This window comes from Methylophilus sp. DW102 (assembly GCF_037076555.1).
Taxonomy (GTDB): domain Bacteria; phylum Pseudomonadota; class Gammaproteobacteria; order Burkholderiales; family Methylophilaceae; genus Methylophilus; species Methylophilus glucosoxydans.
Genome location: NZ_AP029023.1, coordinates 691,269 through 748,939, shown reverse-complemented (window position 1 = coordinate 748,939; position 57,671 = coordinate 691,269). Strand labels below are relative to the sequence as shown.

Below are 57,671 nucleotides of genomic sequence, written 5' to 3'. Positions count from 1 at the left end.
GATTGAAACGTGATATTAGAAAAGGAACCGTCTGGGAGTTGAACGGGCTATTCGCCCAAAAAACCACCACTCTGATGCGTCCATAATTTGGCGTAAATCCCATCCTGCGCCAACAAGGCCTGATGGGTGCCGGTTTCGACCACCCGCCCCTGATCGAGCACAATCAACCGGTCCATGGCTGCAATGGTGGACAAGCGGTGCGCAATCGCAATGACGGTTTTACCTTCCATCAACTGCGACAAATGATGTTGAATAGCGACCTCGACTTCAGAATCCAGGGCACTGGTGGCCTCATCCAGCACCAGAATAGGCGCATTTTTCAGCATGACACGGGCAATGGCAATGCGCTGCCGCTGGCCACCAGACAGTTTAACCCCCCGCTCACCGACATGGGCGTCATAGCCGGTACGGCCTTTGGCGTCGCGCAAGGTGAGGATAAATTCATGTGCTTCGGCCCGCTTGGCAGCCGCTATCATCTCTTCATCGCTTGCATCTGGGCGGCCATATAAAATATTTTCCCTGACGGAGCGGTGTAATAGAGAAGTATCCTGCGTCACCATACCAATCTGTTGCCGCAAGGAGTCTTGTTTCACTGAGGCGATCGATTGCCCATCGATACGAATATGCCCGGCCTGAATGTCATAAAACCGCATCAGCAAATTGACGATGCTAGACTTGCCCGCACCAGAGCGGCCGACCAGGCCGACACGCTCTCCGGGGTGGATGTGCAAATCGAACTGCTTCAAGAGCGGTGGTTGCTTGTCATAAGCAAACTCCACTTGCTCAAATACGACTTCACCCTTAGGGACGTTTAACGCGACTGCATCTGGCTGATCGAGCACGCGGTTTTCAATCGACAGCGTATTCATACCATCTTGTACGGTGCCAATTTGCTCGTACAACGAGGTCAGCTCCCACATGACCCAATGTGAAATGCCATTTAAGCGCAGGCTCATCGCCATCACCGCCGCAACCGCACCGGCAGCGACCAGGCCCTGTGACCACAGCCACAGCACCATGCTGCCACTGGCAATGATCAAACACATATTTAAAAAGTGATTGATACTCTCGACACAGCTCACCATGCGCATTTGCCCATGCACGGTATCCAAAAACTCTTGCATGGCCGATTTCGCATAGCTGGCCTCGCGCCCGGCATGCGAAAACAGTTTAACCGTGGAAATATTGGTATAGGCATCCGTAATCCGGCCGGTCATCAGAGAACGCGCATCTGCCTGATGCTGCGAGACTTTGGCTAAACGCGGAATAAAATAAACCAGCGCGCAGGCATACAAGCTTAACCAGCCTAAAAACGGCAAAACCATCCAGGGATGAAAGCTGCCCACCACCGTGACGATGGTAGTGAAATACAGCAACACATACACCATGATATCGGCCAGAATAAACCACACCTCGCGCACAGCCAATGCAGTCTGCATCACTTTCGCGGACACGCGGCCAGCAAACTCGTCCTGATAAAACCCCATGCTTTGATTGAGCATATGCTGATGAAACTGCCAGCGCAAACGCATTGGGAAGTTACCGGCCAATGTCTGATGCTTGAGTAAGGTCTGGAACAGAATGACCACGGTACTGCCAACCAATACCGCCGCCACCAGCCATAATGTAGATTGATGCGTCGTCCATAATTGTGACGGTTGGATGGCTGTCAACTTATCGACCACCTTGCCCATCAAGGCAAACAGCAAAGCCTCAAACGAGCCGATACAGGCTGTCAGCAGCGTCATAATTAAAATATAACGGCGCATTCCATATGAACAGGCCCACATAAAAGGCCAGAAACGGGTAGGCAAGCGCCTCAGGATTTCGGCAGGAAACGGCGAAACCAGTGCTTCAAAACGGCTAAACAATCGCATCATCAACTACTTGGAATACACAGTGCAAACGGCTTCTGCCGCAATACCTTCACTGCGGCCAGTGAAGCCCAGCTTTTCAGTCGTCGTCGCCTTGACGTTGACCTGTTCAATCGCCACATCGCAATCACTGGCAATGTTCATACACATCTGCGAAGTATGCTTGCCCAATCGTGGCGCCTCACATATCACCGTGGCATCAATGTTACCAACCAGATAACCCTTGTCATGCAGCAAGCGCACCACATGCCGCAGAAGCTCGCGTGAATCTATGCCTTTAAAGCGCATATCTGTTGGTGGAAAATGTTTACCGATATCTCCCAACGCGACAGCCCCTAACAAGGCATCACAAATAGCGTGTAACAGGACATCTGCATCCGAATGCCCATCCAGTCCATGACTGTGCGGGATATTCACGCCACCGATAATGCAATCCCGCCCGGTTACCAGGGCGTGCACGTCAAAACCGTGCCCAACTCTCACAGGAATCATACTTTTTGCTTTCTATGACTGGCTCATCTGCATCAACGCAGCAACCACTTGCAGGTCGTCAGGATAAGTGACTTTCATGTTTTTAAGGCTACCTTGGACTAGTTTTGGGTGATGCCCCATCCACTCCATAGCTTGCGCTTCATCGGTAGGTTGTTTTTCGATCGAGTGACTGAGCGCAGATTGCAACTCCGCATATCTGAACATTTGTGGCGTTTGAGCCTGCCATAAATGATTACGCGGGATGGTCTCTGCAATCGTGGTCTGCGTCCCGGCACGCTTTAGCGTATCGGCCAGCGGCAAAGCCAGAATCGCTCCCGTATCCTCATCACCTACGCTGTCTATTAACCGTAATAGCATCTCATGATCTATGCCAGGCCGCGCGGCATCATGCACCAGAATCCAGTCTCGCGCCTGAACTTGAGTATTCAGGGCACGCAATCCGTTTAGCACACTTTCAGCGCGAGTCGCGCCACCACACAGCAGCACGCGTGTTTTCTGGCATCCCGCAAGTAAAGCCGGTTGCCAGTCCTGATCATCCTCTGCGATAACCACCGAAATGCTACCGATGGCTGCAAACGACTCAAATGTCTGGATTACATGCTTCAACAGCGGCTCACCATTCAATGGTAAATACTGTTTCGGTCGTGATGATTGCATACGCGAACCACGACCAGCACTGGGGATTAAGACATGGTATTGAGACATCGTGTCATTTTAACATGTCTCTTTTAAGGCTTTATGCTCACACGTCTATTCCGCTGAAACTCTTGCTGAGATTTCTTGATAGCCCACTTGGGTCAATGACATACGCCTGTGTATTTTTTAAGATGTTTGTAAAAGAGGGAGAAGCAACAGATCAACAACCGCTTGAGCGGTGTCAATTATATTTTACGCTGCAGTGCAGCGCTTAAGTTTTCATGGCAGTCTATTTTGAGTTGATCTTAATAGACACTTCAACCCGGTGCTTGCACCGGGTTTTTTTCTGCCTGAATTTCATTTGCCTGCCGGATACAGGCAATAAAAAAGCCCCCGACATTGCTGCCGAGGGCTTTTTAGAATAGGAGCTTGGGGATGACCTACTTTCGCATACGAAGAGTACACTATCATTGGCGCAAGTTCGTTTCACGGCCCTGTTCGAGATGGGAAGGGGTGGTTCCAAACTGCTATTGTCCCCAAACATAACTGGTAATGTTATGCATGGTGCTAAACATATGTTTAGCCTGCTTTAACAAATTGGAAGAAGTAAAGGATTTTTCTTTTTCAAGCATCAATGGGCAGGGTATGAAACAACTTGTGTTTCTTATTTCTAGATGATTGCCAAATCATATTGCTTTGAACTACACCTGGCTTAGATTTTAGTCTAAGTTTTAAGGTTATAGGATCAAGCCTCACGAGCAATTAGTATCAGTTAGCTTAATGCATTACTGCACTTCCACACCTGACCTATCAACGTCCTGGTCTTGAACGACTCTTTAGCTGGCTTAAAGCCAGAGGCAAGTCTCATCTCGAGGCGAGTTTCACGCTTAGATGCTTTCAGCGTTTATCTCTTCCGCACTTAGCTACCCAGCTATACCATTGGCATGATAACTGGTCCACCAGAGGTGCGTCCACTCCGGTCCTCTCGTACTAGGAGCAGGTCCCCTCAAACTTGCAGCGCCCACGGCAGATAGGGACCAAACTGTCTCACGACGTTTTAAACCCAGCTCACGTACCACTTTAAATGGCGAACAGCCATACCCTTGGGACCGGCTACAGCCCCAGGATGTGATGAGCCGACATCGAGGTGCCAAACTCCCCCGTCGATATGAACTCTTGGGAGGAATCAGCCTGTTATCCCCAGAGTACCTTTTATCCGTTGAGCGATGGCCCTTCCATACAGAACCACCGGATCACTATGACCTGCTTTCGCACCTGCTCGACCTGTCCGTCTCGCAGTCAAGCAACCTTTTGCCATTGCACTATCAGTACGATTTCCGACCGTACCTAGGTTACCTTCGCACTCCTCCGTTACTCTTTGGGAGGAGACCGCCCCAGTCAAACTGCCTACCATACACGGTCCCCAGTCCGGATTACGGACCTAGGTTAGAACCTCAACAACATCAGGGTGGTATTTCAAGGATGACTCCACGATATCTGGCGACACCGCTTCATAGTCTCCCACCTATCCTACACAAATCTTGTCAAAGTCCAATGTAAAGCTGCAGTAAAGGTTCATGGGGTCTTTCCGTCTAGCCGCGGGGAGATTGCATCTTCACAAACATTTCAACTTCGCTGAGTCCCGAGAGGAGACAGTGTGGCCATCGTTACGCCATTCGTGCGGGTCGGAACTTACCCGACAAGGAATTTCGCTACCTTAGGACCGTTATAGTTACGGCCGCCGTTTACTGGGACTTCAATCAAGAGCTTGCACCCCATCATTTAATCTTCCAGCACCGGGCAGGCGTCACACCCTATACGTCCACTTTCGTGTTTGCAGAGTGCTGTGTTTTTATTAAACAGTCGCAGCCACCTTTTCACTGCAACCCCATCACGCTTCTAGAGCAAGTCTATACACGTTACCGGGGCGCACCTTCTCCCGAAGTTACGGTGCTAATTTGCCGAGTTCCTTCTCCCGGGTTCTCTCAAGCGCCTTAGAATTCTCATCCTGCCCACCTGTGTCGGTTTGCGGTACGGTCTTATACAACTGAAGCTTAGTGGCTTTTCTTGGAAGCATGGTATCAATCACTTCGTCTGCAAGCAGACTCGTTATCACGTCTCAGTCTTAGCTCTCCGGATTTGCCTAAAGAACCAACCTACACGCTTGAACCGGGACATCCAACACCCGGCTGACCTAACCTTCTCCGTCCCCACATCGCATTGTATATAGGTACAGGAATATTAACCTGTTTCCCATCAGCTACGCATCTCTGCCTCACCTTAGGGGCCGACTCACCCTGCGCCGATGAACGTTGCGCAGGAAACCTTGGGCTTTCGGCGAGGGAGCTTTTCACTCCCTTTATCGCTACTCATGTCAGCATTCGCACTTCTGATACCTCCAGCATACCTCACAGTACACCTTCGCAGGCCTACAGAACGCTCTCCTACCATGCCAGTAAACTGGCATCCGAAGCTTCGGTTACGTGCTTAGCCCCGTTACATCTTCCGCGCAGGACGACTCGACCAGTGAGCTATTACGCTTTCTTTAAATGATGGCTGCTTCTAAGCCAACATCCTGGCTGTCTATGCCTTCCCACTTCGTTTTCCACTTAGCACGTCATTTGGGACCTTAGCTGTCGGTCTGGGTTGTTTCCCTCTTGTCCACGGACGTTAGCACCCATGGACTGTCTCCCGTAATTGAACTTCTCAGTATTCGGAGTTTGCAATGGTTTGGTAAGTTCTTATGAACCCCCTAGCCATAACAGTGCTCTACCCCCGAGAGTTATATACGAGGCACTACCTAAATAGTTTTCGGAGAGAACCAGCTATCTCCAAGTTTGTTTAGCCTTTCACCCCTATCCACAGCTCATCCCCAAATTTTTCAACATTTGTGGGTTCGGACCTCCAGTACCTGTTACGGCACCTTCATCCTGGCCATGGATAGATCACTTGGTTTCGGGTCTACACCCAGCGACTAAGACGCCCTATTCGGACTCGATTTCTCTACGCCTCCCCTATCGGTTAAGCTTGCCACTGAATGTAAGTCGCTGACCCATTATACAAAAGGTACGCAGTCACCCCTTACGAGGCTCCCACTGTTTGTATGCATACGGTTTCAGGATCTATTTCACTCCCCTCCCGGGGTTCTTTTCGCCTTTCCCTCACGGTACTGGTTCACTATCGGTCGATATCGAGTATTTAGCCTTGGAGGATGGTCCCCCCATGTTCAGACAGGGTTTCTCGTGCCCCGCCCTACTTGTCGTTACCCTAGTTCCACAAACGGGATTTCGTATACGGGACTATCACCCACTACGGTCGGACTTTCCATTCCGTTCTACTATCGCGTCTGCTAAAAGTAACAGGCTGTTCCATGTTCGCTCGCCACTACTTACGGAATCTCGGTTGATTTCTTTTCCTCTGGGTACTTAGATGTTTCAGTTCTCCAGGTTCGCTTTACTCTTCCTATATATTCAGAAGAGAATGACCTTACGGCCGGGTTTCCCCATTCGGACATCTCCGGATCAAAGCTTATTTGCCAGCTCCCCGAAGCTTTTCGCAGGCTATCACGTCCTTCATCGCCTGATATCGCCAAGGCATCCACCATATGCACTTATTCACTTGACCCTATAACGTTAAAACCTAAACCCTTTTTAAATCTAGATTTCGTCGTGCATGAGACACGCGTTACAGGTAATTCTAAAGCACTATCAAACCTCGTTAGATTTGCTTAGATTATTGATTACTCAACAATCTAAACGTCTCAACTTGCGTTTAATATATTTATGATTTTGCAATCAATCGATATTATTTCCGGTTAAAAAATAATATCGCCCATTGAATATAAGTTGTCATCACACAACCTATATTCCTTTACTTCTTCCATTTTGTTAAAGAGCAGTCTTAGTTTTTTAAACTAACGTTTAAAAACCAGAAGCAAACATTTAATCAAACATCAATTAATAACGCTTGCTTCTAATCTCTAAACCGCAACAAAGACACCAAGTCGTTGGTGGAGGATGACGGGATCGAACCGACGACCCCCTGCTTGCAAAGCAGGTGCTCTCCCAGCTGAGCTAATCCCCCAATATTCGGTGGTGGGTCTGGTTGGGCTCGAACCAACGACCCCCGCCTTATCAAGACGGTGCTCTAACCAGCTGAGCTACAGACCCTAAGGCGGTTTGCCTAAATCTTTGTTGCTGCTTATTTTTAAGATGACCGATAAGAGTGAATGCTTGTAGACAGGTGATCTTCTCTAGAAAGGAGGTGATCCAGCCGCACCTTCCGATACGGCTACCTTGTTACGACTTCACCCCAGTCATGAATACTACCGTGGTAATCGCCCCCCTTGCGGTTAGACTAACTACTTCTGGTAAAACCCACTCCCATGGTGTGACGGGCGGTGTGTACAAGGCCCGGGAACGTATTCACCGCGACATGCTGATCCGCGATTACTAGCGATTCCGACTTCATGCTCTCGAGTTGCAGAGAACAATCCGGACTACGATCGGCTTTCTGAGATTAGCTCCCCCTCGCGGGTTGGCAACTCTCTGTACCGACCATTGTATTACGTGTGAAGCCCTGGCCATAAGGGCCATGAGGACTTGACGTCATCCCCACCTTCCTCCGGTTTGTCACCGGCAGTCCCATTAAAGTGCCCAACTCAATGATGGCAATTAATGGCAAGGGTTGCGCTCGTTGCGGGACTTAACCCAACATCTCACGACACGAGCTGACGACAGCCATGCAGCACCTGTGTCCACTTTCCCTTACGGGCACCTAATGCATCTCTGCTTCGTTAGTGGCATGTCAAGGCCAGGTAAGGTTTTTCGCGTTGCATCGAATTAATCCACATAATCCACCGCTTGTGCGGGCCCCCGTCAATTCCTTTGAGTTTTAATCTTGCGACCGTACTCCCCAGGCGGTCTACTTCACGCGTTAGCTGCGTTACTCATGGATTTTACTCCACCAACAACTAGTAGACATCGTTTAGGGCGTGGACTACCAGGGTATCTAATCCTGTTTGCTCCCCACGCTTTCGTGCATGAGCGTCAATATTATCCCAGGGGGCTGCCTTCGCCATTGGTATTCCTCCACATCTCTACGCATTTCACTGCTACACGTGGAATTCTACCCCCCTCTGACATATTCTAGTCTTGTAGTTTCAAACGCAGTTCCCAAGTTGAGCTCGGGGATTTCACATCTGACTTACAAAACCGCCTGCGCACGCTTTACGCCCAGTAATTCCGATTAACGCTCGCACCCTACGTATTACCGCGGCTGCTGGCACGTAGTTAGCCGGTGCTTCTTATCAAGGTACCGTCAGCCTCACACAGTGTTATTGTGTAAGTTTTCTTCCCTTGCGAAAGAGCTTTACAACCCGAAGGCCTTCTTCACTCACGCGGAATGGCTGGATCAGGCTTGCGCCCATTGTCCAAAATTCCCCACTGCTGCCTCCCGTAGGAGTCTGGACCGTGTCTCAGTTCCAGTGTGGCTGGTCGTCCTCTCAGACCAGCTACTGATCGTCGCCTTGGTAGGCCATTACCCCACCAACTAGCTAATCAGATATCGGCCGCTCTTATAACGTAAGGTCCGAAGATCCCCTACTTTCCCCCTCAGGGCGTATGCGGTATTAGCTAATCTTTCGACTAGTTATCCCCCATTACAAGGTACGTTCCGATATATTACTCACCCGTTCGCCACTAATCCCCCTAGCAAGCTAAGGTTCATCGTTCGACTTGCATGTGTAAAGCATTCCGCCAGCGTTCAATCTGAGCCAGGATCAAACTCTTCAGTTTAATTCCTAACTATTACTTTTTACCTCAATTAAGAGGCGGTATTCGATTTCGCTATATCTCAAATTCATTTCAAGGTATGTGTGTAAACTACACTGTACATACTTGTCATAAATCTAAGCGTAAGCATTTGTATTTTCTGAGTTTTACGCATCAAATGCGTTCACACCCAACTACAAACACCCACACTTATCAGTCATCCTAATTTTTAAAGAACAGTGCCTCGAAGGCTTTTCGCTCTTCCGTTTTAACTTCCAACGTTTCAAGCGAAGCGCGCATTATACAGAGGTTTTTCGTTCGGTCAAGCATCAAATCCATTTAATTTTAAAACGTATTTTTGCTTGGTTGCGGGAACAGGATTTGAACCTGTGACCTTCGGGTTATGAGCCCGACGAGCTGCCAGACTGCTCCATCCCGCGTCCGAATCGACTAATAAAACATGTGTTGCGTCGAGAGGTGAGACTATAGCAAACTTTCAAAAACGGTGTCAACTGTTATTTGCTTTTTCCATAGAGATGGTAGAGCGTGGCATATTTGCCGCCGGCCTGCATGAGTTGCTCGTGCACACCTTCTTCAACGATACGACCACCATCCATGACGATTATTCGACTGGCATGCTGAATGGTGGAGAGGCGGTGCGCGATCATGATGGTAGTTCGGCCCTGCATGAGCTGGGTCAGTGCGGCCTGCACGTTATGTTCGGATTCATTATCGAGCGCGGACGTCGCTTCATCCAAAATTAAGATGGGGGCATTTTTAAGCATGGCGCGCGCAATCGACAGTCTTTGACGTTGGCCGCCGGAGAGCCGCAAGCCCCTGTCACCAATATGCGTGTCCAGTTGTTGTGGCAGTTTTTCGATGAACTCCCAGGCATGTGCCGCCTTTGCTGCTGCAATCACCGCCTCTTTAGAGGCCCCACGTAAACTGCCGTAGGCAATGTTGTGGTAAATGCTGTCATTGAACAAGACGGTTTCCTGACTGACGAATGCAAACTGCTGGCGCAGCTCAGCCAGCGCCAGTTGCTGGATAGGGAGATCATTGATCAGTAACTGCCCTTGTTGCACCTCATGAAAACGGGGCAACAAATGCGCCAGTGTAGACTTGCCGCCCCCTGACATGCCAACCAAGGCCACCGTTTCACCAGCATGGATGGTCAGGTTGAGCTCTTTTAGCGCCGGACTGTTCGCGTGCGGATACTGAAAAGTGACCTGCTCAAAGCGAATTTGGCGGATGGGCTCAGCCAAAACCACCTGACCCTGATTGTTTTCGGCAGGCGTATCCAGCACGGCAAACACACTTTGGCAGGCGGCAATCGCAATTTGCACATCTTCATTCACAGAGGTAATCGCTTTCACCGGACCAATCAGCATGAGCAAGGCGCCAATAAAAGCCGCAAACTCACCGGCGGTAAACTGGCCAGCGGAGTAATAGATCACCATGGCTAATGCAACGGCCGCTAACATCTCGACAAACATACTGTTTAAACCAGAGATGCGCCCTAACCTGACCATCATTTGCCGGTTAGTGGCAACGATATGGCTAAAGCGTTCATACTCATACTGCTCGCCACTGAACACCTTGACCACGCGCTGTCCACTGGCGGCCTCTTCAATCACCTGTGTCATGTCTGACATGCTGGCTTGCACCTGCCGGCCAGAGTTACGCAATTTAGGCGTCATTTTTTTCAGATATCGGGCAATCAGCGGCGACAGCAGCAAAAACACCAGCGTCAGTTTCCAGTCCAGATAAAGCATATAAGAGACGATGCCAATAATGGTCAAGCTATCGCGAATGGAGGAGATAATGACTTTGGTGACCGCACTATATAACTGCTCGCAGTCAAACGTCATTTTGGTAGTGATATTGGCTATGGCGTGCTGATCAAAAAAACTGGTGGGCAGCTTCAGCATGTGTGCAAAAACCTGATTGCGTACATCCTCGATGACGCGGCGGCCGACAATCCTGATCAGGTAATTGGAGCCAAAGCCTGCCAATGCACGCACCAACAACAAGCCACCAAGCATCGCTGCCAGCGTCAAGCGCGCATAGGTCTGTGTCTGCGTGGTGAACCCTTCATCCGTCACATGCTTGATGGTACTGAGAAAACCGGTATTACTGGCGGACAAGACTACTAGGCAAACCAGCGCCAGACAAAAAGTGGCCCAATAAGGCTTGAGATAGGCCATGAGCCGGGTCAGTTGCGCATACGCGCTGGGAGTGTGATTGATCATGGTAAAGACTAATGGTTTTTATGAGCGCTGGGCGACCTTGAATCAGAGGAGCCTATATGAGATTGGACTTGGGCATCGACAGTCATCTCGGCCAACAAGCCCTGCAGACGAGCCACCACGGCCGCTACACCAATCCCGAGAATATCCTGTTGTGCATCTTGAATAAAGTGCGCTTGTGGAGACCAGGGCAAATAACGGACCGGCGAACCCGGGCCAAACAAGGTCAGGCTCGTCAAACCCGCCGCGGCGGCCATATGCCCGAGCCCGGAGTCATTGCCAAGATAGCCATCACACTTTTGCAGCAAGGCATAAGACTGCGGCAAGCTTAATCGTCCGCACGCCACCTGCACAGGCAGCTGAGCCAGTGCAACAAAGCGTTGTGCGAGGGCGGCATCCGCCTGCGAACCCAGCAACACCACGCCAGAGACTGCATTTGCAAGCGCATTGGCCACCGCTGCATAACGCTCGACTGGCCAGATTTTACCGGCAAAATTTGCGCCCGGCCCGATCGCCAACCAGCGCCCTTGGCCCAGCATGGGAAATAGGTCTGCAACCAAGGCATGATCTTGCTCGCTGGCCCACAAGGTTGCGTTGGGCCGCAGATCGCCGACTAACGTCTGCACGGCCGCCAAATGTTTTTCTGCTGAGTGCAGGTGCATGGTGCTGGCATTGGAACGTTTTTTAAACACTTGCTTTGCCCGCAGCAGATAGGGCAAAAAATCCGTGCGCAGATCAACCAGAACGTCATACCGGGTTTTTCTCAACAAGCGAATCAATTGCACATAGCCCGCCCAGCCTGAACGTTTGTCGCGCACGAAAATACGGTCAATATAAGGACAGGGGTCAAACAAGGCTGAAGAACGGACATCACTCACGAGGTCTATGCGCGCTTCTGGCAGGTGCGCATGCAGGGCTGCCAGTACCGGCGTCGTCAGGATGGCGTCCCCAATATTGGACAGCGTAATCATGAGGATGCGGGGTTGAGCGCTGGTCATCGGGCTGTCTTACCTGCACTCAAAGGACAAGCCGAGTCTGACCAGCGCCTCTTTGAGTTGCTGTTCTAACTGCGCAGGCGAAAAGTACTGCGTATATAAAGTACGTGCTGCCAATTTTTTGTCCTGCTGGCTATTCACGCATTGCATGACCGCATCGGCCAGGGCGGCAGGATTGGCTGCCTCGATCTGCCATAAACCGCTCAATGGTCCGTTGGGCATCGCCGCCGGATAAGCGTCACTGTTGCGCGTAATGACGGGACGGCCACAGGCTAGGCCCTGAAACACTTTATTAGGAATGACCTGCGCGGCCTTTTGCGAGCCGCCAAACACGCCCAGCACGATATCCGCTTTGGCGATCCGGCCTGGCAAATTGGGATAGGCCAAACTGTCTTCAAAATGCACATTAGCCAAGCCCGCCGCTTGCTGCCGTGCCGCCGCCTTGGTCGGGCCATCGCCCAACAACACCCAACGCAGATGCGGTTGAGCCGCCGTCAGTCTGGCGGCTTCAATCACCGTTTCTACCCCATGTAGCGCAATAAAGCTGCCATAAAACAAGACTTCTGTGCTCAGGGGTCGGGGCTTAACCAGCGACACCGGCGAAAACAGTGGCTGCTCCGCGCCTACATAGACCACCGCGGTTTTTTCTGCTGACAAGCCAAAACGTTCAATAAACATCTGCTGTTGCAGCGCCGTATCCAGCAACACCATATCCGCCAACTGCAAGCACTTTGTCTCGGTGCTGAGCAAGCGCTGTGCTTGCGGGCTCTGCTCAGCAAACTTGTTCCGTTCATACACCTGCTTTTGCCAGGCACTGATCAAGGGGTCAAATACGAGCGGCACACCGCGTCTGCGCGCCCAGCGGCTGGCGGCTTCAACATCTCTGTGCCTGAAACAGGGCACCCACACCAGGTCGGGCGTAGGCAGGCCTTTTAACTGCGCTTCAACACCCCCCCAGCCACTCAGATGTGGCCTGAAGTCGATGAGCTGGCAGCCCAAGGCCTGCAGCAATTGCCGACTGATACGGTTGCGGGAATAATTGAGGTCTGAACGCCCCCACCAAATCACCTTAGGCATGATGGCGCTTCACTTCTGGCAAATAAGGGAATACCTGCGCGGGCGTCAACTGTCGCATGCAGGAGTGATGGCTGCATTGCTTGGTATAGCAGTTTTTACAAGGCAAATCGAGTTGCAAGGCGACAACTTGCGCGCCTACCGGTTTGACCCGCAGTGGATTGGTCGGCCCACAAAGCACCACCATGGGCGTAGGGGTGGTTGCCGCCAAATGTGCAGTTCCGGTATCGTTAGCAACAATATATTGCGCCCGCGCACAAATAGCGGGCACGGCCAGCAAGCTGGTTTGCCCGCATAAATTCACCACCTGCGCAGGATGACGGCTGGCAATCTGCTGACACGTCTCGGCCTCATCTTGCCCGCCCAGCAATACCACACGCTCCCCACGCGCAATACAATGTGCCACCAGCGCAGCATAGTGCTCGGCGCCCCAGCGCTTGGTCGCCATCCCGGCGTGGCTACCACATAAAAATACCGCAAAAGGCTGAGACGTCAGCCCATGCTGGCTTAACAACTGCTGGGCAGCCGTTTGCGCCGCTGGATTCACGGCCAATGTTGGCCCATTGGTTAGGGCGGGGATGCCTGCTGTGATTAAGGTCTGCTGCAAGATTTGAAAACTATGCGCTTGCGACAATGCATGAATTTGACGTACCGTGTAAGGAAAGCGCGCATGATTGCCCAACAGCCACCTGGGCGCGCGACCACTCAATCGCAACAGGCTCAGTAACAGCCGGCTTTTATCATTGGTTTGCAAATCAATGATCAAGTCATACTGCATGGCTGCCACTTCAGCCAGCCACTGCCGGTAAATACGCCAACGCCCTGATTTTTGCTGCAGATTCAAGCACCAGATGCGCTCAAATCGAGGATCATCTGCAAACAGGGACTGCCAGGCTGGTAAGGTATTTAAATGCAAGACAGCCTGTGGAAACGCCTGGTGAATATCTTCGATGGCGGCTGTGCTCATGACAATATCGCCCATACCGCCCCACTTGATGATCAAGATGCGTTTGATCTCCTGACGGGCGGGCAAATCGCAGACCACAGTCTGATCGAGTGAATCCGACAGACAGTCAGCATCCAGATAACTCTTTAGCCTAGCTTGCTTGTGCATCCTGATCCCTTTGCAGACTTGCAATCATGAGGCAGACCAATAGCATGAGCACTGGAAACCACCAAGGCACCAGCATGGGTTGCGTGGTGTTGAGTGGAAAATAAATCACCATCAGTGGTAAGGCATAAGGCCAGGCTTGCTGTTGTAGCGGACGCGCCGCTTGCCTGAACCAGGCCACACATAACCCCATAATCGCGATCAGGCCGATGCCACCCACCAGGCCGGTTTCGGCCAGCCACTCAACATAAATATTATGCGTATGGGTAGGGTGAGCCACAAAAGGGTCATCACTGCGCGTGGCATACTCGGCATAAACACGCTTGAAGTGATTGCTGCCGACACCGGTAAGCGGGTGCGCCTGCCACATGTGTAGCCCGGTTTCCCACAAATTGAGGCGGTAGCTTAACGCATGATTCACGCGGTCAAACGTCGACTGCTGCGTATCCGCAATCGCCTGCGTATGCTGCAGTTTATATTTGGCCAGTTGCGGGCTCAACGCACCAGCCAATGCCACAGCCAGCAAGGGCATACAAAGTACCGCGGCCCACACTTTCCAGCTTGCCCGCTGCTGCCACAAGGCCAGTAACAACATCAGCAAAAATATATACAAGTATCCTCTGGCACCAGAGAGCGTCACCACCACGCCAACGCCTAGCACCAGTCCCCACGCCAACCAGGGACGCTGGGGCAACCAGTGATAAAACAGCAGCGGCAACATAGGTAACATCAGAATCCCTTGGTGCAAGTCATGAAACATGCCGGTAATGCGGCCTTCCGGTGTTTTGGCAATACCAAGCAGATCGACGCCGAAAAGATATTGAATACTGCTATCCAGCATCCACAACAGCATGATGCCCGTCACCCATTGCGCAAACAGCTGGCGATAGCGGGTCACCTGGAATGTCAGCAATAATGGGAGCGCTGCAAAATACAGCAGGCTAAACCAGGCTATCGCCGCCAAACTGGCTTGGGGATGTTCAGCCTGCAAGCACGACAGCCACATCGGCAACCATAGCAGCAAGAAGACTGCACTCCAGCGACGCACTACAGACTGCCTGAATATTGCCACTCCCGACCTAAAGCATAAAAACACGCCTACCATGGCCAGCAAAGCGGTGGGCAATCGGGCCCCGCCAGAAAACGGACTCCAGGCGATCATCATCACCGCCAGCAAGGTACAAGCCCAAGCCAAGCCCGGCGGCATCCGCACCGCAGTGCTGTCTGCCCATCCTGAAGGCCAGACTTTAAACATTGTACGTGCAAACATCATGTGTTCACATCCAAAGGCTGAGACATGACGCGCTGGTAAACGTCCAGCGTTTTCTGTTGCATGTCGGCTAAAGTAAACAGAGTATTCGGGCGCACCGCAGGCCGCTCCTCCAGCCAATTCAGGGTCAGAATCGCCGCTTCAGCAATATTGCCCACTTGCACAGCCCCTTCCGGTAATAAGGCCGCCATTTGCTCCGCCACGCCGCCATGATCATACGCAATCACCGGCACACCCAGACTCAATGCCTCCAGCGTGGTCCGTCCAAACGCCTCAGGTGCTAAAGACAGCGAATAGACGATCTCGGAAATCGCCATGATATTTTTCACGTCTTTGCGATAACCCGTCATCGTCACGCAATCGCTCAGGCCGGCCAGCGCAATCTGATGTTGCAAAGTCGCTGCGAATGCCTGCTTGCCAGTATCGACCTCCCCCACCAGCAAAGCATGAATATCTTTATGTTGACGACAAACCACCCCCACCAGCTCGACAAAATCCTCCGCGCCTTTCCAGCGCGAAATTCTGGCCGGGAGTAATAGCAGGCGTTTGCCCTGGGTCTGCGGATATTGGGCAAACCATTGCTGCTTCCAGTCCGCCTCTGGCTGGTAGCCTGGGAAGTACTGAGTGGTATCCACCCCGCGGTAGATCAGCGTCATTTTATGGTTTTCAAGCTGGTAATGCGTTTGCGCATAGGCTTGTATGGTTTTTGAAATCACTATCACTTGCTCGCCTGCGGTCATGACCCGGCTATACCGGCCTGGCCGATAATACCCATGCACGGTCGTCACCAAGCGCGGACGCTCTGCACGTGGCATGGTTTTCCAGGCCCAATAGACCACCCAGGCTGGAAAGCGCGAACGGACATGGACAATATCTACCTGCATGTGCCGCCAAATGCGTTGTAATTTGGGAATCCATAACAAGGTCAGTAATGACTTACGTCCGACCGGACAGGTGAGGTGTGTACTGCCAGCCGCTTCCAGCTCGGCCACCATGCGCCCGCCCGCAGACATCACCAGCGAGCGGTGCCCTTGTGCCACCAGTGCTGCGGCCACCTCGAGGGTGCCGCGCTCCACACCGCCAGATTGCAAGGCGGGCAGCACTTGTAAAACCGTGAGTTTTCGCAAAAGCAGACTTCAACAACTAGATTAATCGTGAGACCAGACGGCTGGATGCAGGACGGTTGAAATGGGCCAGTAACAAGTCGCAGCAACGGCTGGCTTCATTAAATCCCAGCACCGGACGCATAAATTGGCGATACAAGCCATAAGGGTCATAACGCGTGACCAGTTGGCGGTCTATGAGTTTTTCGATGCCGCGACTGACCCGGCTGGCACGTTTGGCGGTCAGATTAATGATGCCGACGGCAACCTGTGCTGTCAGCGCCTCATACACCATGGAAACAGAATCCTCGGTCACCCAAGCCGCAGAAACCGTTGCCAACTTGGCTGGCAACCAGCCTGGCCCGGTGTCTGTGATCGCCACAATTTCGAGATTGGCAAGGCGGACACGCTGCATGGCCGAAATAAAACTGGCCGGCGTACGTCTGGAGGTGGTCAATACGTAATGCTGATCAGGATGCTTGCGTACCAGGTCGTAGACTTGCGCCACCACGCCCAGCTCATCCCATTCAAAATGTTTGCTTGGCCCGCCGACCATGATCAGGACCTGCTCGGTTTGCTGCACTTTGCTGGCAGGCTGGATGTGATTGATCACCCCACGGGTCTCAATAAAGCTGGCAAATCCGCGATATTGGTCGTGCTCGGGGATCAGACACACATCAAACAATTCGGCTGGCAGGCTAGGCTGCATCATGCAAACAGTTTTGCCGCCATACGCACGTTTGGCAGCCAGCATATGGGCATGGGTCGCATGACCGGCGCCGATAATCAGATCCGGTGCAGGCAAGCCCTCGCCTGCCGGCCATTGCCCCAGCAACCACGACAACCAGCCGTGACCCGCGTCCTTGATCTGGAGATCAAAGACCTGTAGCGCTAATCTGGCCTGCAAGGCCTGAACCAGTCCTTGCGACTGATGCTGATGTCCTGGTTTGCCATCCAGCAAACGCCAAACCACGAATGTTTGAGTTGAATGAGTTTCTCTGATCATATGCATCACCTGCGACTAATACGCAGGATAGATGCAGATCATGACGACTTGATTAAGCCAAGATGAACAAATTGTGTCAGCCCGGCCCCGTAACCGCTAGGCCGGACCAAACAGAGTTATTGCGCAACCGCGCCAAAGACCTTTTTCAGCAGATTGCTGGCTTGCCCTACCGGATCCTGACGGATCGCAGCCTCTTCTTTGGCAATCATCAGGTAGACGCCGTCCAGTGCCTTTTGTGTCACATACTGGTTGATATTGGCATCTTCTTTTTTGATCAGGCCAAACTGGCTGCCCATTTCAGCATACTTGTTGTAAGTATCTGCCAGTTTCACGTTAGCCGTGGCTTTTTGCACGATGGGCAAAAACTTGGCCGCCATGTCAGTTGCGGTGGTTTTCTTGAAGTATTGCGTGGCAGCATCTTGCGGACCCGTCAAAATCCCTTTGGCATCAGTCAGAGACATTTGCTTGACCGAATTTAGCAACAAGGCCTTTGCCTCTGGCACGGCTTGTTCTGCGGCACGATTCATTTTCAGCACCAAATCATCGGCCTGACTGCCCATGCCTATCATGCGCATGCCTTTTTCGATTTTCTTTAATGAATCCGGCAGCGGAATTTTGACGTCCTGGTTACCCATAAAGCCATCCGTCGCCCCCAGCATGCTCACCGCCTTGCTGGCGCCCTGACTCAGCGCCAGTTTCAAGCCATCACTGGTTTCCTTTTCGCTGAGCTGGCTCACCGCCCCGCTCTCGCTACGGCCACTGGCAGCACTGTTTACCTCTTTTTCCACCATGTCGCCCAGCGCCTTCAGGTCCAATGCCTGCGCCTGCATCCCGATTGCATTGCTCAGGAGCAGTGCAGTCAATATCACCTTGGCTTTCATTTTCATGCTGTTCGTTCTCTCATCAAGTTGAGCGCAGTGTACCCAGAAAACACAAAGCAAGTCCAGCGGACTTGCTTTGTGTGGGCTTGCGCAAAAGCCGGGCGCTTACGCTTTGAACGGTTTCACATTCCAGATACGTTCGGCATATTCACCGATAGTGCGGTCACTGGAGAATTTGGCCATCCGCGCCACATTCAAAATCGCCATACGGGACCAGGCTTCCTGATCTTGATACAGGGCAGCCACTTTCTCCTGCGCGGTAACATACGCGGCATAATCGGCCAGTAACAAGTATTGATCGCCTTTGTGCAACAGGGTATCAATAATGGCCTGGTAGCGTGATGGCTCCTCTACCGAGAAATAGCCATTGGCGATCATATCAATCACCTGCTTGAGTTCGGCATTGCCGTGGTAATAATCCCACGGGTTGTAGCCGCTGGCTTTCAGCTGCGCCACTTCTGGTGTGGTCAGGCCAAAAATAAAGATATTTTCACTGCCGACCTCTTCCATGATCTCCACATTGGCGCCATCCAGCGTACCTATGGTCAAGGCCCCATTGAGCGCCATTTTCATATTACCGGTGCCACTGGCCTCGGTACCTGCGGTAGAAATTTGCTCGGATAAGTCGGCGCCCGGAAACAGGATTTCTGCCGCACTGACCTCGTAGTTAGGATAAAACACCACTTTTAACTGGTCTTTGACCGCCGGGTCGTTATTGATCATCACCGCCACATCGTTGATCAGGCGGATGATCTGCTTGGCCAACCAGTAGCCAGGCGCCGCCTTGCCTGCAAAAATGATCACCCGTGGCGTGTGATGGCTGGCATGACCGCTACGAATCCGGTTATACAGCGTGATCACATGCAGCACATTGAGCAACTGGCGCTTGTACTCATGAATACGCTTGATTTGCACGTCAAACAAGGCATCTGCGCTGACCGCAATACCCGTCTTCTGCAAAATCTTGTCGGCCAGGCGCTGCTTATTGGCCTTTTTCACTTCGCGGAACGCTTTTCTGAACGCCGCATTGTCCGCAAACGGTTCGATCTGCTTGATCAGGCTCAGGTTTTTCTGAAAGCCGGTGCCAATATGCTTGGTCAGCAATTCTGTCAGCAAAGGGTTGGCCTGGTTCAACCAGCGGCGTGGCGTGATGCCATTGGTCACATTGGTGAACTTGCCAGGATAAATTTTGTTGAAGTCAGCAAACAGCGTGGTTTTCAACAACTCGCTGTGCAGCTCGGCCACGCCGTTCACGGTATGGCTACCAACAATCGCCAGATGCGCCATGCGCACACGGCGGCCGTGGGTTTCGTCAATAATGGACACACGCTGCAACAAGCCGGTATCACCCGGGAAGTGCTGATTCACCATTTGCAAAAACTGGTGATTGATCTCATAAATAATCTCGAGATGACGAGGCAACAATTGTCCGAACATGTCCACCGACCAGGTTTCCAGGGCTTCTGGCATCAAGGTGTGGTTGGTGTAGGCAAACATTTTGGTGACCAGCGTCCACGCACGGTCCCAAGGCAAGTGATAATGATCGACCAATTGATGCATCATTTCGGCCACGGCAATCGCTGGGTGGGTATCATTCAACTGAATGGAGACCTTGTCAGGCAAGGTGTTCCAATCGGAGTTGTAATTGGTAAAGCGATGCAAAATATCCTGTGTAGAAGCAGAAACAAAGAAGTACTGCTGCTTGAGGCGCAACACCTTGCCCGACTCGGAGGTGTCATTTGGATAGAGCACTTGCGAGATGGTTTCGGCACCGTGACGGCCTTCTACCGATTTTTCGTAGTTACCTTCGTTAAACGATTTCAAGTCAAACTCATTGGTAGCCTTGGCAGACCATAAGCGCAGATTATTCACAGTCTGCGTGCCATAGCCAGGCACAGGTACGTCATAAGGCATGGCGACCACCGATTCATGATCGACCCAGTGATGTTCCACGCCACGTTCGGTGTGTACATGCAACACGCGGCCATAAAACTTCACCTCGCAAGTATGCTCGGGGCGCTGAATCTCCCAGATATTCTGATAACGCAACCAGTTATCAGGATTTTCTTTTTGCTGGCCCTTCTCGATGGTTTGCCTAAACATGCCATAGTCGTAACGGATGCCATAGCCGGTAGCCGGAATATCCATGGTCGCCATCGAGTCGACAAAACAGGCAGCCAAGCGTCCCAGGCCGCCATTACCCAACGCCGCATCGGGCTCCATCTCGGCCACGCCTTCCAGCTTTTGGCCAATCTCCTGCAAGCCTCCGCTTAGATCGGGTGCAATGCCCAAATTCAGTGCGGCGTTTGACAGCATGCGGCCAATCAAAAACTCCAGAGATAAATAATAAACGCGCTTGGTATTGGCGTCGCGATAAGCATCACGTGTATTCACCCAGCGGCTCATCAAGTGGTCGCGCACGGTAAAAGCGGCGGTTTGATACCAGTCCCGCGCCGTGGCCCAAGAGTTTGATTTACCAATAGAAAAAGTCAGGTGGTTACGCAACGCCTGGGGGATAGGCAATTGCTCCAGCAAAAACTCTTCAACCGGTTGCGCAGCTTCTACGGGTGTCTTGGATTTAGGTGTTTTTTTCACATTGGCAGTCATGCATCTTCCCCTTGAGTTTGATTCATTGAATTGCTTTCAGTTAGCAAAAGCAAAAAGCAAGCCTACAGCAAGAATGTGTCAGACATAAAAAAAGCCACAAAATTCTCATTGTGGCTTTGAATTATACTGCCGACCCCGGCAGAGAGAAGCACGAAAACTAAAGTTTCCAGGTATAAGCAACGCCTAGTGCATCCTGATACATGCGCACATTGGCGTCCCCTCCACCAAATCCAGCAGGAATCGAGTTTTGACCACGCACCGTATTTTCAAAGGCATGCGTGTAAGCAAACGAGACTTCGGATTGCGGACTCAGCACCCAAGTCGCGCCAATCGACACATGATCTTTCACCACGCCAGGCGCCAGGATATTAAACAGCGTATCGCCGGCTCTAATCGGCTGATCGACATGGTTATAGCCTGCACGTAAAATCAACGCCGGGCTATATTGATACAGCGCACCGATTTTATACACCTTGGCATCCTGCCAGTTAAACCCGGCGCCATTATCGTTACCCAAACCATTGCTCAAGTTAGATAAAGAGGCGTTACCAATCGAATCTACCTCACTGTAATTGATGCGCTGAAAATCCGCCGCCAAGGTCAGCGCCGGCGTCACTTTCACAGCTACCCCCACGCCATAGGTGGAGGGGATATCAAAATCCCCCTGCTCGGCAAACAAGCCCTTGTACTTGTCAAACCGGCTCATGTAAGTACGGCTCTGATAAGTGGCCCCCAGCGTCACGGCATCCGTAATCTCACCCAGCCAGCCAATATGCACGCCCGCCCCATAAGAATCATCATGCCCGTTATTCGTCAGGTTAGCAGCTGAACTACTCTGATTGCTAAAGTTTTGCAGGCCTTTGGCCTCAAACCGCTGATAGGTCAAGTTCAAAGACACGCCCAGCGTGTGATGCTCCTGCACCTTCCAGGTCACAGTCGGCGCCACAAACACCTGCGCCAAATCCACGCCCGTGCGGCGACCATTACTGTTAAACAGCGGAATCCCCTTTTTGTAATCGGTATTCATGCCGCCATTACCGTAAACACTCACGCCCAGCGTCACATCCTCAGAATACTGTGTGTTATAGCCTAACTCTGGAATAAAGAAATTCTGTCTATCATTGCCTTTGTAAGTCCCATTGGCTCCTGGCGCGCCACTGCCTTCAATTTCCGATTCACGCACAGGCCGGAACCAAGTCACGCCAGCATCCACACGACTCCCGACTTTTCCCATGCCCGCAGGGTTAGTTGCAGCTGCCAGCGCATCTTGCGGCAGGGCAATGCCTACGCCACCGACGCCTTGAGAGCGAACACTATAGCCATGCGAAAAATAACCATCGGTCGCCCACGCATTACCAAACGAAAAAACGACCGCTACCGGAATAATCTTTGACCACTGATACATCTCAATCCTTCAAGAACCTTGTTGGATTGCAATATATCAAGCGTTTAAAATTCCAATAAATAATATATAAAAATATATTTATAACTTAAAAACATAAAAGCCCGCGATGCGGGCTTTTATGAAGGAGAGCTTAATTAAGGATACATTGAGTCAATTTGAGCGGGATTGAACGCGTGGGCAACAAGTTGCTCACCCTACTTGGCTCTTGGTTTGCTCCATGATGGTAAGAATGTCTTAAGATTGATAGGTATTGAAACAATTATTTGAGTCAGGAGCAATGCGAATCATGTTTGAAGATCTATTAGAAGAGGTTAAAAAACAACTCAAGGAAAACGACAGCAATCCTGATTATGAAACAATTATTGACGTTACCGCCAACGCGATTATTGAAGATATCCATTCACATGAAAAAGAGAAAGTATCTAAAGTTGTCTCAGAAAATGATGAGTTCATAAAAAGAAATAGAGAAAAGTGGTCTATTGCCTTTCAGAAATTGCATGCACTAAGGGAAACTGCACTTCAAGCTGGAATGAATTTTCAAAAACAATTTTGCAAATACGATCAGTATCAAACTGACGAGTTAATAGGTGTGCTAATGCGTCAGCATGCTAATGCATGCCGTATAAGTTCAGAAATAATTCACCTACTAGAAGGTGGATATCCAGACGGAGCGATTGCTCGTTGGCGCACTTTGTATGAGATAGTTATCGTATGTTTACTCATAAAAAAGTATGGTCGGCCAGCTGCTATAGATTATATCAAGTATGGAATTGTTAAAAACGCTGAAGGCATAAATGAGCATCACAAAACTGCAAATGCAATGGGTTTAGAGACTTTCTCTCAAAAAGAAATAGATTTTGCAAATAAACAAAAACAAGAAATCACGAATGGCGACTCTGGTTGGCATTGGGCTAGAAAATACGCCGGGGCATCTAAAATAGAAAAACTAAGGGAGCATGTAGAATTGGATAAATGGTCACATAACTACAAGTTGGCAAGCCGAAATATACATGCTGATTACTATGAAATGAGCAACTTGTACGGAATGTCTGATGCTGAAAACGACATGCTACTTGTGGGGCAATCAAATTCGGGGCTAACCGAACCCGCGCATTTTATGGCAATTAGTTTAGCTCAAATAACCTCAATCTTTATAACTACTTACATGGAAGATGAATCTCACGAACTGGACTACCAAGACTCACTTCTCTTTTTGAAGGTAATTAATAACTACGTAAAAGAAGTAGGGGAAGCTTTTATTGATGTTCAAAATACAATACGTTAAGAGCTGAATATAAAAAAGCCACCTTACTTAGGTGGCTTTTCAAATACTGGTAAATCAAACAACTACAAAATCAAGCTATTCATACGCTTCACAAAACTAGCCGGATCTTCCAACTGACCACCTTCAGCCAGCAGCGCCTGATCAAACAGCACATGCGCATAATCGGCAAACTTAGCATCATCGCTTTCCGCTTTCAGTTTTTCAACCAAACGGTGGGTCGGGTTAATCTCTAAAATCGGTTTGCTGTCTGGCGCTTTTTGGCCAGCCGCTTTGAGGATACGTGCCAGGTTGCCTGACAAGTCATGCTCACCAGCCACCAAACAAGCGGGGGAATCAGTCAGGCGGTGTGTGACTTTCACTTCTTTCACGCTCTCGCCCAGCGCGGTTTTAATGCGCTCGACCAGATCTTTGGCTTGTTCTTCAACCTGTTTTTGGGCTTCTTTGTCAGCTTCGTCTTCCAGCTTGCCGAGGTCTAAGTCACCCTTGGCAATCGACTGCAGTTTTTTGCCTTCAAACTCGGTCAGGCTACCCAGTAACCATTCATCTACCTTGTCGGACATCAGTAACACTTCAATGCCTTTTTTGCGGAAGATTTCCAGGTGTGGAGAGTTCTTCGCGGCCGCAAAGGTATCGGCCGTGATGTAGTAAATGGCCTCTTGCTCGGGCTTCATGCGCTCAATGTAGGCCTTGAGCGAGACATTTTGCTCCTCTGTATCCGCGTGGGTAGAGGCAAAGCGCAACAGGCTGGCGATCTTGTCTTTGTTGGCAAAGTCTTCGCCGGGGCCTTCTTTAAGCACGCGGCCAAACTGTCCCCAGAACTTGGCGTAGTCTTCGGGTTTATTTTCAGCCAAGTCTTCCAGCAGGCCCAGCACTTTTTTCACTGAGCCGTTTTTAATCGCTTCTACGTCGCGGCTGTCTTGCAGAATCTCGCGCGAGACGTTGAGTGGCAGGTCAGCGGAGTCAATCACGCCACGCACAAAGCGCAGGTATTGTGGCATCAGTTTCTCGGCGTCTTCCATAATAAACACACGTTTCACATACAGTTTGATGCCCTGGCGGCGATCACGGTCGTATAAATCAAACGGCGCTTTGGCTGGCACGTAGAGCAGCGAGATGTATTCTTGCTTGCCTTCTACGCGGCTGTGGGTATAGGCGAGCGGATTTTCAAAGTCGTGCGAAACGTGTTTATAAAACTCGTTGTACTCTTCTTCGCTAATGTCGTTTTTGCTGCGTGCCCACAAGGCAGAAGCTTTGTTAACGGTTTCGTCCTCATCGGTGGGGACCTGTTCGCCGTCTTTCCATTCTGATTTTTTCATCACAATCGGCAGGGTGATGTGGTCAGAGTATTTGCGGACGATGGTTTTCAGTTTCCAGTCGTTTAAAAACTCGTCTTCGCCTTCGCGCAGATGCAAAATCACATCGGTGCCGCGACCGGCTTTTTCAGTCGCTTCAATGGTGAAATCGCCTTCACCGTGCGACTCCCACTTCACGGCTTCACTCTCGCCTGCGCGGCGGGTAATCAGGGTGACTTTATCGGCAATGATAAAACTGGAGTAAAAACCCACACCAAACTGGCCAATCAGGTTGGCGTCTTTGGCTTGGTCGCCAGTGAGGTTCTGAAAGAATTCTTTGGTGCCAGATTTGGCAATGGTACCAATGTTGTTGATCACTTCTTCACGGCGCATGCCGATACCATTATCAGAAATGGTCAGCGTGCGGGCTGCTTTATCAAATGAAACTCGAATATTTAACTCGCTGTCATTTTCATACAAAGCAGCATTTGAGATGGCTTCAAAACGCAACTTGTCAGCCGCGTCAGAAGCGTTTGAAATCAATTCGCGCAACACAATTTCTTTATTGCTATAGAGCGAATGAATCATCAATTGCAGTAATTGTTTGACCTCGGCTTGAAAGCCCATGGTCTGCTTGGATTGCGATTCTGCTGTCGCAGTTGTCATGACAGATCCTCCAAAAAACAGGGTTAAACACAAAATTTAACCCTAGATGGGGAAGCAAAAACCGTTTTTCAAGAGGGGAGATTGTGAAACAGGCGGTGATCTATGACAAACCATCATTTAAAACCATGACTGGCAAGCGTATTGCGGCGTTGAGGCCAATAAACAAGGCGTTGTTCAGCCAATTAAAACCGATTTATTTGCATAGTTTTTGCTAGTTATTTTGTAACGCAGCATTCTTTGTTCTGATGTCAGGTAAGGAGCGTAGTGTATGAATCTATTTCACACGTTAATCGAGCAAATGCAGGTCATGAAACTGCCGCTATATGCAGTCACCTTGACCGCCGTCCCGCGGGCAGATACCCCGGTGTTGCTCATGTTGCATTGGCATGGCTTTCGCAAACAGCCGACGCCCGCCCTCCCCATGCTTAAACCGACGCTGCAGCCAGTGCCTGGCTCGGCCTTGCAAATCAATGACCGCTGGCGGCAACCGGAAGTGGTCGACGAAGCCGTGCTGGACGCGGCCTGGCAACTGGGCGCCTGGGACGTGCAACGTGAAGAGCACCGCGCTTGCACCTGGGTCGGCGCCAGCGAGCAGGAAGCGCTGGCTTGCAAACAGGCGTTTGGTAAATATGATGAAGTGCTGGAAGACGAACTGCTGGTCAGCGATGCCCCAGACCGTGACGAAATGTTGTACCTCGGTGCCAAAGTTGGGTATATCCGCTGGCAATTCCGGCCAGTGAATGGCGGTGTCTGGCAATCCACGGCTGAGGACGACACCTTACTCGAAGATGGACGGCGTATCCCACCCTGCCCGATTCGGCCCCTTGCACTGAAAGGGGGCAAATTGAGCAAAACCGCGTATCGATTGGGGCAGATCAACCGTATCATTTTGTTGAAATAAGCAAAGGCGAGTGCCTTCGCCGCTTGCATGCAAGGTAAAAGTGCTCCCCAGCATGGCAGGCGGTGAGTGTGCATTGCCGCTGGTCGGCCTTAATCAGTGCCGCCCACCCCGTTTATCTAAGTGCTATGGCATGGACGAGGTGGAGTCCAGCAGAAAAAATACAAAAACACCCAGGATCGCGATTAAATTTTTATTCTTTTTAGAATGCGAACCAACGTCATGACCGGGCAGAGCCTTGTATTTGCTCGCCTTTACGAAAGGCGCACGCCAGCGCGCTGGTCATCGCTGATTTTTTCATATTACTTTCACTGGCCTCTGCCAACATAACAATTTATACTGTTTGAACGATGTGTCTGGGGAGGCAATGATGGCAACAATTGAGGTGACTGAGACCAGTCCCAATTCATTTTCTGTCACGGTGCATGGGACACAAACCACCTCACATCAAGTGAATGTCAAGCCAGATTATGCCCAACCATTGCTTGATGCCAGCCAAACGGTGGCAGAACTGGTCAGTGCCTCGTTTCAGTTTTTACTTGACCGGGAATCGAACACCAGCATTTTGAGAAGCTTTGATTTAAGCGTGATTGAACGCTATTTCCCAGAGTACCCACAGGCCATACAACGCTATCTTAAGTAATCACCTCCGTATTAACGCATGCTAAATATTAATCATGACACCCAGCTCGCCGCTGTAGATTTGGGCTCCAACAGTTTTCGTCTCGAGATCGGGCGCGTGGTCGATGGCCAGATTCTGCGCGTGGATTATTTGAAAGAGGCGGTCCGCCAGGGCGGTGACCTGGACGAAGACCGAAATCTGAAACCGCAGGCGTTTGAGCGCGGCCTGAAATGCCTGGCCCGCTTTGGCGAGCGTCTGAAAGATTTCCCGGTAGAACATGTGCGCGCTGTCGCGACCCAAACCCTGCGAGAAGCAACCAATAGCGAAGATTTTATCCGCCAGGCACAAAAAGTCCTGGGCTATCCGATTGAGATTATTTCTGGCGTCGAAGAGGCCAGGCTGATTTATCAGGGCGTCAGCCGCATGTTGCCGCAATCGGACGAAAAGCGTCTGGTGGTGGATATTGGCGGACGCTCTACCGAGTTTATTTTGGGTCAACACTTCCGCGCCACGGTAACGGAATCCTTGCGCTTGGGCTCGGTGGGCTGGTCACAAAAATATTTTGCCGATGGCCAGTTTAGCGAACGTAATTTTGAACGCGCCGAAATTGCCGCCGAGTCGATTATCGACATGATTGCCAACCGCTATGTCGGAAAAGCAGAAGTGGCCTATGGTGCCTCGGGCACGGTGGGCGCGGTCGCCGATGTGTTGGCAGGCGCAGGCTTCGCGGCTGACCGCATTGAACGCGCGCAGCTGGAGTGGCTAAAGCAGACGCTGATCAAAGCCAAATCGCCAGACCGGCTGAACATGGAAGGCCTCAAGGATGACCGGCGTGCAGTGATTGGCGGTGGCCTGGCCGTACTGACCGCAGTATTTGATACCTTGAAAATTGACACGCTGATGGTGGCTAACGGCGCGTTAAGGCATGGCGTACTTTATGACATGCTAAACCCGGAAGATGTCACCGAAGATTTGCGTACTGCGTCGATTGCCAGATTGTGCAAGCAATTTGGTGTCGAAATGGAACATGCCAACAACGTCAGCAAAATGGCGCTGTATTTTTACGACGCCATGCTGGCCTGTGATACGCAGAAGCCACTGCTGCATTGGGCGGCGCTGTGCCATGAAATTGGCTGGGCGATTTCACATACCGATTGCAACAAACACGGCGCCTATATTCTGGATAACACCGAATTGATGGGCTTTGCGCAAAGTGAACTGCATACCATCAGCCTGCTGGTGCTCGGCCATCAAGGCAAGTTACGCAAACTGGATGCAGACTTTGATAATCAGGATTTGGTTTGCCAGCTCATGGCATTGCGTCTGGCCGTAATCTTTTGCCATTCCCGCCGCATGCCCTCGCTCAAGCACCTGCAGCTGGAACGCCATAAACAGCAGTTTATTCTGGCGCTGTCCACGCAATGGGCAAACCAGCATCCACAGACGCATTACCTGCTGGAGGAAGAGTGCCTGCTGTGGCAAAAACTGGGCTGGCAATTAGAGATTCGACACACGTAAAAAAACGGGCGCCAGGCCCGTTTTTTTTGATCAAAACTTACTCTTTTTTCTTTTTCTCTTTCTTCTCGTCTTCTTCCTTGAGCTTGGCCATTTTTTCGCGCCACTCTTGCAATTGCTCGTCTTCAATTTCAAGCTGCAAGGCCAGGGCTTCTTCCTGGCTCAGTTTTTCCTTGATGAAGCGTTTGGGTAATTTACCTCCCATGCGGGACAGAATACGCTCAGCCTCATCGGCAGGTAATTGTTTGACTTTATCCAGATACACTGGATTGACCTTGTCTTTCATAGGACTCCCTTTGATTGTCTACTATCCGGCTGTTTAAACAGACCGGATTTAGCTGTTTTGCAGAATCCAGTCGGTGACCGGATTCCACTGTGCAATGTCGACCTCTTTCAAGGTATTCGACAATTCAAAAATACTGAGGCCTTCTTCGGCGGCAGTGACATAAATCTGCGAAGAACGCAGCATGGACAACACAGAAAAGCCTGACTCATCCATAAAGGTCAACAGACGCTCTGCGGAACGCGTACGCGGCATCACCCGCATGCCAACCAGACCCACAAATGTTTTATGTTTACGGACGGCTTTTTCTTCTGCCAGCAATTGCAAAAAGTCTTGCGTCGCGCCGATATCAAATGCAGAAGGCGCCACGGGAACCAATACCAGGTCGGCTTCAGTCACTGCATCAGAAATTTTTTTGTCCCGCAAACCACCAGGGGAATCGGTAATTACCCAGTCGGCCTTTTGCAGGGCGGACTTGCCGAGATCATCGGCATTGTAAACAGTGGCGACATGTGCGGGCCGACGCGCAAGCCAATCTGTGGTTGATTGCTGCCGGTCTATGTCTTCGAGCACAATCTTATGGCCCAGCTGCGCCAGATAGCCAGCAAGATTCGTGGCTAAAGTGGTTTTACCGCTGCCGCCTTTGGTATTTGCCACCAATACCCTGCGCATGCTTCGCTCCCCGTTTCAAGGTGTTGAATTTTGTCATGAAAACCAGCTGATATCACACCATATCAATATGAAATTTTTATGACAATTGATTTTGAACAAAAACAGTATAAACTGTTTTTACTGAACCCAACCAGGAGAATCTCATGGCCAGCAAACCAAATAACAAACCCTTGATCCAGAACAAACCGGCCACGACGCCAGCGAAACCGGCTGCCACCGCCAAGGCGCCTGTTGCCAATAAAACGGCTGCAAAACCAGTGGCACCCGTAGCAACCAAACCAGCCGCCAAACCAGTGTTAAAAACGGCTGCAGCGCCTAAAAAAGCGAGCGGCACACCAGCGATCAAAGTCGTGAACAAAGTCGCCACGGCACCTGAAAAAGACAAGGCCGACAAGGACAAACCAAAAACCAACAAGGTCAAAATGGAACGTGACAGCTTTACCATGCCCAAAGAAGAGTACGCACAAATCGCGACTTTGAAAAAACGCCTTGAAGCGCTGGATAAACCCGTCAAGAAAAGCGAATTGTTACGCGCAGGCCTGAAACTGCTGTCTGCCATGGATGATGCAGCGTTAAAAGCCACGCTGGCCAGCATTCCAGTGATTAAAACCGGCAGACCAAAGAAATAAGTTGGTTCACACGCGGCGCATGTAGTGGCAATAGGCCACTACGCGCTTACTTGATCAGCTCGGGGCTTTGCACGCTATATAATTTGTAGGGCGGCCCCGATTTGGGCAAGCGCAGCCACCAGACCGCGCCCTTCTTGATGCTGACCTGCCCTTCTGGCAAGCCCAAGGCATGCGCAACCAATTCGCCTATCCAGGGCTGATGACCGACCAGCATCATCGATTCAAACGGGCTTTGCGCCAGGATTTGCAGTAGCGGCTCTAGCGGCCTTTCCGGCGCCAGACGCGTATCTTCCTGCCAGTCCTCTCCCCAGTAATCCACGGTTTCACGCGTACGCACGGCAGGACTCACCAGCACATACGTTTGTTTGGGCAAGTATTTTTTGAGCCAGGCGGACATTTGCTTGGCTTGTTTGTGTCCCTTGGCGGTCAGCGGCCGCTCGAGGTCAGAGGCCCCATGCATGAGCACCTCTGCTTCTGCATGTCGCCATAAAATCAGGTTTTTAACGGGCATCACACACTTTTATAAAGAATGATACTGGCGCAGTAACAGGTGCTGGCAAGACAAGGGCTCGGCAGCATCAGTCCGCGCGGCCTGTTGATATTGCCCATTCTCACTCAATTGCCAGGCATCCAGATTATCTTGCAGGTAAAGCTGTAGACTTTCGCGATAAATGCGTTGCTGCATGGCGGGGTCTTTGATTGGCCAGGCCAATTCTACGCGGCGGATCATGTTGCGGCTCATCCAGTCTGCGCTCGACAACCACATCTGCACCTGACCATCCAGCTCAAAGTAAAACACGCGTGAATGCTCGAGCAGGCGACCGACAATGGATCTGACCCGAATGCGGCCTTTAACCGACGGCGCATCCACCGGCAAGATGCAGGCCCCACGCACAATTAAATCAATCTCAACGCCGGCACTGGCGGCCTTCATGAGTGCATTGACCAGCGGGACATCGGTCAGCGCATTCATTTTAGCAATCACCTTGGCGGGCTTGCCCAGTCTGGCCAGGCGCTGCGCCTTTTCCAGCTGCCGGATCATGCTGTTTTGCAGGGTAAAGGGCGCCACCAGCAGATGACGCATGGTCGGGATCGGCAGCTCGCTGGTCAAGTGACGGAAGACGGCTTCCATTTCCTTGGTCAGATTGGCATCCGCGGTCAACATGCTCCAGTCGGTATACAAACGCGTGGTTTTCGGGTTGTAGTTGCCGGTGGAAAGATGCCCGTAGCGGTGTATCACCTTGCCCTCACGGCGCATAATCAACAGCATCTTGGCGTGTGTTTTGAGGCCGACCACGCCATACACCACCTGCGCGCCCACCGACTCCAATGCTTCTGCCCAGTTGATGTTGGCTTCTTCGTCAAAACGCGCCTTGAGTTCAACCACCACCAGCACTTCCTTGCCACGGCGCACTGCCTCTTGCAGCAAGCGCAACATGCGTGGATCCGCCCCAGTCCGGTAAATGGTCATGCGAATGGCCAGTACATGCTCATCCTTGACCGCTTCTTCCAGTAGCTGGATCACCACTTCGAAACTCTCGTAAGGCTGGTGGATCAGCAAATCTTTTTCGCGCATTTGCGTCAGCAGCGAAACATTTTTTTTGATGTGCTGCGGCCAGTGCGGCTGGAATGGCACAAACTTGAGATGATCTCCTTTGGCCATGTCTGGCAGCTGAATCAGGCGGCCCAGATTCACCGGACCATTCACGCGGTATAACGCCAGTGGCGGCAGGTTAAATTGCTTGAGTAAAAACTCGGCCAGCGTGTCGTCGCATTCTTGTGTCACCTCAAGTCGCACCGCTTCACCATACTGCCGATGCGCCAGCTCTTCACGTAACGCTGTGCGCAAGTTGATCACATCATCTTCATCCACCTCAAGGTCACTGTTGCGGGTGACGCGGAACTGGGAAAAATGCAGGATGCTGGCGCCTTGGAATAAAACCTCCAGATTGGCGCGGATGATGCTAGTTAGTGAGACGAAGCACTGTTCTCCTTTGCTAATAGACGGTGGCAATTGCACCAGGCGCGGAACCACACGCGGCGCACGTACGATGGCGATTTTCTCTTCACCATCGACGGCAATGCGCACAATAAAGTTGAGCGATTTATTAGCCACTTGCGGAAAAGGATGCGAAGGGTCCAGCGACACTGGCATCAAGAACGGCAACACTTCACGCTTGAAGTAATTAGACACCCAGGTGGTTTGCTCTGGGGTCCTGACCCCACCCGAGACCAGATGTACGTGCTCTTTTGCCAGCGCCGGCATCAGCGCATCGTTAAACAGCTGGTATTGCTGGGCCACCAGCGCATGCGCCATGGTCGCTACTTGCTCGCAGGTCGACGCAGTCACCGGGCCACTGGTCACGCCTTGCTGATATGCCTCCATCTGCAAAGGCATGCGGACTTCGAAAAACTCGTCAAGGTTATTGGTGACGATACACAAAAAGCGTAAACGCTCCAGCAAGGGATAGTCCTCTCGCTGAGCCAGAGACAACACTCTAGCATTAAAACTGAGGATACTTTGGTCTCTGTCTAGCAGGGCGGGCGTGTTATTTTTCATGGCGGATATTGTATCGGCTGCAATGCTTTCAATTGTGACAGTTTTATGAAATTACATCTTTCTTAATTCACACCAGCCGCTTATAGCTGCGCGACGTGTTGCAATCGCAACCGGGCAGCCGTGGTGATCTCGCTCTTTTCTGCCGCGGAAAGTTTTGCCACATGTTTCACCATCAAACTGGTCCGCGGATTGCGTGCAAACAATGCCTCATGCTTGATTAAAAATGCCCAATACAAGGTGGTGAACGGGCAAGCCTGCGCCCCCGTTTTTTGTTTAGGGTCATATTTGCAGTGCTGGCAATAATTGCTCATGCGCTGGATGTATGCACCACTGGCCACATACGGCTTGCTGGTAAAGCGGCCGCCGTTGGCAAACAGGGCCATACCCGCGACATTGGGTAACTCCACCCACGCCACTGCATCAACATACACCGCCAAAAACCAGTCCGAAACCTGTTGCGGGGACAATTCTGCCAGCGTTGCAAACAAGCCGAGCACCATCAGACGCTGAATATGATGCGCATAACCATGCTGCAAGGTTTGCCCGATACACTGCGATAAACACTGCATGCCAGTTTGCCCCGTCCAGAACCAGGCGGGCAGCGCCCCTTGATGGTTAAAATAATTGGCCTTTTCCAGCGCGGGCATTTCCAGCCAATATACGCCACGGATAAACTCGCGCCAGCCCAAAATCTGCCGGATAAAGCCCTCCACACTGGCCAAAGGCGCTTGCCCCTGCCGATACGCCTGCTCAGCGGCGGCAATCACTTCGCGCGGATTGAGCAATTTGAGGTTTAAGGCCGAGGCCAGCAGTGAATGCCACAAGTATGGCTCTGCTTGCCACATCGCATCTTGATATGGGCCAAACCGCGCCAGCTTTTCTGCAACAAAATGTGCCAGCAAGGTGAGTGCTTGCTCACGGGTGACCGCCCATTGAAAGTCATCCAAGGCTCCCGGATGATCATGAAAGCTCTGATTGACCAGGGTCATCACGGCCTGGGTCACAGCATCAGGTGCAAAAGTAGGTGGTGGCCGCAGGTCTTGTGGCCCCAGCTTGCCCAAAGACTGACGATTGTCCTGGTCATAGTTCCAGTCGCCGCCCTCGGGCGCATCCCCCGCCATCAGAATCTGGTATTTTTTACGCATGCTGCGGTAAAAAAACTCCATGCGCAAAGAAGTATTTTTTTCACCATAGTGATCCGCCCAGCGCTTGAACTGGTCGATGCTGCACATAAAATGGGTGTCTTGCAGCACCTGCAGCGGCGTAGCACATTGCTCAGCTAAGGCCTGTAATTGCTGCCAGATGCGCCAGTCACCGGGCTCACATACTTTGAGGGCGAGAGGCCGATGCTGCTGCACCATCGCTTGCCAAACGGCTGGCAAATCGGGATAAGTGTGATCATCCAGCGCAAAATAGGTCAGCGGAAAGGATTGTGCACGCAAGCACTCGGCAAAATGCCGCATGGCAGAAAGAAACAGGGTAATGCGCTGACGGTGTGACCAAACATGGGTAGACTCTTGTCTGACCTCGGCCATCACAATATGGTCTTGCGCAGGATCAAAATCCAGCAGGGCCGGGTTATCCAGTGTCAGCTGGTCACCCAAAATAATCACCAGATGCCTCATGACGCTTTTGTGCGAGGCTGACGGCGACAACGTTCAGAACAATATTTGACCTGTTCCCAATTCTTGGCCCAGGCCTTGCGCCAGGTCATGGGCTTGCCACATTGCTGGCAAAGCTTGCTTGGTAGCTGTGTCTTGTTGCCTTTGAAGTCTGAAATCATGCCTCAAAGACTGGAATGGCGTCCGATGGTTCCTTAAATACCTTTTTTTGCTGATAGCAGCGGCTGGCAATCTTGCAGATTTCGATAAAGTCTTCCGCCACCAGCGCCGCACGCCCAAGCAAGCCGCCATCAATATCTGGCATGCTCAACAAGCTGTGGGCATTTTGCGGGGTCATGCTGCCGCCATACACAATGCGGATTTGGTCGGCAAATTCGCGATCACGCTCGGCAATCATCATGCGGATAAACGCATGCATCCGCTGCGCCTGATCCGGGCTGGCATGCTCGCCGGTGCCGATCGCCCACACCGGCTCATAGGCGATCACCATATTGAATTTTTTGGCCAGCGCAAATGCTTCGTCATCCAAGCCGTAGACCACATTCAGCATCTGGTTACGCACAATCAACTCGGCCATATCGCCATCGCGCTCATCTAGCGTTTCACCCACACAAAAAATCGGCGTCAGCCCGGCATGCAGGGCATTGAGCATGCGCTTGGTGGCAACCTGATTGCTTTCCAGCTTGAGCGCACGGCGCTCGGAATGCCCGATAATGGTGTAGGTGCAACCGAACTCGGCGACCATTTTGGCCGAAATACAGGAGGTAAATGCGCCCTCTGTATACTGGCTGACATTTTGCGCGCCCCAGGCAATGGCCGAATCCTGCAACAGGGCTTGCGCCTGAAACAGGTAGACATAGGGCAGGCAGACCGCCGCATCCATGCCCTGCAGATCGTGCAGTTCTTGCTTGAGACGGTTGAGTAAGCCCTGGTTTTCGAGCAACCCACCGTGTAGCTTCCAGTTACCAACCACTAATTTTTGTCGCATGATGTTTCCTTTATTCATGCCCCCTCGTGCGGATTGTTGATGTGCTCAACTTATGTTTTTACTTGTCTTTTTACTGACCTTGTTGCTTGCGTTGATGATGCGTTCAACCCGGTGTCACCGGCGGTTAATAAATAGCCGCCATTTTCTCCAGTGAAATCACCTTGATTTTGCTGGCCTGACCGGCACTGCCAAAAGCCTCAAACCGCTCTTTGCACAAATGCTGCGCCGCGGTAATCGCTTCCTTGAAGTATTTGCGCGGATCGAACTCTTCAGGATGCTCGGCCATATGTGCGCGGATCGCCGCAGTCATTGCCAGACGGATATCGGTATCAATATTGACCTTGCGCACCCCGTTTTTAATGCCCTCGACAATTTGAGACACTGGCACGCCATAGGTTTCCTTGATATTGCCACCATATTGCCGGATCTGCTCCAGTAAAGACTGTGGCACGCTGGAGGAACCATGCATCACCAGATGCGTATTGGGGATTTTGGCGTGAATCTCGCGAATACGTTTAATCGACAAGGTTTCGGCTGAAGGCGGCCGTGTAAATTTATAGGCGCCATGGCTGGTCCCAATGGCAATCGCCAGCGCATCGACCTTGGTGGCCGCGACAAAGGCAGCCGCTTCGTCAGGGTCCGTCAGCAGCTGCGACTCGTCCAGTTTGCCTTCCGCGCCTACGCCATCTTCCTCGCCTGCCATGCCGGTTTCAAGCGAACCCAACACCCCGAGCTCGCCTTCCACCGAGACACCCACCGCATGCGCAAACTCAACCACTCGGCGGGTCATCTCGACATTGTATTCATAACTGGCCGGTGTTTTACCGTCCTCTTTGAGCGAACCATCCATCATCACGCTCGAGAATCCACTACGGATCGCCATCTGGCAGACCTTGGGCGAAGCGCCATGGTCCTGGTGCATACACACCGGAATATGCGGATACTGCTCAATCGCTGCTTCCACCATTTTGCGCAGAAAAGACTCGCCCGCATAACCGCGCGCACCGGCAGAAGCCTGTAAAATCACCGGGCTATCCACCTCATCCGCCGCCTTCATGATGGAGAGAATCTGCTCCATATTGTTGATATTGAAGGCGGGCAGTCCATAACTGTGTTCGGCCGCGTGGTCCAATAATTGTCTGAGCGAAATTAATGCCATATGTCACACTCCTTTAGTCGGTAACTTGCGGATGATCACTGTCTTGCCAATGATACTCGCGCAAGCGCTGTATTTCCTGTTTGGCGCCTAACAGTACCGGCACGCGTTGATGACAACTGTCCGGCTGGATAGCCAGAATCGGCTGCTTGCCGTCTATGCTCTCGCCCCCGGCCTGGCTTACCAGCAAGCTCATCGGGTTTGCTTCATAAAGTAATCTTAACCGCCCGGCCCTGACAGGTTGCTTACGGTCGTGCGGATAAAGAAACACGCCGCCTCGGGTTAAAATCCGGTGCACATCCATGACCATACTGGCGCACCAGCGCATATTGAAGTCGCGACCGCGCGGACCATCCGCGCCTTGCAGGCATTCGTTGATGTAACGCTGCATGGCAGGCGCCCAGTAGCGCTGGTTACTGGCATTGATGGCAAATTCCGAGGTCTCCTCGGCGATTTGTACCGTTTGCTGAGTCAACATAAAGGTATTGCTGTCATGTTCCAGCGTAAACACATGGGTGCCTTGTCCCAGCGTCAGCACCATTAAGGTGGCCGGCCCATACATGAGATAGGCTGCGGCACGCTGGTCCTGGCCGGGTTGTAAAAAGGCCTGCTCACCGAGGGTGGAGACCCCAATATTCGGCAGCACCGAAAAAATACTGCCGACCACGCCGTTAATCGTCAGGTTAGAAGAGCCATCCAGCGGATCCATACTGACCAAAAATGGTGCATCCAGCGTCTCAAACAGCACCGGATGATCTTCTTCTTCTGACAGGACCCCAGCGACCACCGCAGAAGCGCGCAGTTGCGCCACCGCCAGTTCATGGCTGCGGATATCCAGCTTCATCTGGGTTTCGCCCTGCACATTGGTGCTGGTCATTTTTTCAGTCACGCCCTGCAGCGCCCCTTGGCGGATCAGCGCCGCAATCTCAATGCCCGCCTGGGCCAAATGAGAGACCAGTACATTCAGGCCGTGATTTACAGAGACTTTTTCTAAGAACACCTCTAATTGCATGGCAATCACCTTCAGGTTGAATATTGTTAGGCCATGTCACACTGTAACATTGATAGCCGTCATTAAAAGAGCGATGACGCACTGAAATCCAGTGCAGTTATCCCGCACAGGCTATAAAGAATTGCATGCAATGTTTATGCCTGCTATCTGGTAGACGCCCTCACACTGACAATGTTCAACCCAATTGATGACAGCCATGCTGTCGCAGCGGGGAATAGTTAAGGTGGCAGATTGGAAGCTGCTGCAGAAAGTAGCTGTTGAATCGCCTGCTGCGCGGCAATAAAGCCCGCACTCGCCGTCACGCAGATACTGGAACCATAGCCCGCACAATTCAGGCCAGTCAGGCCGGCTTGAGGCGTCTCGCAAGCCTCTTGCGGGCGCTCCACGGGCTCATCTGAATACACGGCTATCAGGCCAAACTTGCTTGATTTTTTGTGATCCGAGGCTTTGGGAAAGCCATGGTCACGGCGCAATTGATTACGCACTTTTGACAGCATGCGGTCACCCTGCACATGCGCGAGGTCCGCCAGGCGCAACCGCGTCGCATCAAGCTTGCCCCCGGCGCTGCCCACCATCACCAGCGGTAAGCTGTGTTGTTTGCAATAAGCCGCCAGCGCAATTTTGGCTTTGGTGTCATCCATGCAGTCCACAATCAGGTCTGGTTGCCCGGCCAGCATTTGCGCGAGATTGTCCGGCGTCACAAAATCCTCAATCTCGTTCACGACACATACGGGATTAATTTCGGCAATCCGCTCCTGCATGGCCGTGACCTTGGCCTTGCCCAGATTGCCTGACAGTGCATGAATCTGGCGATTCATGTTCGATTCGGCAATATTATCCAGGTCTACCAGCGTGAGCTTGCCCACCGCATTGCGCGCCAGTGCCTCAGCGGCCCAGGAGCCAACACCACCGATGCCGATCACCATGACATGCGATTGCTGCAAACGCGCCAGGCCCGGCTCACCATACAAGCGGCGCACGCCGGAAAAGCGGCGCGCCATCTCGACATCGACAGACAAGTCCAAATCCATTACCCCTAGCTCGTTTCCAGCACCACATACGCCAGGGCAAGATTTTTCTCATCACTGATGCTGATATGCGACTGGTGGATATGATGCTGTTTGAGAAAAGCCTGTAAGGCACTGGACAATTGGAGCAAGGGACGCCCCAAGGCATCATGCGTCACCGCGATGTTATGGAAGCTGACTTCACCGCGAATGCCGGTACCGATGGCTTTGGCAAAGGCTTCTTTCGCCGCAAACCGCTTGGCCAGAAAGCGGGCTTTGAGCTGGCTAGCCTCATAATCCGGCCACTCAACCTCTGCCAGAATGCGCTTGGCAAAGGCCTCGCCAAACTGCTCCAGTGACGCCTGAATGCGCTCAACTTCAACAATATCCGCGCCTATGCCATAAATCATCGCCACTCCTTCTCCGCCATGGATGCGTGTTTATCTGCTGGAAAACTCTTTCATCAGTGCTTTCATTTCGCGCACGGCATGGTCCCAGCCCACAAACAAGGCATGCGCCACAATCGCGTGGCCGATATTCAGCTCTTCAAAGCCTGGCAAACGCGCAATATGATGCACATTGTGATAATGCAGGCCATGACCAGCATTCACCACCAAGCCGGCGGCTTTGGCATGGTTAAGCGCAGTGGTGATTTTATCCAGTTCGGCCAGTTGCGCTTTTTCAGTTTCCGCATCGGCAAAGGTGCCGGTATGCAACTCAATCACAGGTGCGCCCATCTTGGCGGCGGCATCAATTTGCGCCAGATCGGGTGCAATAAACAAGGAGACACGGATACCTTGCTCAGACAGTTTTTTAACGGCGTGTTCGACTTTGACATAGTGGGTCAATACATCCAGCCCGCCTTCCGTCGTGCGTTCTTCACGCCGCTCTGGCACCAGGCAGACATCCTGTGGTTTAACCTGAATGGCGATATCAATCATCTCGCTGGTCACCGCACATTCCAGGTTCATTTTGGTTTGCAGTAACGGCCGCAAGGCAAAAATATCCGCATCCTGCATGTGGCGCCTATCCTCGCGCAAATGTAGCGTGATGCTGTCAGCGCCGGATTGTTCTGCACGCAATGCAGCCTGCACCACGCTGGGGTATTTGGTGCCACGCGCCTGACGGATGGTGGCCACGTGATCGATATTGACGCCTAGTTTTAACATAGTTAACTGATAAGAGAACGGACAAAGCCCTATTTTACCTGCTGACAGTGTAAAACCATACCATTAAGCGCTGCCATCAACCATCAATCTGCGGAGCAGTCTGTGTAGATCACCAGCAAATGGGACCACAGTGCATGCCTAGGCCGCTGTCACGCGAATATATCTCGGCCGTCATCAAAGATTAACCCGCGTCCGCCATCATGCCCGCGTAGTAAACACTTTCAACACTACCATGCCCCTGCCAGGGGATGTTAATCAAGCGGGATAATTGTGAATAAATCAAAAGTATTTAAATCAACGGCCATGGTGACCGCTGTCGCGGGCCTGTCATTCGGTGCCGTGTCGTTAGTCTCTGGCCTGGAAGTCAAGCCTATGCCTGCCGCTACCGAAGGTAAAGGTTCCTGGATGGCTGGTGACCTGCATACCCATACCGTGGAGTCTGATGACTCTCGCACGACGCAGACGCTGGACTTTTTGCTGGACAAGGCGCTGGGCACTTACAAACTGGACTGGATGATTCTGAGCAATCATTTGCGCTCTTCCAAATATGATCAGAACGGCAATTTGCTGGCCAAACCCGTGCCATTTGCCTATGCGATGGAGTCGATTGAGATTCCGCACGTGAAAGACATGCAGGCAAGCGGCACTTACGCAGACAAGATGATACTCTCGGCGGCAGAATGGGATATGCCTACCCACGACCATGCCAATGTAGTCATGTTCCAGAATGAATCGACGCTGGAGACTTCTACCGATGGTGCTAAAGAATTCCAGTATCTGTTTACCACCCTGTCTGAATCGTTGTTTAACCCGCAGGATGTCGCGGCCTGGAAAAACAGGAATGGTTCGATTCGCCCTAACCAAACCGGCACAGACGCCTTATCAGCAATCGCCTGGTTAAAAACCCATTATCCGACCACCAGCTTTGCCACCATCAACCACCCGTCTCGCAATCCAAACAAATATACGATCAAGGACTTTCGTCAAATGAATGACTTGGCCCCGGATATCGTATTTATGATTGAAGGCATGGTCGGTAACCAGATGGAGCCTGACCGCGGCGGCTATACCTCTGCCTATATTGACGCGAACCTGCCTAACCGCACCTATGGCGGCGTGGACGCCGTTGTTGCCAAAGTGGGCGGCGTATGGGATGCGCTGTTAGGCGAAGGTCGCCACGTTTGGAACATCGCAGACTCCGATTCACACTTCAAGATTGATGCGGCCAGCAATAGCAGCGGCTACTATCCAGGCGAATATGCCAAGAACTACGTGTGGATGCCAGAAAGCGGCAAAGGCACAGCCACCGGCTTGATTGCCAGCCTGCGTGAAGGCCGTATGTTTGGCGTGTTTGGTGACTTGATCAATGCGCTGGACTTCCGCGTCGTCGGTTCGTCTGGCACCGCCTTTATAGGGCAGGAAATCAAAGTCGGCGCTGGTGAAAAAATCAAGTTAACTTTCCGCTTCAAGAGCCCGGATCTCAACAACTACCTGAAGCCGGTTGATGGTAACACCCTCGCCAACATGAAACCTGTGGTCAACCATGTGGACTTAATTGTCGGTGATGTCACGCCCAAAGCCAGCCCGGACTCTGCGGCTTACAACGTTGCCACCAACCCGTCTACACGCGTGCTGAAGCGATTCACCGCAGCCGACTGGAAAGTAGGCAAAGATGGGTTTGCCTCAGTGACTGTGCAACTGGTGGCCAACAAAAACCAGTACTTCAGATTGCGCGGCACCAATCTGGCGGTGGATGCGCCTGGATTCAGCTACAACGGCGAACCGCTGGCAGACCAGAAAACCTGGGTACTGAACAATCAGGGCGGCGTGGATAACAATGGTCGTGTCAACGCGATTAACGACCGCAACTACAGCAGCCTGTGGTTTTACTCCAACCCGGTGTTCGTTTCCGTTCGTTAAGATGAAATAGGAGGCGCAAGACGCGCCTCTACATCGACACATGACGGGCGTTTGATTGATTTAACTTTTTTAGGATTTGTGATGCAATTGATTAAATATTTAGTAGTGTTTCTGGCGCTCACCTTTGCTGGTAGCGGTGTAGCACTGGCCGATTATCGTTACAACATTGTGGCAGTCGATGATGTGAATGGCGACCCAACCTTCTCTGGCAGCATGACCACCAGCGCGCCATTTTCATTAAACTATCATTTCAGCGTGCTGGACTTTGTCCTGAATGACCCCTTGGACAACGTCAGCTATCGCTCTAGCGATGCCAGCATTAGCATAGACAAACAGGGGTTTACGTTTGCAGCCAATAACGGCGCGTCGACGTTTATCCTGACGTTGTATCCTGATAATAGCTATTTCTCTGAGTTCACCGCACAGGGACTATCCACGGTCAGCAATTCGGGCTATTTCAGTTTTGTTCAGCAAACGGCAGCGGTTCCAGAGCCAGCCACCAACGCCCTGCTGTTAGCTGGCCTGGCTGTGTTTGTTTTAGTGGCCCGTCGCCAACAAAAAGCCGGTTAGTTTCAGCGTGGCCTTGTGAGATACTTCAAGGCCACGTCCGAATCAAGCGCGAGCAGTCAACTCATGACTGGTCGCTCAGGCAAGGTGAGGGATGATCTGCCACTCACCTTGCAACCCCAGATATCCTCGCTATCAGGACGTGAGACCGTAGCAACGGCCACCTTCAGAAGCCTTGTAAGTCCACCAGCAATTGCCGGGTATGCAAGGGCTTTTCACCCAGATAATGCTGTAATAAATAACGCATCAACTGCTTGCTTTGCGCTTGAGTGGTGCTATCGCTGTAGTCGCCACGCGCCATTTGTAGCAGCGTATTGCCCAGAATCAGCAGGCCGTTTTTAGTGGCGGACGGATCACAGGCGCCATAATCTGCCTCAAAACGGTAGGTGCTATCGGCATGGATGATTTCACCGTGTTCATCATGGGTGAGCGGAACGGCGTAGCCGAGTTCTTGCAACATTTTGAGTTCAAACTTGCGCATCACCATGGCCAGTTGCGTGCCATCTACCGGCATGGGCAGGGCCGACAGTGTCTGTACGGTTTGTGCGTAATATTCAAATAGCTGCACATGGGCATCGTCGCGCGGCAGCAGCCGCAGCAACAGCTCGTTCATGTAAAAGCCGCACATCAGCGCATCGCCCCTGAGCAAGGTGAGGCCGGTCATCCACTCCAGGTCATGCAGGGTTTTAAGCTCATTTTTACCCGACCAGGTGCCAGCCAGTTGCTGAAAAGACTGCAGCATGCCGCGCATGGCTGAAAGCGGGCGGCGCGCGCCTTTAGCCACGGCGGCAATGCGGCCCAGGTCGCGACTGAACATTTCGACGACCAGGCTGGTTTCTTTAAAGGGATAGGTATGAAGAATGAAAACCGGTTGCAGGCTTTGTTTGTGGCTGCCTGAATTAGAAGGTTTTACTGCCATGTGGATGCCAGTAGATAAGAACCTGCGAGGCTAGAAACCCAGGCTTTTTAGCGCGCGCGCATCGTCTGCCCAACCACCTTTTACCTTGACCCAGGTTTCAAGATAGACTTTGGAGCCAAACAGCTTTTCCATGTCCTGGCGCGCTTCGGTTGAAATCTGTTTTAATTTCTCGCCACCCTTGCCAATGATCATGGGCTTCTGGCTTTCTTTATCGACAATGATCGCGGCAAAAATGCGGCGCAGGTTTTTCACCGTTTCAAACTTTTCAATTTCAACCGTCACCGAGTAAGGCACTTCATCACCCAACAGGCGGAACACCTTTTCGCGGACCAGTTCGGCGGCCAGAAAGCGCTCGTTTTTATCCGTCAGTTCATCTTCGGCATACATGGCAGCTTGCTCGGGCAGATGCTCACGAATCGCGGCTAACAGCTCATCCAGATAAAGATTCTTTTTGGCACTAACCGGGATAATGCCCGCAAAGTCAAACAGCAAGTCAAAGTCCTGAATCAGGGGCAGCAAGTTGCCTTTGTCGCCCATGAGGTCGGCTTTATTCACCACTAGCAATACCGGTTTGTTCTTAGGCAGCAGTTTAAGCACCAGCTCATCGGCCTCGCCCAGTTTCATCGGCTCGATCACAAACAGTACCACATCGACTTCGGTCAATACCTGGGTGACGGTCTTATTAAGCGACTTATTGAGCGCGTTAATATGCTTTTGCTGAAAACCCGGGGTATCGACAAACAGAAACTGCGTGTCTTCAGTGGTATGAATCCCGAGCAGACGGTGACGGGTGGTCTGCGCCTTGCGCGAAGTAATCGCCAGCTTCATGCCCAGAATATGGTTGAGCAAGGTCGATTTGCCCACATTGGGTCTGCCCACGATGGCAATGGTGCCACAACGGAAATGGTCTGAGGCTGTTGTCTGTTCTGTCATGATTGTATCTTGTCCATGGCCAATTTGGCCGCTTGTTGCTCAGCCACGCGGCGGCTGGTGCCCACGCCTGTGGTCGTCAACTTGAGTTTTTTAATTTCACATTGCACGGTAAACGTTTGTGCATGTGCTTCGCCCTCGATAGAGACCACCTGATATTCAGGCAAATCCATTTTTTTGCTTTGCAGGTATTCCTGCAACTGCGATTTGGCATCCTTGTCGATCGATGTTGGATCTATGGTCTGCAGCTTGTCGCGATATAACAAGGCCACTACTTGCTGCGCAGCGTCAAAGCCGCCATCCAGATAGACAGCACCGACAATCGCCTCCAGCGCATCGGCCAGAATAGACGGGCGACGCCAACCCGCACTTTTTAACTCGCCCTCGCCCAACTTGAGCGCATCGCCCAAATGCAGGCTGATGGCAATCTCGGCCAGACTGGATTCTTTGACCAGCTTGGCCCGCAATCGGCTTAAATCGCCTTCGGGGATATCGGGAAACAAATTGAACAGCTGGTGGGCAATGATAAAGTTTAAAACGCTATCGCCTAAAAACTCCAGCCGCTCATTATTGGTGGCCGAAAAGCTGCGGTGCGTGAGCGCCTGCTGCAGCAAGTCAGGTTGCAAAAATTGGTAACCAATTCTGGTTTGTAAGACAGGCAGTACGCTCATTGAATGACGATCCCTTTTGCCACTAGGGTTTGCTGGCAGCATCAAAATCAATCAACAGAGACATGGTCTCAGTGAGCGGGATCTTTTTCTGGTAGCGCATGGCCACCGCCCCTGCACTGATTTCGAGCTCACGGCTGGAAACGTCTTTAATACTATCGACCTGCATCTGACGATCAAACGCCGTACGCATGTCCTGCTCGCTTTGCAACAGCGAGTCATGCGCAATCCGGTTAATGGTGGATTGAATCGAGAAATACTCCATATAGGCAGGCAAGGCTTTCAAGGCGACTAGGCCCAAAATGCCAAATGCCGTCAGTACCAGTAAAAAACCGATAAAGCCGATCCCGTGTTGATCAGAAATCTTTGAGTATTTCATAGATGCTTTCCTCAAAAAGAGACGTCTCGCCACGGCTGACCGCAGCATTAGCCGATACGTTGCCCGATACGGCGCCACTGGTCAAAATTGAACCAGATAAAGAAGGCTTTACCCACCAGATGTTTTTCGGCGACAAAGCCCCAGACACGGCTGTCAGAACTATTGTCACGGTTATCGCCCATGGCAAAGTATTCGCCTTCAGGCACGGTAATGGTTTCGCCCTGCATGAAGCGGTCACCCAGACTACCTGGGCCATATTGGTTCATGATGTCATGAATCAGTACATCATGCTTGACGTCGCCCAGTTGCTCGCTCAGGCGTGAGGCGGTGACATCCACCGCACGGGCGTTGCCGCTTTCGTCGTTAACGCTCAAGGCATATTGGTAAGGCGCGATAAAATCCAGGCTAATCACCTTGCCGTTAATAGTCAGCTGTTTGTCACGGTACTGAATCTTGTCGCCGGGCAGACCAACCACACGCTTGATATAGTCGATTGATGGGTCTGGCGGATAATGAAACACAAATACGTCACCACGCTGCGGCTTACCCATGGGGTAAAACACATTATTGAGGATGGGTACACGCAGGCCATAGGTGAATTTATTGACCAGAATATAGTCACCCGCCAACAGCGTCGGCATCATGGAGCCGGAAGGAATCTTGAATGGCTCGACGATAAATGAGCGGACGGTAAATACCAGCAGAATGACCGGGAAAAAGCTTTTACTGTATTCCACATACCATGGATCAGGCACCTCTCCGAGCGCACCGGCTTGGCGCTGCTTGCGCAGCACCAGGATATCCAGCAGCCAGATCACCCCTGACACCAGCAAAATCACCAACATAAAAATTGCAAAATACATGCTTGTTTCCTGAGTAAGCACCATCACGCGCGGTGATGATGAATCGTGATTATTTATCTTCTACACGCAAGATCGCCAGGAAGGCTTCTTGTGGAATTTCCACATTGCCCACCTGCTTCATACGCTTTTTACCTTCTTTTTGTTTTTCCAGCAACTTGCGCTTACGCGTAATATCGCCGCCGTAACATTTAGCCAGCACGTTTTTACGCATCGCCTTCACAGTTTCACGCGCAATAATATTGGCGCCGATCGATGCCTGGATGGCAATATCAAACATTTGCCGTGGAATCAGCTCGCGCATTTTAGAAACCAGTTCGCGGCCACGGTAAATGCTGTTGGCGCGGTGCACAATCAGGCTCAATGCATCCACACGCTCACCGTTCACCATGATATCCAGCTTGACCAGATCGGCCGCACGGAACTCGAGAAACTCGTAATCCATCGAGGCATAGCCACGCGAAACCGACTTCAGTTTATCAAAGAAATCGAGCACCACCTCATTCAGCGGCATTTCATAACTCAACATCACCTGGCGGCCCATATACTGCATATTACGCTGGACACCGCGCTTGTTATTACACAAGGTCATCACCGGCCCGACATAGTCTTGCGGCATGAGCAGATTGACTACAATCATGGGCTCACGGATTTCTTCAATGCGTGAAGGCTCAGGCAAACGTGACGGGTTCTCGATTTGTATGACCTCGCCGCTTTTGAGCAATAGCTCATAAATCACGGTAGGCGCGGTCGTAATCAGATCCATATCGTACTCACGCTCCAGGCGCTCTTGTACGATTTCCATATGCAACAAACCGAGGAATCCGCAGCGGAAACCAAACCCCAGTGCTGTGGAATTTTCTGGCTCAAACTGCAAGCTGGAGTCATTCAGGCTCAATTTTTCCAGCGCAGTACGCAAGGACTCAAACTGGTTGGATTCGACCGGATACAGCCCGGCAAACACTTGCGGCTTCACTTCTTTAAAGCCTGGCAGTGGTTCAGTGGCAGATTTCCCTGCCCCGGCAAGCGTCACCGTATCACCGACCTTGGCCGCCGCCAGCTCTTTAATGCCGGCAATGATAAAGCCGACCTCACCCGCGCTCAGTTGCTGACGCTGCAAGGACTTGGGCGTAAACACCCCCACCTGCTCACACAGGTATTCGGCACCGGTGGCCATCAGGCGGATTTTTTCCTTGGCGCGCAACACACCATCCACCACGCGCACCAGCATGACCACACCCACATAGTTGTCAAACCAGGCATCGATCACCAGCGCTTTCAATGGAGCCGACACATCGCCTCTAGGGGGTGGCACTTTGGCGACCACTTCTTCCAGCACATCGCGCACACCCTCGCCGGTTTTGGCTGAGCAACGCACCGCATCAGTGGCATCCACCCCAATCACATCTTCAATTTCCTGTGACACGCGCGCAGGGTCTGCCGATGGCAAGTCGATCTTGTTCAGGACGGGCGTCACTTCCACGCCGAGATCAATCGCGGTGTAGCAGTTAGCCACACTTTGCGCTTCGACGCCTTGCGAAGCATCCACCACCAGCAATGCACCTTCACAGGCCGATAAGGAGCGGCTGACTTCATAGCTGAAGTCAACGTGCCCAGGGGTATCAATCAGGTTGAGGAAATAGGTTTCGCCATTATTGGCTTTGTATTGCAACGCCGCTGTTTGTGCCTTGATCGTAATGCCACGTTCACGCTCGATATCCATGCTATCAAGCACTTGCGCTTCCATCTCGCGTGCTTCCAGGCCACCGCACAACTGGATAATGCGGTCAGCCAGTGTCGATTTGCCATGATCAATGTGGGCAATGATCGAAAAATTACGAATATTTTTCATGTTCTGTTATGCGTTATTTACAAGCAAGAAAGGCGCTTGAAGCGCCTTTCAAATCGTGCGTATTTTACAGCAAATGCATGAATATCAGTGATTTATTTTGTTTGCGGCAAGTGCGGGCGGCCCTGTAAAGCGCACAGCCAAACCCAGGAAAATTTCCCAATTAATCGCATTTTAATGCGAACAGCATGCTCGCCTGACCGTTCTGCATTAAAGTTTGCAAACGTCCACGCTTATGGGGACGCTGCATTCACTAAAAACATATTTCAGGGAGTAAATCTTATGTACAAAGTCGTGCTTGTATTCACTTCAGCACTGTTGGCTGGTTGTGCCTCACCCGCCGCCATTGACAAAATGACAGTCAAACCGGCCACTCACAGCTCTTTGCCTAATGCGCAACTTAAAGAAAACGTCACCATTCAAGCAGTCTCTGGCGGAAAATCGACCAATCCCCTGTGGGTTTCCAAGGTGGGCAATGATGGATTCAAGCAGGCACTTGAGGAGTCTTTGCGTAATGCACTGTTACTGAGCAACTCAGGACAAAGCAGCAAATACACACTGGACGCCAAATTACTAAGCCTGGATCAACCGGTTGCCGGGCTGGACATGACAGTGACAGCTGCCGTGGAGTACACCCTGACAGAACGCGCAACCCAAAAAGTCCTTTACTCAAAAATCATTTCTACGCCTTACACTGCGACGTTTAGCGACTCAGCGATTGGCTTTATTCGCATCAAAATTGCTAACGAGGGTGCCATCCATGAAAATATTCGCAGTGTGATTGAAGCGCTGAATCAATTAAAACTCAGCAGTGACAATATTTCCATGCTCGCCTACTAACCCCCGCCTCAAAAACAAAAAAAGACAGGGCGACCTGTCTTTTTTTGTTCACTGCAAGCAGCCGTACCTTATTTTACTTTAATCGGTACATACAGCGTGCTATCTCCACGCTGCACCAGCACAGCAATCGTTTTGCCACTGGCAACCGCATTGATCTGCTTGTTAAAGGCATCCACGCTCTGGCTTTCATTGTTATTCAGACCGAGAATGACATCACCGCGACGGATCCCGGCCTGTGCAGCCGCACCCACACTTTCAATCACAAGCAGGCCATTCTTGCCGTTGAGCTTTTTCTTTTGCTGTGGCGTCAATTCACGCAAGGTCAAGCCTATCTTGTTGGACTCTGCCTTAGTGGGTTCTTTGCTGGTTGCGGCAGCTTCAGGTTGCTCGCTCGGCATTTCACCAACGCCCAGCTGCAAGGTTTTACTGGCGCCTTTACGCAGGATTTCTACCGGCACCACTTTACCCGGTTTGGTGGCTGCCACCACACGAGGCAAATCACTCGATGTCGTAATCGGCTTGCCGTCAAACTTGAGAATAATGTCACCAGCTTCCAGCCCACCTTTGTCGGCCGGGCTGTTTTTCTCGACGCCTGCAATCAAGGCACCGCTGGTTTGCTTGAGACCAAAGGACTCAGCCAGGTCTTTGGTCACTTCCTGAATGCCAATCCCCAGCCAGCCGCGTGAAATGCGGCCATTGGCCTTGAGCTGGTTGGAAATATCAATGGCAACATCAATCGGAATACTGAATGACAAGCCCATGGAACCGCCATTCTTGCTGTAGATTTGCGAGTTGATGCCGACCACTTCACCGCGCAAGTTAAATAATGGCCCCCCCGAGTTACCCGGGTTAATGGCGACATCGGTTTGAATAAACGGGACATAGTTTTCTTGCGGTAAGGCGCGACCCTTGGCACTGACAATACCGGCCGTCATCGTGTTTTCGAGACCAAATGGCGAACCAATCGCTGCCACCCATTCCCCGACTTTCAACGCATTCGGGTCCCCTACAGTCACCTTGGGCAAGCCGGTCGCATCGATCTTAATCAAGGCCACATCGGTGCGCTTGTCCGCACCAATAATCTTGGCTTTGAATTCACGCTTGTCATACAGTTTCACCAGCACTTCATCGGCCTCGTTCACCACATGCGCGTTGGTTAAAATATACCCATCGCTACTCAGGATGAAGCCCGAGCCCAGTGACTGGGTTTTATAATCCTGCCCACCTTCCTGACCTGGCATCCCGGGCATGCCTGGAATGCCGAAGCGGCGCAAAAATTCTTGCAAGTTCTCATCGTTGGGCATGCCTGGAAAACCGATGGTACCGCCGCCGTGCACCACCGAAGTAATGCTGATATTCACGACTGCCGGACCTTGTTTTTCCGCCAGTTCGGTAAAATCAGGCAAGTCCTTTGCCTGGGCATGCAAGATTGGTTGGGTCAATGTGATGGCACACGCGAACATGAGGCCAGACATCCATCGTCTCATCATGATTATTCCTATCATTTAATGATTATTAAAAATTAAGTTGTTGATTGTACATGCCGACCATTCCTGACCAGCATGCGTTTGCTATTGCATGTAAATGGTGCCATTGCTGAGAAATACAAGCGCCAACTGAGACGCGCCAAAACACACCATAACAGCGAATTGAAGAGGATAGCAATGAAATATTGCGGCATGATTTCAAGGAGGCGGGACCAAGGCAAGCACAAACAGACAGGCAGCCATTACTTTTTGAAGGTCACTTGCTGCGCAATCTGTTCCACGGTTTGCGCCGGAACTTCCCCCACCACCACCAGCTGGTAGCCATTGAGGACATGGGCGTACACATTGGTAGAGCCCATATTTTTCTTACCGACGCGGGGCTGCATGCCTTTGACCATCGGCTCGACAAACAGTGACACCGAAGCCAATCCATCAGAAAAAATCCATTGTTGCACGGGAGCAGCCCTGCCGGGCACTTTTAAACTGATCTGGTCAACCTTTTTATAGCCCGTCGGCAAATTCGGCACCACCAGATTGTCTTCTACATGCGTAAGCTCGGTGGTGTCATCCATCACATAAGGCTTGGTCGCATCAATCTTGGGCTGAAACCAGTCCAGATCTTTGGTATGCAGCATAGACACCTGGTTAAACCCAATTTGCTCCAAGGTATGCCCTTGCATATCCATCATGCTCATTTTGAGCAACAAGCCATATTCAGTATCAGACCAGATACGATATTGGTAACGCAGATTGTCATTCGGCACCATGTCGATGACCTGGGCCAGACGCCCGGCAATGCGTTCCTGTCCGACAAACTTGAGCTTGTAATTTTGCTTGAGGGGATACAGCTGTGTGGGCAGCATGGCCGGAAACAGGTTTTGGCCTCGGCGCTTCTCGATCACGACCTTGTCATTTTTAGCATTAAAAATGACGATATCATCGCCTTCACTGAATACTTCACGTGGGCGGCCATCCAGCACCACATTGCGTGTGAATTCGCGGCCGCCTTCATAAATGTGGGTGATTTGCACCGAACGGATCATGGAGCCATTGTGATAGACAAACAGCCCCTGATAATTGAGCTCTCTGGCAGCAGAGGCGGTTTTCTGCATGGTTGACCATAAATCTTCTTCAGCAAAGGCTGCCTGCTGTACCATGAACAGGCATGAAATCGAAGCAACAATCCGCCAAAACATAGCAGTAGCAACAACCAAATGATGAGTGAAAGAAATTTTATTCGCCAGCCGTATAGGCAACATTATGCGTGTAATAAGTCACACTACTCGGCGCATAATTATGATGAGCCAATACATATTGCTCGGTATCATTGTCGGCAATCTGCGCAGGGGCAGGCGCCTCAGGTTGATTAAGCACAAACATGCCAACAAAAAAGGCAGCAGCCACAGACGCGGCAATAGACCAGGTGTACTTGTCAAAACGCGGGCGGATACGCGTCACTTTGTCGGCATTGGCGATGGCTTGCGGCGCCAATAGTGTCGGTTCATCTTCAAGTGCGGTCATAATGCGGCTGGTCATGTCTGACTGCATCCACAGCTCATCGCGCATGACGTCACGGATCACGTGATACTCGCGCCAGGCTTGTGCAACCTCGCCAGTAGATTTGGCCGCCAAGAATATATGTTCACAGCGTTCAACATCGACCTCACCGTCGACCAAGGCAGATAATTGCTGCTTCATAATAACCCCAAATCAATCAATGTTTTTATGTTAGCATTTAACAAAAAATTTGTCATAACACCTACACACCCAATCAAATTTTTATAACAAATCATGCCACTACCAGCGTTTATTGTGTGGCGTATCCAACAACGGCCTCAATTTCGCGGCAATGGTCTCACGGGCACGGAAAATACGGGATCGCACCGTGCCAATCGGGCACTGCATGACACTGGCAATGTCCTCATAACTCAAACCCTCTAGCTCACGCAAGGTGATCGCAGTGCGAAGCTCATCTGGCAACGCTGCAATCGCATCATTCACGGTTTGCGCAATTTCCTTGGTCATCAGGGATGTTTCAGGCGTCTCCATCGTACGCATGTCTTCACCTTCATCGAAATTCTCGACATCCTCAATTTCGACATCCTGCATCACCTGCGGCTTGCGGCCCATGGACACCAGATAATTCTTGGCCGTGTTAATGCCAATCCGGTACAACCAGGTATAAAACGCACTGTCCCCACGGAAGCTGTGCAGCGCACGATAAGCCTTGATAAAAGACTCCTGCACCACATCTTCCACTTCTGCCTGATCGCGGATCATACGCGACAGCAAGCGGCCCAACTTGCGATGGTATTTTTCCACCAGCAATCCAAAGGCGCGTTTATCGCCTTGTTGAGCGCGTTCAACCAGCATCTGGTCAAACTCTTTATTCTCTTGCTGTTTGGCGCTCGCCGCCTGAACAGTCATATCGCGATGACTCCCTTGGGTAATTTTATGATTGGGAGTAGTATACGCTTTTGTGTTATTTTCGACGAACCCAGTGCGCGTTAACGCCTCTAAATTTGCTGTGTGTAACATCGTCTCATCCCTTAGTATTGTTTGCAGTTGCAACACGCAATGCGAACACTAGTACGACTGACCGCCCTCTTCAAAAGTTCCGTTGACCACGCCCGTTTATGAATAAAGTGTTTGATGTCTTGATTATTGGTAGTGGCCTGGCTGGCCAATCGCTGGCCTTACGACTGGCCGATCAATACCGGGTATGCATCTTGAGCAAACGCGAACTGACCATGAGTGCCAGCAACTGGGCACAGGGCGGCATAGCGGCGGTACTCAATAGCGAAGATTCGGTAGAGGCGCATATCAAAGACACGCTGGACGCTGGCGCGGGCCTGTGCGACAGCGAAGTCACCCGCATGGTGGTAACCAGTGGTCGCGACAGCATAGACTGGTTATTGCAGCAAGGCGTGAATTTTACGCGTGAAGCTCAAGATGACCGCCTGCATCTCACCCGCGAGGGGGGGCACAGCCACCGGCGCGTCGTCCACGTGGCCGACGCCACGGGCCAGGCGGTGCAAACCACACTGACCGATCGCGTACGCGCGCATCCCAACATTACCATTCTGGAACACCATATTGCGGTGGACCTGATCACCACACACAAACTGTTCAAGCAAACCGAAAATGATGGCCCCAACCGTTGCCTGGGGGCCTATGTGCTCAACAACCAGACCGGCAAAGTAATCACACTGTCTGCCCAATACACAGTGACGGCCACAGGGGGCGCGGGTAAAGTCTATTTGTATACCACCAACCCTGACATCAGCACCGGCGACGGTATTGCCATGGCCTGGCGTGCGGGTTGCCGCGTGGCTAACCTGGAGTTTGTGCAGTTTCACCCCACTTGCCTGTATCACCCGCACGCCAAATCATTTTTGATTTCAGAGGTGCTGCGTGGCGAAGGCGGCTTGCTATTATTGCCTGATGGCACCCGCTTTATGCCTTGGCATGACGAGCGTGCGGAACTGGCCCCGCGCGATGTAGTTGCGCGCGCCATCGACTTCGAGATGAAAAAGCGCGGCCTGGATTGCGTTTACCTGGACATCAGCCATAAACCACTGGACTTCATCCAGTCTCACTTCCCGAATATTTACCAGCGCTGCCTGCAATTGGGCATTGATATCAGCAAGCAACCGATTCCCGTGGTGCCTGCAGCACATTACACCTGTGGCGGCGTCATGACCGACATCCATGGCCGCACCGATATTGACTGCCTGTATGCCATTGGCGAGACCGCCTGCACCGGCCTGCACGGCGCCAACCGCCTGGCCAGCAACTCCTTGCTGGAGTGTCTGGCCTTCAGTCGCAGCTGCGCCGAAGATATCCGGTCACAGGGTCAGCAACCGACCATTTCCTTGCCGGACTGGGACGAAAGCCGCGTTACCGACGCCGATGAAGAAGTACTGATCACCCACACCTGGGACGAGTTGCGCCGGTTCATGTGGAACTACGTAGGGATTGTGCGGACCACCAAACGCCTGAGCCGCGCACTGCATCGCATCCATATGCTGCGCGATGAAGTACATGAGTTTTACAGTAACTTTAAAGTCAGTCACGACCTCATCGAACTACGTAACCTGTTACAGGTGGCGGAATTGATTGTCCGCAGCGCCATCGAACGCCATGAAAGCCGTGGCTTGCATTACAGCAAAGACTACCCAGACCTGTTGCCCGAAGCCATTCCTACCGTCCTCACCCCGGACAACTATACCAGCTTGCTTGATTAGCGTATGGCCACTCGCGTTCGTGTGTTGTGCAGATGGCTGGCCCCCTGCCTGTGGCTCATGCTCTGCAATAGCAGTATTGCCGCCCCAGAACTTGAAAAAATCATTGATGGCGACACGGTATTGATACAGGCGCAAGGCAGCCATTATCGCTTGCGTTTGCTGGACATTGATGCGCCTGAGCTGCACCAAGCATTTGGCAAGCAATCCCGCCGTAGCTTGAGCCAACTGTGTGCCGGTGCAAAGATTACGGTCAACACCCAAGGCCAAGATCAATATGGCAGGCAACTGGGCCACCTCTACTGCGATGGCACAGAGGCCAGCCAGTTTCAGGTGGCGCAAGGGATGGCTTGGTTTAATGCGCGCTACTCAACACGCACCTCCTTGCAGGCCTTGCAACAGCAGGCACAACAACAAGGCTTGGGTTTGTGGCAATCAAGCGAGGCGATGCCACCCTGGCAATGGCGAAAATTATACGGTCAACATTATCGTCACCAAGACTGACACTGTCGCCACAATATCCTTTAGAATATTGTTTTAACAGCGAACTTTAGGATTCAACACATGCAAGTAGCAATGAACACCGTGGTCTCCATGACCTATAAACTGCAAAATAGCGATGGCGACATTCTGGAAGAAAGCCAGGCGCCGGTGGCCTACCTGCACGGCGGCTATGACAATATTTTCCCCAAAGTAGAAGAAGCCATGCATGGCAAAAATGTCGGCGACAAGGTAGAAGTAAGTCTGGACCCTGAAGATGCCTTTGGTGAGTACGACGACAATCTGGTGCAAATTGAACCGGCCAGCGCCTTTCCGAGCAAAGACCTTAAAGTCGGCATGCAGTTTGAAGGCGAAGACGAAACCGGCGACGTGATCCTTTACACCATCACCGATATTGCAGATGGTAAAGTCGTGGTCGATGGCAACCATCCCTGGGCCGGCCAGCGTCTGCTGTTCACGGCAACGATTGCCAGCGTACGCTCAGCCAATCAAGAAGAAATCGAGCACCAGCATGTGCATGGTGCCGGAGGTCATCACCACTAATCAACCCGCCAGCGCAAGCTGGCCTATCGCTTCTGGCTGGCGCAACTGACCCTGCGCCAGCACCATCACTTCATCGGCAATCTCTGCTAATTCAGCCCAGGCGATTTTTAAGCTTATCCCACCAGCCCAAGCCGGTCAGCGACTGTTTGACATAAATTCCAACCGGAACGGGCAGGATATCGCGCGAGTTCCAGCTGTTTGGCCCCCCTACACCGTCATCACTCGCATACCGCTTTGCTGGCTATTATTGTCTGGAAACTGCTTCATGGCATCCGTCAGGCTGGCTGCCGCGAATATCATACGTTTTTTGTCTTCAGCCCTGCTGAACAATACATGTGTCATCAAGCGGATGAGACCGGCGACCAGCCATAGCACTTTGTTCCTGTAGAGTGTACCGCATCCCAGATCTTAATCATGTGCGCCTGATTGATGGCAGGCGATAAAGCAAGGCTGTGATGCTATTATCGTTATATTCAAATGCATATTACGAAACTTGAAAAATACGGTTTTTTTGAAAAAATCAGTTTTTTTGCAGGTGCTGGGTGATAAAGCCAAGCTCATCCGCCGCCGCTTGCGCAGACTTTTGCAGGATGTGCTCATAGGCCTGGATCAGCGCCAAGCCGAAGGCCGTGACCTGTGCACCGCCGCCGTGCGCGCCTCCAGCGGCACTGATGACGACCGCCTCGTCAAAACAATGATTCATCAAATCAACAAGCTCCCATGCCCGGCGATAAGACATGCGCATTTGCTTGGCAGCGGCCGAAATGGAACCGTATTGCACAATGTGCCGCAACAACTCGATTTTGCCTGGACCGAGCGCGATGTGGCCTTGATGGCTGATCCTGATTTTAAGCAGTGAGGCGGACATAGGTAAACTACTCTGACTGAATATCTGTTTGCACAAAGGTTTCAAAAGGCGGCAACTCGGCCAGCGAACGCAAGTTCAAATCATCGAGAAAATGTTTGGTCGTGGCATACAGTGACGGGCGTCCGGGGACTTCACGCTGGCCGACCACATCTATCCAGTCACGCTCCTGCAATTGCCGAATCACATTCGGATTCACCGCCACGCCGCGGATCTGCTCGATATCGCCCCGCGTCACCGGTTGACGATAGGCAATAATCGCCAGTGTTTCCATCACTGCGCGTGAGTATTTTGGCTGCCGCTCAGGATTCAGACGCGCCAGGTATTCGCTGTATTGAGCTTTGGCCTGAAAGCGGTAGCCGCTGGCCACTTGTACCAGATCCAGCGTTTTATCCGACCAGTCGGCCTTGAGTTCATCGAGCAACATGCGCAATGTCGCACGCTCCATGCGTCCGGCAAACAATTTGAGCAAATCGTCCAGAGACAACGGCTGCGGCGAGGTAAGCAAGGCAGCCTCCAGCACTTGTTTCATCTCGGTAATGTTTTCCGGAGTATGCACGTCAAGCCTCCCGGCCAGTGGTATTGGCTTGCAGGTAAATGGTACCAAAAGCCTCCTGCTGCGTGATCAGAATCAAGCCTTCTTTGGCCAGCTCCAGCATGGCCAGGAAATTCACCACCAGCTTGGACACACCCTCAGTCCCCACATCGAACAGCTCGTCAAACCGCAATACCGGCGTTGCCGACAAGCGCCGCAACAACAGACTCATATGCTCGCGTACAGAGAGTTCCGCACGCCCCAGTTTATGGTGCTGATTAAGCCTGGCGCGCTTGAGCACATTGCGCCAGGCCTCTACCAGATCATCCAGACTGACTTCAGGCGGCTTGACCAGTGACAGCCGCTCGTAATACGCCGCAGCCACCTCAATATCTACGCCGACTTTGGGCAAGGCATCCAGCCGCTGTGCAGCCTGCTTGATCGCCTCATACTCCATCAGCCGTTTGACCAACTCAGCGCGCGGGTCGTCTTCCTCCTCCAGCTCTTGCGGCTTGGGCAACAGCATGCGTGACTTGATCTCAATCAGCATGGCTGACATGAGCAAATAGTCGGCAGCCAACTCCAGATTCACCACTTTCATTTTGTCCACATAGCCCATGTACTGCGTGGTCAGCTCAGCCATGGGGATATCGAGAATATCCAGATTGTGCTTGCGGATCAGGTACAGCAGCAAATCCAGTGGCCCCTCAAAGG

51 protein-coding genes, 3 tRNA genes and 3 rRNA genes (1 of these 57 only partly in view) are annotated in these 57,671 nt (G+C 51.7%); 11 read left to right on the top strand and 46 right to left on the bottom strand.

Going from position 1 to position 57,671, the window contains the following annotated elements:
* Window positions 1–47: 47 nt before the first annotated feature.
* The 19 genes from AACH41_RS03545 to AACH41_RS03455 form a co-directional block, all read right to left on the bottom strand.
* Window positions 48–1,877 carry an ABC transporter ATP-binding protein gene (locus AACH41_RS03545; protein ID WP_338657572.1) on the bottom strand — a complete coding sequence of 610 codons (1,830 nt, stop codon included), beginning with the start codon at window positions 1,875–1,877 and terminating at the stop codon, window positions 48–50.
* A gap of 6 nt (window positions 1,878–1,883) precedes the next feature.
* Window positions 1,884–2,366, bottom strand: coding sequence for a 2-C-methyl-D-erythritol 2,4-cyclodiphosphate synthase (ispF, locus tag AACH41_RS03540; protein ID WP_338656771.1), 483 nt, complete (start codon window positions 2,364–2,366; stop codon window positions 1,884–1,886).
* A gap of 12 nt (window positions 2,367–2,378) precedes the next feature.
* A complete protein-coding gene (gene ispD / locus AACH41_RS03535) occupies window positions 2,379–3,071 on the bottom strand; it encodes a 2-C-methyl-D-erythritol 4-phosphate cytidylyltransferase (RefSeq protein ID WP_338656769.1) in 693 nt (230 codons plus the stop codon).
* Between the two features lie 358 nt (window positions 3,072–3,429).
* Window positions 3,430–3,543: ribosomal RNA gene (gene rrf / locus AACH41_RS03530) — 5S ribosomal RNA — on the bottom strand.
* Window positions 3,544–3,743: 200 nt separating this feature from the next.
* Window positions 3,744–6,626 (bottom strand): 23S ribosomal RNA (locus AACH41_RS03525).
* A 383-nt stretch (window positions 6,627–7,009) separates the two neighbouring features.
* Window positions 7,010–7,085: transfer RNA gene (locus AACH41_RS03520), tRNA-Ala, on the bottom strand.
* A gap of 9 nt (window positions 7,086–7,094) precedes the next feature.
* Window positions 7,095–7,171 (bottom strand) — tRNA-Ile (locus AACH41_RS03515).
* 87 nt (window positions 7,172–7,258) lie between these two features.
* A 16S ribosomal RNA gene (locus AACH41_RS03510) occupies window positions 7,259–8,797 on the bottom strand.
* Together the 16S, 23S and 5S rRNA genes with 3 tRNA genes alongside form the textbook arrangement of a ribosomal RNA operon.
* A gap of 339 nt (window positions 8,798–9,136) precedes the next feature.
* Window positions 9,137–9,213, bottom strand: a tRNA-Met gene (locus tag AACH41_RS03505).
* Window positions 9,214–9,288: 75 nt separating this feature from the next.
* Window positions 9,289–11,025 (bottom strand): lipid A export permease/ATP-binding protein MsbA, encoded by a 1,737-nt coding sequence (gene msbA, locus AACH41_RS03500; protein WP_338656768.1) that lies wholly within the window; start codon window positions 11,023–11,025, stop codon window positions 9,289–9,291.
* Between the two features lie 8 nt (window positions 11,026–11,033).
* Complete coding sequence (locus AACH41_RS03495) at window positions 11,034–12,020, bottom strand: glycosyltransferase family 9 protein (protein WP_338656766.1); 987 nt, start codon at window positions 12,018–12,020, stop codon at window positions 11,034–11,036.
* Window positions 12,021–12,029: 9 nt separating this feature from the next.
* Window positions 12,030–13,094 carry a glycosyltransferase gene (locus tag AACH41_RS03490; protein ID WP_338656764.1) on the bottom strand — a complete coding sequence of 355 codons (1,065 nt, stop codon included), beginning with the start codon at window positions 13,092–13,094 and terminating at the stop codon, window positions 12,030–12,032.
* The gene (locus tag AACH41_RS03485) at window positions 13,087–14,205 is read right to left on the bottom strand and encodes a glycosyltransferase family 9 protein (protein ID WP_338656762.1); all 1,119 of its coding nucleotides are present in this window, start codon (window positions 14,203–14,205) and stop codon (window positions 13,087–13,089) included. Before AACH41_RS03485 ends, AACH41_RS03490 begins: the two co-directional genes overlap by 8 nt.
* Window positions 14,189–15,475, bottom strand: coding sequence for an O-antigen ligase family protein (locus tag AACH41_RS03480; RefSeq protein WP_313987290.1), 1,287 nt, complete (start codon window positions 15,473–15,475; stop codon window positions 14,189–14,191). The genes AACH41_RS03485 and AACH41_RS03480 overlap by 17 nt, the downstream gene beginning before the upstream one ends.
* Complete coding sequence (locus AACH41_RS03475; RefSeq protein WP_338656758.1) at window positions 15,472–16,599, bottom strand: glycosyltransferase family 4 protein; 1,128 nt, start codon at window positions 16,597–16,599, stop codon at window positions 15,472–15,474. The genes AACH41_RS03480 and AACH41_RS03475 overlap by 4 nt, the downstream gene beginning before the upstream one ends.
* A 16-nt stretch (window positions 16,600–16,615) precedes the next feature.
* A complete protein-coding gene (locus AACH41_RS03470; protein WP_275356784.1) occupies window positions 16,616–17,581 on the bottom strand; it encodes a mitochondrial fission ELM1 family protein in 966 nt (321 codons plus the stop codon).
* Window positions 17,582–17,697: 116 nt separating this feature from the next.
* Window positions 17,698–18,468, bottom strand: coding sequence for a DUF4197 domain-containing protein (locus AACH41_RS03465; protein WP_338656757.1), 771 nt, complete (start codon window positions 18,466–18,468; stop codon window positions 17,698–17,700).
* A 99-nt stretch (window positions 18,469–18,567) separates the two neighbouring features.
* On the bottom strand, window positions 18,568–21,069 hold the full coding sequence (locus AACH41_RS03460; protein WP_338656756.1) for a glycogen/starch/alpha-glucan phosphorylase: 2,502 nt from the start codon (window positions 21,067–21,069) through the stop codon (window positions 18,568–18,570).
* 157 nt (window positions 21,070–21,226) lie between these two features.
* Entirely contained in the window at window positions 21,227–22,474 is a 1,248-nt protein-coding gene (locus AACH41_RS03455) for an outer membrane protein transport protein (RefSeq protein WP_338656755.1), read from the bottom strand.
* A gap of 286 nt (window positions 22,475–22,760) precedes the next feature.
* On the opposite strand from AACH41_RS03455, the gene AACH41_RS03450 reads away from it, so the two are divergent.
* A complete protein-coding gene (locus AACH41_RS03450; protein ID WP_338656754.1) occupies window positions 22,761–23,759 on the top strand; it encodes a DUF5677 domain-containing protein in 999 nt (332 codons plus the stop codon).
* Between the two features lie 62 nt (window positions 23,760–23,821).
* Here the strand turns inward: AACH41_RS03450 and htpG are convergent, their stop codons facing one another.
* Window positions 23,822–25,717 (bottom strand): molecular chaperone HtpG, encoded by a 1,896-nt coding sequence (gene htpG, locus AACH41_RS03445; protein ID WP_275356777.1) that lies wholly within the window; start codon window positions 25,715–25,717, stop codon window positions 23,822–23,824.
* Between the two features lie 268 nt (window positions 25,718–25,985).
* Here htpG and AACH41_RS03440 point away from each other — a divergent pair, with 268 nt between their 5' ends.
* From AACH41_RS03440 to ppx, 3 genes are all read left to right on the top strand, one after another.
* The gene (locus AACH41_RS03440; RefSeq protein ID WP_275356776.1) at window positions 25,986–26,618 is read left to right on the top strand and encodes a diguanylate cyclase; all 633 of its coding nucleotides are present in this window, start codon (window positions 25,986–25,988) and stop codon (window positions 26,616–26,618) included.
* 364 nt (window positions 26,619–26,982) lie between these two features.
* Complete coding sequence (locus tag AACH41_RS03435; RefSeq protein ID WP_228518934.1) at window positions 26,983–27,258, top strand: hypothetical protein; 276 nt, start codon at window positions 26,983–26,985, stop codon at window positions 27,256–27,258.
* Window positions 27,259–27,276: 18 nt separating this feature from the next.
* Window positions 27,277–28,755 carry an exopolyphosphatase gene (ppx, locus tag AACH41_RS03430; RefSeq protein ID WP_194749505.1) on the top strand — a complete coding sequence of 493 codons (1,479 nt, stop codon included), beginning with the start codon at window positions 27,277–27,279 and terminating at the stop codon, window positions 28,753–28,755.
* Between the two features lie 37 nt (window positions 28,756–28,792).
* On the opposite strand, the gene AACH41_RS03425 is transcribed toward ppx, so the two are convergent.
* Complete coding sequence (locus AACH41_RS03425) at window positions 28,793–29,038, bottom strand: hypothetical protein (RefSeq protein ID WP_338656752.1); 246 nt, start codon at window positions 29,036–29,038, stop codon at window positions 28,793–28,795.
* Window positions 29,039–29,086: 48 nt separating this feature from the next.
* Entirely contained in the window at window positions 29,087–29,707 is a 621-nt protein-coding gene (locus tag AACH41_RS03420; RefSeq protein WP_194749503.1) for a ParA family protein, read from the bottom strand.
* Window positions 29,708–29,850: 143 nt separating this feature from the next.
* On the opposite strand from AACH41_RS03420, the gene AACH41_RS03415 reads away from it, so the two are divergent.
* On the top strand, window positions 29,851–30,336 hold the full coding sequence (locus AACH41_RS03415; RefSeq protein ID WP_338656749.1) for a hypothetical protein: 486 nt from the start codon (window positions 29,851–29,853) through the stop codon (window positions 30,334–30,336).
* A gap of 46 nt (window positions 30,337–30,382) precedes the next feature.
* Here AACH41_RS03415 and AACH41_RS03410 read toward each other — a convergent pair whose 3' ends face one another.
* The 10 genes from AACH41_RS03410 to pdxJ form a co-directional block, all read right to left on the bottom strand.
* Window positions 30,383–30,847 carry a histidine phosphatase family protein gene (locus AACH41_RS03410; RefSeq protein ID WP_194749501.1) on the bottom strand — a complete coding sequence of 155 codons (465 nt, stop codon included), beginning with the start codon at window positions 30,845–30,847 and terminating at the stop codon, window positions 30,383–30,385.
* Between the two features lie 9 nt (window positions 30,848–30,856).
* Entirely contained in the window at window positions 30,857–32,896 is a 2,040-nt protein-coding gene (gene ppk1 / locus AACH41_RS03405) for a polyphosphate kinase 1 (protein ID WP_338656746.1), read from the bottom strand.
* 80 nt (window positions 32,897–32,976) lie between these two features.
* Window positions 32,977–34,521 carry a cryptochrome/photolyase family protein gene (locus AACH41_RS03400; RefSeq protein ID WP_338656744.1) on the bottom strand — a complete coding sequence of 515 codons (1,545 nt, stop codon included), beginning with the start codon at window positions 34,519–34,521 and terminating at the stop codon, window positions 32,977–32,979.
* On the bottom strand, window positions 34,518–34,610 hold the full coding sequence (locus AACH41_RS03395; RefSeq protein WP_338657571.1) for a DUF2256 domain-containing protein: 93 nt from the start codon (window positions 34,608–34,610) through the stop codon (window positions 34,518–34,520). The genes AACH41_RS03400 and AACH41_RS03395 overlap by 4 nt, the downstream gene beginning before the upstream one ends.
* Window positions 34,611–34,675: 65 nt before the next feature.
* Window positions 34,676–35,506: a triose-phosphate isomerase gene (gene tpiA, locus AACH41_RS03390; RefSeq protein ID WP_275356770.1), complete on the bottom strand. Its 831-nt coding sequence runs from the start codon at window positions 35,504–35,506 to the stop codon at window positions 34,676–34,678.
* A gap of 124 nt (window positions 35,507–35,630) precedes the next feature.
* Entirely contained in the window at window positions 35,631–36,665 is a 1,035-nt protein-coding gene (gene fba, locus AACH41_RS03385; RefSeq protein ID WP_194749496.1) for a class II fructose-bisphosphate aldolase, read from the bottom strand.
* Window positions 36,666–36,678: 13 nt separating this feature from the next.
* Entirely contained in the window at window positions 36,679–37,674 is a 996-nt protein-coding gene (locus AACH41_RS03380; RefSeq protein ID WP_338656740.1) for a class 1 fructose-bisphosphatase, read from the bottom strand.
* Window positions 37,675–37,892: 218 nt separating this feature from the next.
* Window positions 37,893–38,705, bottom strand: a complete 813-nt coding sequence (locus AACH41_RS03375) for a tRNA threonylcarbamoyladenosine dehydratase (protein WP_338656738.1) — start codon at window positions 38,703–38,705, stop codon at window positions 37,893–37,895.
* A gap of 5 nt (window positions 38,706–38,710) precedes the next feature.
* Window positions 38,711–39,091 (bottom strand): holo-ACP synthase, encoded by a 381-nt coding sequence (gene acpS, locus AACH41_RS03370; RefSeq protein WP_338656736.1) that lies wholly within the window; start codon window positions 39,089–39,091, stop codon window positions 38,711–38,713.
* Between the two features lie 30 nt (window positions 39,092–39,121).
* Window positions 39,122–39,850 carry a pyridoxine 5'-phosphate synthase gene (gene pdxJ / locus AACH41_RS03365; protein ID WP_338656735.1) on the bottom strand — a complete coding sequence of 243 codons (729 nt, stop codon included), beginning with the start codon at window positions 39,848–39,850 and terminating at the stop codon, window positions 39,122–39,124.
* 270 nt (window positions 39,851–40,120) lie between these two features.
* On the opposite strand from pdxJ, the gene AACH41_RS03360 reads away from it, so the two are divergent.
* Window positions 40,121–41,770: a hypothetical protein gene (locus tag AACH41_RS03360; RefSeq protein ID WP_338656734.1), complete on the top strand. Its 1,650-nt coding sequence runs from the start codon at window positions 40,121–40,123 to the stop codon at window positions 41,768–41,770.
* 81 nt (window positions 41,771–41,851) lie between these two features.
* Window positions 41,852–42,340 carry a PEP-CTERM sorting domain-containing protein gene (locus AACH41_RS03355; RefSeq protein ID WP_338656732.1) on the top strand — a complete coding sequence of 163 codons (489 nt, stop codon included), beginning with the start codon at window positions 41,852–41,854 and terminating at the stop codon, window positions 42,338–42,340.
* A gap of 163 nt (window positions 42,341–42,503) precedes the next feature.
* Here AACH41_RS03355 and recO read toward each other — a convergent pair whose 3' ends face one another.
* From recO to lepA, 6 genes are read right to left on the bottom strand one after another with little or no spacing between them, the layout of a single operon-like run.
* Entirely contained in the window at window positions 42,504–43,256 is a 753-nt protein-coding gene (gene recO, locus AACH41_RS03350; RefSeq protein WP_338656731.1) for a DNA repair protein RecO, read from the bottom strand.
* Between the two features lie 30 nt (window positions 43,257–43,286).
* A complete protein-coding gene (gene era, locus AACH41_RS03345) occupies window positions 43,287–44,189 on the bottom strand; it encodes a GTPase Era (protein WP_194749481.1) in 903 nt (300 codons plus the stop codon).
* A complete protein-coding gene (gene rnc, locus AACH41_RS03340; protein WP_194749480.1) occupies window positions 44,186–44,857 on the bottom strand; it encodes a ribonuclease III in 672 nt (223 codons plus the stop codon). Before rnc ends, era begins: the two co-directional genes overlap by 4 nt.
* Window positions 44,858–44,879: 22 nt before the next feature.
* Window positions 44,880–45,233: a DUF4845 domain-containing protein gene (locus tag AACH41_RS03335; RefSeq protein WP_338656730.1), complete on the bottom strand. Its 354-nt coding sequence runs from the start codon at window positions 45,231–45,233 to the stop codon at window positions 44,880–44,882.
* 47 nt (window positions 45,234–45,280) lie between these two features.
* On the bottom strand, window positions 45,281–46,096 hold the full coding sequence (lepB, locus tag AACH41_RS03330; RefSeq protein ID WP_194749478.1) for a signal peptidase I: 816 nt from the start codon (window positions 46,094–46,096) through the stop codon (window positions 45,281–45,283).
* Between the two features lie 49 nt (window positions 46,097–46,145).
* Window positions 46,146–47,945, bottom strand: a complete 1,800-nt coding sequence (lepA, locus tag AACH41_RS03325; RefSeq protein WP_194749477.1) for a translation elongation factor 4 — start codon at window positions 47,943–47,945, stop codon at window positions 46,146–46,148.
* 279 nt (window positions 47,946–48,224) lie between these two features.
* Between lepA and AACH41_RS03320 the strand changes: the two genes are divergently transcribed.
* Window positions 48,225–48,782: a hypothetical protein gene (locus tag AACH41_RS03320; RefSeq protein WP_338656729.1), complete on the top strand. Its 558-nt coding sequence runs from the start codon at window positions 48,225–48,227 to the stop codon at window positions 48,780–48,782.
* Window positions 48,783–48,850: 68 nt separating this feature from the next.
* Here AACH41_RS03320 and AACH41_RS03315 read toward each other — a convergent pair whose 3' ends face one another.
* The 4 genes from AACH41_RS03315 to rpoE form a co-directional block, all read right to left on the bottom strand.
* Window positions 48,851–50,272, bottom strand: coding sequence for a DegQ family serine endoprotease (locus AACH41_RS03315; protein WP_338656728.1), 1,422 nt, complete (start codon window positions 50,270–50,272; stop codon window positions 48,851–48,853).
* 239 nt (window positions 50,273–50,511) lie between these two features.
* A complete protein-coding gene (locus AACH41_RS03310; protein ID WP_338656727.1) occupies window positions 50,512–51,465 on the bottom strand; it encodes a MucB/RseB C-terminal domain-containing protein in 954 nt (317 codons plus the stop codon).
* Between the two features lie 37 nt (window positions 51,466–51,502).
* On the bottom strand, window positions 51,503–51,967 hold the full coding sequence (locus AACH41_RS03305; RefSeq protein ID WP_194749474.1) for a sigma-E factor negative regulatory protein: 465 nt from the start codon (window positions 51,965–51,967) through the stop codon (window positions 51,503–51,505).
* Between the two features lie 99 nt (window positions 51,968–52,066).
* Window positions 52,067–52,696 carry an RNA polymerase sigma factor RpoE gene (gene rpoE / locus AACH41_RS03300; protein WP_194749473.1) on the bottom strand — a complete coding sequence of 210 codons (630 nt, stop codon included), beginning with the start codon at window positions 52,694–52,696 and terminating at the stop codon, window positions 52,067–52,069.
* Between the two features lie 209 nt (window positions 52,697–52,905).
* Here rpoE and nadB point away from each other — a divergent pair, with 209 nt between their 5' ends.
* Genes nadB through AACH41_RS03285 form a run of 3 tightly spaced genes read left to right on the top strand, consistent with a single transcriptional unit; the run spans window position 52,906 to window position 55,557 of the window.
* The gene (gene nadB / locus AACH41_RS03295; protein WP_194749472.1) at window positions 52,906–54,516 is read left to right on the top strand and encodes an L-aspartate oxidase; all 1,611 of its coding nucleotides are present in this window, start codon (window positions 52,906–52,908) and stop codon (window positions 54,514–54,516) included.
* Window positions 54,517–54,519: 3 nt separating this feature from the next.
* Window positions 54,520–55,017, top strand: a complete 498-nt coding sequence (locus tag AACH41_RS03290) for a thermonuclease family protein (protein ID WP_338656725.1) — start codon at window positions 54,520–54,522, stop codon at window positions 55,015–55,017.
* Window positions 55,018–55,077: 60 nt separating this feature from the next.
* Window positions 55,078–55,557, top strand: a complete 480-nt coding sequence (locus AACH41_RS03285; RefSeq protein ID WP_338656723.1) for a peptidylprolyl isomerase — start codon at window positions 55,078–55,080, stop codon at window positions 55,555–55,557.
* Between the two features lie 207 nt (window positions 55,558–55,764).
* On the opposite strand, the gene AACH41_RS03280 is transcribed toward AACH41_RS03285, so the two are convergent.
* The 4 genes from AACH41_RS03280 to AACH41_RS03265 all read right to left on the bottom strand — a co-directional run.
* Entirely contained in the window at window positions 55,765–55,932 is a 168-nt protein-coding gene (locus tag AACH41_RS03280) for a hypothetical protein (protein WP_338656721.1), read from the bottom strand.
* Between the two features lie 145 nt (window positions 55,933–56,077).
* Complete coding sequence (locus tag AACH41_RS03275) at window positions 56,078–56,425, bottom strand: LysR family transcriptional regulator (protein WP_194749470.1); 348 nt, start codon at window positions 56,423–56,425, stop codon at window positions 56,078–56,080.
* A 7-nt stretch (window positions 56,426–56,432) separates the two neighbouring features.
* Window positions 56,433–56,981 (bottom strand): SMC-Scp complex subunit ScpB, encoded by a 549-nt coding sequence (scpB, locus tag AACH41_RS03270; RefSeq protein WP_194749469.1) that lies wholly within the window; start codon window positions 56,979–56,981, stop codon window positions 56,433–56,435.
* Window position 56,982: 1 nt separating this feature from the next.
* Window positions 56,983–57,671, bottom strand: the 3' portion of a protein-coding gene (locus AACH41_RS03265; RefSeq protein ID WP_338656719.1) for a ScpA family protein. It continues 109 nt past the right edge of the window; only the last 689 of its 798 coding nucleotides appear in the window; the start codon falls outside the window, past its right edge; it ends in the stop codon at window positions 56,983–56,985.

Excerpts from the sequence above, each read along its gene's own strand:
- AACH41_RS03545 (WP_338657572.1), bottom strand. The coding sequence starts at position 1,877 with ATGCGATTGTTTAGCCGTTTTGAAGCACTGGTTTCGCCGTTTCCTGCC.
- ispF (WP_338656771.1), bottom strand. The coding sequence starts at position 2,366 with ATGATTCCTGTGAGAGTTGGGCACGGTTTTGACGTGCACGCCCTGGTA.
- ispD (WP_338656769.1), bottom strand. The coding sequence starts at position 3,071 with ATGTCTCAATACCATGTCTTAATCCCCAGTGCTGGTCGTGGTTCGCGT.
- msbA (WP_338656768.1), bottom strand. The coding sequence starts at position 11,025 with ATGATCAATCACACTCCCAGCGCGTATGCGCAACTGACCCGGCTCATG.
- AACH41_RS03495 (WP_338656766.1), bottom strand. The coding sequence starts at position 12,020 with ATGACCAGCGCTCAACCCCGCATCCTCATGATTACGCTGTCCAATATT.
- AACH41_RS03490 (WP_338656764.1), bottom strand. The coding sequence starts at position 13,094 with ATGCCTAAGGTGATTTGGTGGGGGCGTTCAGACCTCAATTATTCCCGC.
- AACH41_RS03485 (WP_338656762.1), bottom strand. The coding sequence starts at position 14,205 with ATGCACAAGCAAGCTAGGCTAAAGAGTTATCTGGATGCTGACTGTCTG.
- AACH41_RS03480 (WP_313987290.1), bottom strand. The coding sequence starts at position 15,475 with ATGATGTTTGCACGTACAATGTTTAAAGTCTGGCCTTCAGGATGGGCA.
- AACH41_RS03470 (WP_275356784.1), bottom strand. The coding sequence starts at position 17,581 with ATGATCAGAGAAACTCATTCAACTCAAACATTCGTGGTTTGGCGTTTG.
- AACH41_RS03465 (WP_338656757.1), bottom strand. The coding sequence starts at position 18,468 with ATGAAAATGAAAGCCAAGGTGATATTGACTGCACTGCTCCTGAGCAAT.
- AACH41_RS03460 (WP_338656756.1), bottom strand. The coding sequence starts at position 21,069 with ATGACTGCCAATGTGAAAAAAACACCTAAATCCAAGACACCCGTAGAA.
- AACH41_RS03455 (WP_338656755.1), bottom strand. The coding sequence starts at position 22,474 with ATGTATCAGTGGTCAAAGATTATTCCGGTAGCGGTCGTTTTTTCGTTT.
- AACH41_RS03450 (WP_338656754.1), top strand. The coding sequence starts at position 22,761 with ATGTTTGAAGATCTATTAGAAGAGGTTAAAAAACAACTCAAGGAAAAC.
- htpG (WP_275356777.1), bottom strand. The coding sequence starts at position 25,717 with ATGACAACTGCGACAGCAGAATCGCAATCCAAGCAGACCATGGGCTTT.
- AACH41_RS03440 (WP_275356776.1), top strand. The coding sequence starts at position 25,986 with ATGAATCTATTTCACACGTTAATCGAGCAAATGCAGGTCATGAAACTG.
- AACH41_RS03435 (WP_228518934.1), top strand. The coding sequence starts at position 26,983 with ATGATGGCAACAATTGAGGTGACTGAGACCAGTCCCAATTCATTTTCT.
- ppx (WP_194749505.1), top strand. The coding sequence starts at position 27,277 with ATGCTAAATATTAATCATGACACCCAGCTCGCCGCTGTAGATTTGGGC.
- AACH41_RS03425 (WP_338656752.1), bottom strand. The coding sequence starts at position 29,038 with ATGAAAGACAAGGTCAATCCAGTGTATCTGGATAAAGTCAAACAATTA.
- AACH41_RS03420 (WP_194749503.1), bottom strand. The coding sequence starts at position 29,707 with ATGCGCAGGGTATTGGTGGCAAATACCAAAGGCGGCAGCGGTAAAACC.
- AACH41_RS03415 (WP_338656749.1), top strand. The coding sequence starts at position 29,851 with ATGGCCAGCAAACCAAATAACAAACCCTTGATCCAGAACAAACCGGCC.
- AACH41_RS03410 (WP_194749501.1), bottom strand. The coding sequence starts at position 30,847 with ATGCCCGTTAAAAACCTGATTTTATGGCGACATGCAGAAGCAGAGGTG.
- ppk1 (WP_338656746.1), bottom strand. The coding sequence starts at position 32,896 with ATGAAAAATAACACGCCCGCCCTGCTAGACAGAGACCAAAGTATCCTC.
- AACH41_RS03400 (WP_338656744.1), bottom strand. The coding sequence starts at position 34,521 with ATGAGGCATCTGGTGATTATTTTGGGTGACCAGCTGACACTGGATAAC.
- AACH41_RS03395 (WP_338657571.1), bottom strand. The coding sequence starts at position 34,610 with ATGACCTGGCGCAAGGCCTGGGCCAAGAATTGGGAACAGGTCAAATAT.
- tpiA (WP_275356770.1), bottom strand. The coding sequence starts at position 35,506 with ATGCGACAAAAATTAGTGGTTGGTAACTGGAAGCTACACGGTGGGTTG.
- fba (WP_194749496.1), bottom strand. The coding sequence starts at position 36,665 with ATGGCATTAATTTCGCTCAGACAATTATTGGACCACGCGGCCGAACAC.
- AACH41_RS03380 (WP_338656740.1), bottom strand. The coding sequence starts at position 37,674 with ATGCAATTAGAGGTGTTCTTAGAAAAAGTCTCTGTAAATCACGGCCTG.
- AACH41_RS03375 (WP_338656738.1), bottom strand. The coding sequence starts at position 38,705 with ATGGATTTGGACTTGTCTGTCGATGTCGAGATGGCGCGCCGCTTTTCC.
- acpS (WP_338656736.1), bottom strand. The coding sequence starts at position 39,091 with ATGATTTATGGCATAGGCGCGGATATTGTTGAAGTTGAGCGCATTCAG.
- pdxJ (WP_338656735.1), bottom strand. The coding sequence starts at position 39,850 with ATGTTAAAACTAGGCGTCAATATCGATCACGTGGCCACCATCCGTCAG.
- AACH41_RS03355 (WP_338656732.1), top strand. The coding sequence starts at position 41,852 with ATGCAATTGATTAAATATTTAGTAGTGTTTCTGGCGCTCACCTTTGCT.
- recO (WP_338656731.1), bottom strand. The coding sequence starts at position 43,256 with ATGGCAGTAAAACCTTCTAATTCAGGCAGCCACAAACAAAGCCTGCAA.
- era (WP_194749481.1), bottom strand. The coding sequence starts at position 44,189 with ATGACAGAACAGACAACAGCCTCAGACCATTTCCGTTGTGGCACCATT.
- rnc (WP_194749480.1), bottom strand. The coding sequence starts at position 44,857 with ATGAGCGTACTGCCTGTCTTACAAACCAGAATTGGTTACCAATTTTTG.
- AACH41_RS03335 (WP_338656730.1), bottom strand. The coding sequence starts at position 45,233 with ATGAAATACTCAAAGATTTCTGATCAACACGGGATCGGCTTTATCGGT.
- lepB (WP_194749478.1), bottom strand. The coding sequence starts at position 46,096 with ATGTATTTTGCAATTTTTATGTTGGTGATTTTGCTGGTGTCAGGGGTG.
- lepA (WP_194749477.1), bottom strand. The coding sequence starts at position 47,945 with ATGAAAAATATTCGTAATTTTTCGATCATTGCCCACATTGATCATGGC.
- AACH41_RS03320 (WP_338656729.1), top strand. The coding sequence starts at position 48,225 with ATGTACAAAGTCGTGCTTGTATTCACTTCAGCACTGTTGGCTGGTTGT.
- AACH41_RS03315 (WP_338656728.1), bottom strand. The coding sequence starts at position 50,272 with ATGATGAGACGATGGATGTCTGGCCTCATGTTCGCGTGTGCCATCACA.
- AACH41_RS03310 (WP_338656727.1), bottom strand. The coding sequence starts at position 51,465 with ATGTTTTGGCGGATTGTTGCTTCGATTTCATGCCTGTTCATGGTACAG.
- AACH41_RS03305 (WP_194749474.1), bottom strand. The coding sequence starts at position 51,967 with ATGAAGCAGCAATTATCTGCCTTGGTCGACGGTGAGGTCGATGTTGAA.
- rpoE (WP_194749473.1), bottom strand. The coding sequence starts at position 52,696 with ATGACTGTTCAGGCGGCGAGCGCCAAACAGCAAGAGAATAAAGAGTTT.
- nadB (WP_194749472.1), top strand. The coding sequence starts at position 52,906 with ATGAATAAAGTGTTTGATGTCTTGATTATTGGTAGTGGCCTGGCTGGC.
- AACH41_RS03290 (WP_338656725.1), top strand. The coding sequence starts at position 54,520 with ATGGCCACTCGCGTTCGTGTGTTGTGCAGATGGCTGGCCCCCTGCCTG.
- AACH41_RS03285 (WP_338656723.1), top strand. The coding sequence starts at position 55,078 with ATGCAAGTAGCAATGAACACCGTGGTCTCCATGACCTATAAACTGCAA.
- AACH41_RS03275 (WP_194749470.1), bottom strand. The coding sequence starts at position 56,425 with ATGTCCGCCTCACTGCTTAAAATCAGGATCAGCCATCAAGGCCACATC.